The organism is Microcoleus sp. AT8-B5, assembly GCF_036705565.1.
Taxonomy (GTDB): Bacteria; Cyanobacteriota; Cyanobacteriia; order Cyanobacteriales; family Microcoleaceae; genus Microcoleus.
Window position 1 is genome coordinate 101,975 of sequence record NZ_JAUBUY010000007.1, and the last position, 57,671, is coordinate 159,645.

Below are 57,671 nucleotides of genomic sequence, written 5' to 3' on the forward strand. Positions count from 1 at the left end.
ACAATCGGGGCATTGCATTGGGTAATTTAGGCAGGCTTGAAGCTGCGATCGCCTCTTTCGACAAAGCCTTAGAATTAAAACCCGATTATCACGAAGCCTGGAACAATCGGGGCATTGCACTAGCTAATTTAGGCAGATGGGAAGAAGCGATCGCCTCCTGCGACAAAGCCTTAGAATTCAAACCCGATTATCACCCAGCATTTTATAATAAAGCTTGCTGCTATGCGTTACACAGTCAGATTGACCAAGCAATTCATAATTTGCAGCAAGCCATCAATCTGAATCCTGACAATTGGCGAGAAATGGCAAAAACGGACTCTGATTTTGACAGCATTAGATCGCACCCTCAATTTCAAACCTTGATTCAAGGATAGAGATTTGTCGTTTGGTGGGGGCGGGTTTATGAGGTTGTTAGTTATTGGCAGAAATTGTTGGCGAACCCGCCCCTACAGCATCACAAATACACACTATTTCTTAGTCCGCGTAGGCGGAGATTGTTTGTGTAGATGCGGTTTCAACCGCCTGGTTATCTGAATAAATAGTACAATTAAACTTAGATACTTCTCGGAGACAACGACTATGCAAGTCACAACCCAAGAAATCATTTATCCTTCCAGCGACGGTCAACCAATGGCAGAAAGCACAATTCAATACGAATTAATTGTCAAAATCAAAGAAGGTTGCGAATCGCTGTTTAAAGATGACCCAAACATTTTTGTTGCTGCCGATTTACTGTGGTATCCAGTTGAGGGGAAACCGGAAATTTCTCAAGCACCTGATACGATGGTGATATTTGGGAGGCCAAAGGGCGATCGCCTTTCCTACATACAATATCGAGAGGATAATATTGGCCCTCAAGTCGTTTTTGAGATTCGATCCCATAACGACAGCAATACTAAAATGAATAAAAAACTTTCATTTTACCAGCGTTATGGAGTTGAGGAGTATTACCTTTACGATCCACAAAGAAATGAGTTGGAAGGTTGGCAAAGAATTGAGGGAAATTTAGAAGTTATTGAGCCTATGGAGGGATGGATTAGTCCGAGATTAGGTGTGCGATTTGAGTTGGTAGAAGATGGGTTAGAAATTTATCGACCTAATGGAGAAAAGTTTCTTTCCTATGCGGAATTAGAAGAAGAGAGGTTATTAGATCGTCAGCGCCTACAACAAGAGTCTCAAAGAGCCGAACAAGCCAATCAAAGAGCCGAACAAGCAGATCAAAGGGCCGAACAAGCAAATCAAATTGCTCAACGTTTAGCAGCTAAATTGCGCGAATTGAACATCGATCCAGATAGCATTTAACCCCGAATAAATGCTCAGAAGCCCGGTTTGTTTGAAAAATGTCGTTTGTGGCGATCGCGGTTATTTGTGCTTTTAACGTAATCCTGTCAGCCCGATCGCCCTTTCCTATTTTCTACGCAGTCAATCGATTTTGGATTTTAGATTTTAGATTTTAGATTTTAGCATTGACCCCACGGATAAATTCGGGGCCTTGTATCCTGGATGGTTTCGGTCAGCTCAAAAAAATAGTATTAATCTATACCTACCAATCCCAGCTCTAGAATTATAATAAAAAAAATTGAAAAAGTCCCCAAATTCCTGTAAAATTGCCATAAATAACCAAATAGGATCGATCGAAAGCACTCAAAGGCGAAAAAGATCGCATATAAAAAAGAAAAGAATCAATTAGACAGAAAATAATGAGGTGAAACCCCTTGCAAAAATTAGCCAGCATAGAAAAGCCGATCGACTCAGGGGAAAAATCCATAGCAGTCAACACCCAAAAGGCTCAAACCTGGTACGAACGCGGCAACGCCCTAGAAGCAATGGGACGCTTTCAAGCTGCGATCGAATCCTGGGAAGAAGCGATCGAACTTGAACCAACATTTTATGAAGCCTGGTACAACCAAGGCGTAGCCCTCAAAAAATTGGGCCAGCTAGAAGAAGCGATCGCAGCCTACAACCAATCCCTAAAAATCAAACCAAACAATCCCCAAGCGTGGTACAATCGAGCCAACGTTTTGCGGAAGCTCAACAGACTCTCAGAAGCGATCGCATCCTACGAAAAGGCGATCGCACTCAACCCCAGCTACCCCGAAGCTTGGACGAACCGCGGCAACACCCTCGTCAGCTTAGAAAAATTATCAGAAGCGATAGCCTCCTACGAGAAAGCTATAGCCATCAAACCAGACTACTGCGAAGCTTGGTACAACAAAGCATTTGCCCTGAGAAAATCAGACCAAAATACAGCCGCGATAACTTCTTACGACAAAGCGATCGAACTCAAACCAGACTTGCATCAAGCCTGGTACAACCGCGGCTTAGCCCTAGCCGATGAAAAACTCTACCCGGAAGCCGTCGCCTCCTACGACAAAACCCTGCAACTGCGGCCGAATTCCGCCGAAGCTTGGAACAAACGCGGCAGGGCGATCGCACAAATGGGACAATTTGAATCAGCGATCGCATCCTGGGACAAAGCCATCGCACTCCACCCAAACGACAGCGAAACCTTTTACAACCGTGGCTTAGCCTTCGCCAACTTACAACGCTTTGATGAAGCAGTCGCCTCTTGGGACAAAACCGTAGAGTTGCAGCCAGACAACACCGAAGCCTGGTACAACCGCGCCATCGCCCTCAAAAAAATTCAACGATTTGCCGAAGCGATCGCCTCCTACGATAAAATCATCGCACTCACACCCGACGATCCAAACCTTTACTATCAAAAAGCTTGCATTTACGCCATGGAAAAAGAAGCAGGCGAGCTCACAAACAGCCCCGAACTTGTAGCTACCAGCATCCGGCTGGCGATCGAAAACTTATCCAAGGCGATCGAACTCAATCCGCATAAATACCGGAAATTGTGCAAAAATGACTCTAAATTGCGTACAATACGGGAAGAAGTGCGGTTTTTAGCTTGATTTCAGGGTAGCTATGATTGATGGATACGGATGCCGCACTGCAACCTTTGTAGGCAAAACAGCACCATAAACCCCCATCATGCAAACCCTAGACAAAACTCAAGCAAAATTCGCTCAACTGGCAGCCCACCTCAGAGAAGTTAACGACATCGAATCAGCCTCGTCGCTGCTGCATTGGGATCAATCAACTTATATGCCGGCCAAAGGTGCAAATGCCAGAGGCCGCCAGTTGGCTACTCTCAAACAAATATCCCACGAAAAATTTACAGATCCAAAAATAGGTGAACTCCTAGAAGACTTGCGTTTCTACGAACAAACCCTGCCCTACGACTCCACCGCAGCCAGCCTGATCCGCATCGCCCGCAGAGACTACGATCGCGCCTCCAGAGTCCCCGCAACCTTCATGTCCGCACTCTGCCGCCACCAAGCCGACTGCTACGAAGCTTGGGCCGCGGCCAGGGCAGCCAACAACTTCGCAGCCGTTGAGCCGTATCTCGAAAAAACCCTAGAATTAAGCAGGCAATACGCCGATTTTTTTCCCGGCTACGAACACATTGCCGATCCTTTGATCGATCGTAGCGACTACGGCATGAAAGTATCGCTGTTGCGCCCGCTTTTCGCCAAACTGCGTCAAGAATTAGTGCCGATAGTCGAAGCCATCACCTCGCAACCTCCCGCCGACGACTCCTGCTTGCACCAAGACTTCCCAGAATCCCAGCAACTAGAATTCACTCGTAAAGTCGTAGAACGCATGGGGTACGACTTCCAACGGGGACGGCAAGACACCACCCTGCACCCGTTCATGACCAACTTCTCCATAGACGACGTGCGAATTACCACCCGCGTCTATGAAGACCACTTGGATCAAGCTTTGTTCAGCAGCATCCACGAAGCCGGACACGCCCTCTACGAACTCGGAAATTCCCCGGAATTTGAAGGTACCCTTCTGGCAGGTGGCATTTCCTCCGGCGTCCACGAAAGTCAATCGCGACTTTGGGAAAATATGGTCGGGCGCAGCCGCGGTTTTTGGGAATGTTTCTACCCGCAACTCCAAGGCATATTTTTGCGACAGTTGGGACACGTATCCACTGACGCATTTTACCGGGCCATTAACAAAGTCTCGCGATCGCTCATCCGCACCGATGCCGACGAAGTAACCTACAACCTCCACGTCGCCATCCGCTTTGACCTAGAATTGGCAATGGTAGAGGGAAAACTAGCAGTCCGAGACCTCCCTGAAGCCTGGAACGAACGCTATAGAACCGACATCGGCGTTGTCCCCGCCACAGACAGCGAAGGCGCGATGCAAGATGTTCACTGGTATGTTGGTACGATCGGCGGAATGTTCCAAGGTTACACCCTCGGCAACTTGATGAGCGCCCAATTCTACGAAACAGCAGTAAAACTCAATCCTGAAATTCCCGTAGAAATAGAACGGGGCAATTTTAGCGTACTCCACAACTGGCTAAAACAAAACATCTACCAGCACGGCCGTAAATACACCGCTGTCGAATTGATCGATCGCGTTACCGGTTCACCTTTAACTATCGATCCCTTTATCCGCTACATTCGCCACAAATACGGGGAATTTTATGTCATTTGAGGGATAGCAATGTAAAATTGCAGGCTTTTAAATTACCTAAAAAAAACAGGCGATACTAACTTGTATCGCCCCCCCTTAGAGCGAATCTCAAAGAAGATATAAAATTAAGCGGCTACCTATATCAGAACTGTTTCAGGCTGTTATGGCCAGCGACAAAAAATCCGACTTGCCTCAGTTTGCCAGCAATTGACGCGCTTTGGGCAACAAATATTTGCTGCGAAACGATATAGTTAACACTTTTGTTGCCTACTGCACCAAATAGGAAAAGCCCGAACAGTTTTATCAATCTTCCCTAAATTCAACGTAGTGCCGCCGGGAGTCAACGAAAGTGTCTACTTTCCCTACACGCGGATAGAAGACCGGGTGCAAGGCGATCGCGATCGGCCGGGCGAACTGCTGTTTACTCTAGAAGACCCCGAACAAGTCTTTGGATAACTCGACGATCCGCACAAGCGCCCTTTATTTTCGATGGCCCGGCTCGATCGCATTAAAAACCTGACCGGCTTAGCAGAATTGTTCGGAAAAAGCCAGGAATTGCAAGAAAAATGCAACTTAATTCTAGTAGCTGGCAAACTGCGGGTCGAAGAAACCGAAGACTACGAAGAAGCAGAAGAAATTAAAAAACTCTACGCAATTATCGACCAATACAACCTTCACGGTAAAATTCGCTGGCTGGGAGTGAGGCTTTCCAAAAGCCTGTCCGGCGAAATCTACCGGGTAATCGCCGACACCCAAGGTATATTTGTTCAGCCAGCATTATTTGAAGCTTTCGGCTTGACAATTCTCGAAGCAATGATTACCGGGATTCCCACTTTCGGGACGCAGTTTGGCGGCCCGCTGGAAATCATTCAAGATGGCGTAAATGGGTTTTATATCAACCCGACCAACCACCAGGAGACTGCCCAAAAAATTCTCGACTTTTTATCGAAATGCGAACACAATCCCAACTATTGGTATAAAATTTCAACGCGAGGAATTGACCGAGTTTACAGCACCTATACCTGGAAAATTCACACTACCAAGCTGCTGACGCTGGCGCGGACTTACGGTTTCTGGAACTACTCGTCCAAGGAAAACCGCGAAGATATGCTCCGTTACATAGAATCGCTGTTTTATCTCATTTACAAGCCGAAAGCGAAGGCTTTATTGGCAGAACACGCTAACCGATAAGTCGCGAGTTTTGCTTTTTATATCAAATCCGTTGGTATCGGAATTATTCCTCTCTCTCTTCCCTTTCTCTGTATCCTCTGCGTCAAGAGGGGTTTAATAATTCCGATACAACTGAGATGTTGTACTATTCTCAAAAACAGGCTTTTCGGCCTGTTCCACAAGAGATGAATTTTATTGTGGAACAGGCCGAAAAGCCTGTTCCTAAGCAAGTAATTGAGAATGGTGCAACATCTCAGATACAACCGAAATTGATATTACGGGGAGATTAAAGGAAAAAACTTCGCCTTTCATAGATCAACTTTGTACAAAATACGCCTGTCAAGATTTGTGAATGACTGCCGACTTTGTACCATAAGACTGAGGCTAAAAGATGTGGTTTATACGAAAATATGGGCTTTGGTAACGAAACATCTCGGAATCAATCGGCTTTATTAGGAATAGTGCGAACCGGCTCCTACTTCTAACAGGTAACTTCCAACTCGCAACTTCTGAATGGTGGTTTCCCCATTGCCGAAATTCTAGAGACCGGGGCAGATATAGCAACCGCGCCAGACGCTTAGAACTTTCTTAATGGCCTAAACCAATGCGGTCTATTACCCCTTCCCTCGGACTTCTTGTTACCCGATCGCGAAGTCGAAAGTCATTCTTCCTTCTTGCTTCTGCTATATGTCTCAGAAAGCTGTCCGGGTAATACAATTAGATTTAGAAACATGAAAACAGGGAAACCTTGTCAAACCTTACCAACAGGATGAAATTTATGCGTGTGACTACTGTTACGATTTTCAGCTTGATTGCTCTGCTCGCTCCCGGCTTAACCCGAAAGGCAATTGCTGCTTTTGACTCCGAACCCTTGGTGCAGGAAGAGTACCGCAGAGACTTTACGGCTCCCGCCGAGCCGGGTTCGTCAGCATCGCCGGAGGGAAAGTCCAAAGCAGATATGTTTAACAAGCCTTTTTACGCGGGCGAGCAGGCGCCAGTCAGAAAGGAAAAAACTATCTCGGCGGGTGCTGACGGGCCAGAAGTTGCAGCCATACAGCAGCGCTTGCAGGTGCACAGTTTCAAGGTGGGGACGATCGACGGTACCTATGGCTCTCGCACTACATCGGCGGTTCGTGCTTTTCAGCAGTCTAAGGGTTTGAACGCAGATGGCATTGTGGATAAAGAAACTTGGACAGCTTTAGCAGCAGATCCGGCATCAGCTTCTGAAACTGTGCAGAGCAATGCTCCAACTCTGAGCAATGCTGCTGTTGCCGGCAATCCTCCAACTCTTCTGAATAAAGGCGCTGTCGGTTCCAAGGTGAAGACGCTACAGGTGCGTTTGGAAATGCAGGGTTACGATCCGGGCCCGATCGACGGCATTTTTGGCGCTCGCACTGCTACGGCTGTCAAGAGCTTTCAGGAGAATAAGGGTTTGACCGCTAGCGGCATGGTGGACGACACAACCTGGAAGGCGCTGGGCCAAAAGTAAGCGACGAGTGAAAAATACGGAAAATTGCTGTGGCGATAACTCATGATTGAACCCGGTGTCCCAAAATGACCGGGTTTCTCGATGTTGAGCGATCGAGCAATTTGGTCATCAGCCTGCGGATTTATCAGTGGGTCGCTTTCTTCAATCTAAAATCTAAAATCTAAAATCTAAAATCGATGTTGGGCGATCGAGCTATGGGGTCATCAGCCTGCGGATTTATCAGTAGGTCGCCGTATTCAATCTAAAATCCAAAATCTAAAATCTAAAATCGCTTGACCGATCGCTCTGTTGTGTGCTATAGTATTTAAATGTCAAAATGCGGATATGGCGGAATTGGCAGACGCGCCAGATTTAGGTTCTGGTTCCGAGAGGAGTGAAGGTTCAAGTCCTTTTATCCGCATACTATCTAATACTTTATAAATCAAGGGTTGGAGGTTCATGGAACCAAGAATCCCGTTTTTTGCTCATGTTTCGCTGACTCTTGCGAGTAAGGCGGTCGATTCAAACACTCTGTGCGATCATCGCAATGTTCGAGCATTTGCGTACCCTTGACTGTGATGTTTTAACTTCTGATGATGCCGATCGGGCGAATCAAGGGATTCCCGATCACGAGTAGAATAGTAGATGGCTAAAACAGGAAGTTTAGATATGGGACTTAATGAGTATTTTGATTTCTTAGCACCGGATGATATTCGTATTAAAGGACATCGCATCGGGATTGAGACGGTACTGTATGAGTATATTTATCGGGAACGCACCCCAGAAGAAATTCAGCAACTCTATCCCTCTCTCAGTTTAGCAGAAGTTTATACGACTATTTTGTATTATTTACAAAATCAAGAATCAGTAAGTAGATATTTGCAAGATTGGTTGGAGTGGTCGCATCAGCAGCGAAAAATGCAAGCAGCAAATCCCCATCCTGCAGCAGAAAGATTGCGAAAATTGAAAGCTGAACGGGAAAGGCAAACCGCGATCCAGGGTGCTTGAGGAATGGCACTTAAATATTTGATGGATGAGAATGTTACGCCCATTTATGCTACACAGCTTCGCCGGAAACGCCCCGATTTAGTAGTTTGGGCAGTGGGTGAAATTGGTACACCCCCAAAAAGCACCCTCGATCCGGAGATTTTGGTGTGGTGTGAGGAGCATAGCTTTATTTTGGTGACAAATAATCGCAAGTCAATGCCCGTGCATTTGGTAGATCATCTGGCTAAAGGTTGTCATATTCCAGGGATTTTCGTTTTGAATCAGGATTTAAGTATTGGGCAAAATATTGAGGAATTGATTTTGATTGTTGATGGTTCGTTTGATAACGAATACCAAGACCGAATCATTCATCTCCCCTTAACATAAATCCACACTCCGATCGCGATCTAGAGAATGCTTGGCGTTAAGCTGTTCGGCATTTAAAGGGCTTGCGTAAGGTGCGTCAGCATCTAAGGTTTTCCGTTTCAGCGTAAGGGTTCTAGCTGACGCACCCTACTAGCCTCGTTACTGGTTTAAATGCTCCACAGCTTATTACGATCGCCACCACCAAGAAATCGATCGCCTCATTGTTGCTCATCAAACCGATGATTGAAAGCGTGAGGCTGTATTAAGAGTGAAATTTTGCGATCGCAATCAGATGATGCGCGGGTGGCCAGAAACCGGGTTTTTGCCCAGAAGACGCCATGCAGCCGTAGAAACCGGAAAAACCCGGTTTCTTGGGTTTTTCTCCGTAACTCCTATTTGTGGAGAAGCAATTTCCCTCGCCGATTTTTATCTTAACTTTTTGAGTTTCTTCAAGTGCGATCGCCTCAAATTTTCCACCAACTGCCGCAACTGGTTCAAATTACCCGCTTCGCCGCCATACTTCCAGCGCACGTAAGCTTGCGAAACTTCATCAATCACCTCAGCTTCATCAGTTGCATGATTACCGCGCATAGCCTCAGCATACTCCAAAGGCGTTTGAGCTTTCTGCTTGGCAAAACCCCTACTCGCCAAATCCTTCAACATTTCCTGATAAACCCCCTCCACCGGCGGCAACTTCGCCAGCCAGCGGCGGTGGCGCCACTTGCGCCACAGTTGCCAAATTAACCAGCCAATAAAGCCAAAGGCGATCGCAGCAATCAAACCAGTAAATAACCCCACCCAACCCCTAGCAAACTGTCCCAGAAACCAGCCCACAATCAAAGTTATCCAGCCAATTAGAAAACCTATAACTGAATCCAGCCCGCTTCTGAGAGGAGTCGGTAGCCAACCCGCGATCCACTTCCAAAACGATTCCAGCGCACTAAAAGTCTGGTTGTCTTCCACCGAAGCCGGAATCAGCGGATAACCGGGAATCGGATTAAAACCAAACCAGCCGTGATTGGGAAAATATACCTCCGTCATCAAAAAAGCGTCGGTATTTTTCACAACGTAGTAACCAGTAAACGGGTTAAATTCCCCCGTATCGAAGCCGCCCGCCAGTCGCGCCGGAATCCCGATCGATCTCAGCATAATTGTCAGTACCGTCGAAAAGTGGTCTGGATATCCCCCTGTAACTTTTTTGCCGCCCTGGGTGTTTTTGTAGCCAAACAGAAAAGCCTGGACTAAATCTTCACCTTCTTCTAAGTAAGGCAAAGCTTTTTCAATTTTGTAATTCGGATTTTGCTTTAAATATTGAGCCAAATACAAAGCTTTTTCGTAAGGAGAATCTATCGGTCTTTCCGACTGAGATACTCTAGTTCTTGCCGCCAAGATTTCTTCAGTTTTTTCGCGCACCTTTTGGGCAATTTCCGGGGGTACATCCAAATAAAACTTGCGAATATTTTTCGGGTAATCAGTACCAGTTTTACCTAACAAAGAGCGATCGCGAAAAGGCACATTAGAAATCACCGTATAAGTCACACCCTCTCCCAATGCCGCAGGCGCTCGCAAACCCCCCTCCGCATCAATCGCCACCTCTGGACTCGGAAAATAAAGCTCCTTCGGCTTGTTTAAAGCTGGAATCAAATTCGGCAACTGAGCGACAATAGTATAACTTTGAATCACCTCTTGAGTCCGAGGCGCATTGGGAAAAGGATTCAGATAAAATTGATAAGACCACCTAGGCCGAGTAAGCTTTTGAGCTTGTTCGTTGCGAGAAATTTCCCAACCCTGACCGGTGTATTTGTCAAAGCCTAATACCCGCCAAAAACCCGCAGCCTGCGATCGCACCCGCATCACCACTTCTGGTTTCATTTCCCCCCGCAAATTTTGATTGATGCGCTGGTTGAAACCGTAATAAAAAGTAGAGTCTACCTCTCCTGGCCCAGAGTCTGGGTTTCTCCCCGTTCCTCCGCCAGTTCCTTTTTCATTTCCCCCTCTAACATACCCTGGATTCAGAATGCTGCGCTCGTCAAACTCCCCCTGATATTCAATAGGAGCACTCACCGGAAAAGTCCGCAACTGATAGCCAGGGAGGCGTGGCAAAAACGCAAAAATAGTCAGCCCCAACCCGACAGTTATCAGTAGCAGCCAAGCAAAATACTTTGGGGATAAAGTAGCCGCAAATAGCGACAGGCTATCATTTTTCCCTTTACCTTGTGCTTTTTCGCCAATGGCTTCTGGCTTCAAAAATCCCAAGCGCGATCGATAATCCAAAACCAAAGTCGGAAGCGCTAAAGCCAAAAACACCAACAATAGCGGCGCAAAAGTCAAGGTTTGGCTGAGAGTCGCTGCTACCCCTAACAAAATTAGCCCGATTACCATCGAATAGCCCAAATCCTTGCGGCGGGGCAAATCGAAACTGTGCAGCACTTGAAGTTGGATTAACAGTTGCGCCAAAACTAACCGCGTATCATTCAATTCTCCCACCAAGCGGCTAAAAAAAGCGAACAGCGCCACCAGCATTCCAATAGCTATGCAGAACTTAGCAGCTACATTGCGATCGCGGCGGCGGTACCAACTCCAAGTTGCTCCCACAATACTAACAGGCACAGCCCACAGGTTCAGGGCTTCTTCAGCAGCAACGTCAGTAGCTACAATCCCCACAATTACCAACAACTGAACTAGGATTCGCAGCAGCAAAGAATCCTCAATCACCGGCGGAGGCATGGCCTCAATCTGCTCCCACAGCTTACCCAACACAGGTATATTTCGCAGGTTATCAGTTGTCATGTGCACCCATCCAACTATTTTAGATTTTAGATTTTAGATTTTAGATTGAATCCACAGATAAATCTGGATTTTACCTAATATCTAAACCTTATTTCTCGGTCAAACCATTTTAGATTTTAGATTTTAGATTGAACCCACAGATTAATCTGGGTTTTAACTAATATCTAAACCTTATTTCTCGGTCAAACCATTTTAGATTTTGGATTTTAGATTGAATCCACAGATTAATCTGGGTTTTAACTAATCTCCAAATCTTATTCCTCTGTCATTAGATTTTAGATTTACTCCACAGATGAATCTGAGGGCTTGAACTAATATCTAATTTTTTTTTGCTTTCTACGACCGAACTCGAGGGATTGCATCTGTTTTGTGTGAGGTCAAACCACAGAGTAAAAAGCTAAATTCTTTACTCTAATTATACCTTTCTAGTTGCTATCTTGTCCTGTCCAAATTGGACGAATAGCAAACATCAAAGGTCTGGTATCGAAGTTTTGGAATCGAACTTCTAGAGCATAAGTCTTGTTAGGTTGCGGGTCAAACAACTCCACACTTAAATGCCCGGAATTCGGACGATGTGCAGTTGCTTCGGCATCTCCTCCCTTGAGTTCCAAACTTCCTGCCCCCGGAAATTGGCACTCAACTCTTAAACACGGCATTGGCTGTTCTCTGTTGCGGTTCGACAGATATTGAGCCTCCAGAGTCAGCGCACCCAAACCAGTCAGCCACTCCCGCGAAACCGGTGGCTGATTTACAGGACAATCGAGAGTTAGAGACTCAATGATTTCCTTGGCTGCCAACAGCGACAGCACCATTTGTTGATCGGTACTCGCTGCTTCGTAATTCGGGAAATCTTCTAAATCTAGAAGTCCCCGCAAAGAACCTCGGAGCACTAAACCAGCTAACTCGTTGAGTTCCTGAGACTGGCCCGGAAATAAGCCATCTACAGCGCGAACTAACTTCGATCCTTGCCGCAGCGACGACATTACCAATTCCTGACAAGGTTCTAGCAGTTGAGCAAAAACCCCTTGGGCGATCGGAATTGGCAGGCGGCCCCACCTGATATTTTGTAGTTGGGGAGTCCAGAGGTGTAGGGGGGGAACCCATTGCGGGGCTACATCGTCTGGGTAATCGTGGTCGTAGCTTTTGAATTCTGTTTCCCAGGGGAACAGCGGCGGGTTAGATTCAATTTCGGCTCTAAGCCTTTCTTTTAACAAGGTCTGAAAACGGTCTTGCACGGTCGGTATTTCTCCAATTGTCAGCGGTTGTGCGGGTGCATTGCTGTGCGCCCCCACTTGATAGTCCAGCGGGTCTGGTTCGTCCCATTCCCAGTATTCCACCCCGGAATTGTCTTCTGTGTCGCCCCACTCTTGTGAGCGAGGGGATGGATTGAGGTTTTCCTCATCTTCGCTAGAGGCATTCGCGATCGGCGCCTGCAATATCCAGTCTAAAAAATGGCGATCGAAAGCCTCTGCATCCCTGTTCGTTTCGTTATTCATCACTAGATGCCCCTTCTCCGGAATCTGAACGATTTCGCAATTCCCACGCAAGTTCCAGCAATTTAAACCACCGCTTCTGTACCTGGGCTACCGTGCTACCCAGGGTTTGGGCGATCGCTGACTCTGACAGACCCTGTTGTTTCAACTTTAGCAAACGCTGTCCCTCTGGGCCAATTTGCTCGCCAAACGCCTGCCACTGAGAAGGCAGCAAACCCAAATTGCGATCTAAGTCTGCTTCCAGCCACTGGTGAACGAGTTCCCAGCGGTGCGACATGGCGAACCTGAGCAAATGGTACTTGAAGCGCTGCTGTAAATAGTCTCTTTGGCGGGGAGTTATGCCCAGAAGCGACTCTATTTCATTAGTCGGCAAGTCTTGCAAGCGCAGCACGAAGTAATCGGCGCAGTCTTGTTGATTGCGCTCTTTTAAGTAACCCACTAATTCGTCAATCACGTTTTGCCGCAGAGATTCTGACTCGTCGCCTTGGGGGCGAATTGCCGCCGAACCCTGTCCGGCCATCGCTTCCCGCACTGAGTACACCGAGGTGTCGTTCCAAGTTTGGTCGGAATCTGAAGCCCCTCCCTCGGCGGCTTGTTCCATATCTACGGAGGTTTCTTTCGGCTGCTGCTGGGAAAAGGTTTGGGCCCGTAAAATAATTAGTTGCTGGCTGCGGTTCCGAGGTAAAGGAATGCGCCGCTTGCCGAAGCGCTCTACAAAGGCCATGTACTCTGCTAGTTCTAAGCGAGTGCGGGGACTGTAGGTGACGGGTAGTTGGGTTTCCCGCCGGAATGCCTTTAAAGCTTCCAGATAAAATCCTTGCAAAAAATCTTTGATCAGTTCTACTCGCGCCTGATAGCTAGACTGCACCTGCGGAGGGGTGATGTAGCGATAGACGATCGCGCTGAGGGTACTGTGCAATTCTACTCTACCGGGCCCGGAGCCTAAATTGTAATAGTGGAGGCATTGTTGCAAGCGGTGCTGAGCGAGGGTCTGGGCTGAACCTTCTATATCTCCAGAGGATTGAATCCGCTGGCTTTCAGTGCATATCCTGTTGACTTCTGCTGCGAGTCGCCCTGCTACATCTTGGCAGTTCTGCTCAGACGCGCGAGTGGACTTTTTGAGTTCGTCTAACAGCCGTTCAAATATGGTTTCCACGCTCTGGCAGATTTCCCGCATGATGGTTTACAGCTAACATTGACATCCACCCCGGCGTAAACGCACGGGGATTCCTAAGACTCACGACTTAGGTTTCTGCTTCCGTCCCTGACGGGGATTTCGCACCAGCCTTAACAGATTTACTCTGTTCTGGTCTTACGGTCGCTCCACAGACTGACACGGCAAGCCCTGCCGCCAAAATATTTTTTGCCGCATTAATATCTCGGTCATGGTGAGTGTCGCAATTAGGACAATCCCATTCCCGGATATTTAACGGCATCTTGTCAACGATGTGTCCGCAATTGCCACACCGTTTAGAACTCGGAAACCAGCGATCGATCTTAATTAAAGTACGGCTGTACCACTTACACTTGTATTCAAGTTGTCCGACTAATTCCCCCCAACTTGCATCACTTATAGCTAGGGCCAGTTTGGGATTTTTAACCATATTCTTCACAGCTAAGTCTTCTACGGCGATGGTTTGGTTTTCACACACCAACCGCGTTGTTAACTTGTGAAGACTATCTTTCCTTGCATCAGTGATTTCTTGATGCACTTTCGCTACTTTAAGCCGTGCTTTGTGACGGTTGTTTGACCCTTTTTGCTTGCGACTTAAAGATTTTTGCGCTTTTCTAAGTTGGCGATATTTTGCCTTGAATCCTTTGGGATTGGCAATCTTTTCGCCAGTGCTTAGAGTGAGCAAGCTTGTAACTCCCAGGTCGATACCAACTTGACTGCCTGACTGAGGTAATGCTTCAATTTCAACATTCACCAACAGAGAAACTGACCACCTACCTGATGGTGCAAGCTTCACGCTTAAGGTTGATGGTGTTGCACCATCAGGTAGTGTCCGGCTCCAGCGAATTGGTAACGCTTGTGTGCTTTTTGCTAGGTAGACTTGTCCATCTCTGAACTTAAATGCTGACTTGGTAAATTCTGCACTACCACCATTGCGTTTCTTTTTGAAGTTAGGATATTTGGCCCGCCCATCAAAAAAGTTGGTATAAGCCGTTTGTAAATGTCTCAAACATTGCTGCAATGGCACACAGCTAACTTCATTGAGAAAATTCAACTCTTCTGTTTTCTTCCATTCGGTTAACATTGAAGAAGTCTCAGCATAGCCTACCCGTTTCTGTTCTTCGTACCAAGCTTCAGTTCTTGTGGCTAAAGCACGGTTGTAGACCAAACGAACACAACCCAAAGTACGTCGCAACAAACTTTCTTGTTCCGGCGTTGGGTAGAATCGATAGCTGAAGGCTTTTAGTGTCATACTTATTTTAAGTACACCATTTCACATACTAGCACGTCTTGGGTGAAATGGTAGGTATTAACAAAAATTCATGTAAAGCCGTCCTAGAAGGACGGGGTTTCAAACCCAAATTTCTGATGAAAGTAGCACAGTTAGTAAAAGTATGGATCAATCTTTCCTACGGCTACTTTAGCCCGTATTCCCCACATAGGAAAAACTGTAATGCCCTCGATCTCCTCCTCGCTGCAAACGCTGAGGACTGCTTTTTTTTAATCTGTCCTGACACGCCATCCGCCAAAAACCAGGTTTCAACAATTGTCACTGCAACGATGGTTCATCAGAGGGTCTGGTTTGACAAAGCCTTCATGCACCTGCGGGCCCAAAACGCGGCACTGCGGTTGATACCTTCGGCTTAGTGGTGTGGTGGTCACAGCAGCAAGTGTTCCTGAAGGTGAAGCTAGCACACAACTTCTCCCGGCGTCTACTAGATGGGACAAAGGGTTTCACGGCTGTATTTGATCTGGGTCTTCCGCCACTTTTGCCATAAAGTTTCGACGGCGATCGCCCGTCTGTTTCTTGGCAGCATCCTTGAACGTGGATTGAAGGGTTTGAGTCAATATCATTTGTAGCATCCCAATCACACAGATCAGAACCGCTCATGTCCGAAAATCTGTTTCCTAGCCTTCTAGGATATAATGGGGTGATATTTAATTGCAAGTCCGTTATGCCGTCATTTAAACCCGCCCGCACAATTAAGTGTGTGTGATGTTCGTTACCTTCGGCATAAATTCCTTAATTTTTATTAACAATCAGAGTGCAGCCTTTTTATATAGCGGGATTGAGCGGGGACTCACCTGCCGCCCAATCGGTGTGATCGCCAAACAAAGGCGCTTCGGAACAATAAGTTTGAGTGCATCTATCTAAAGGTATCAATATTGCAATTACTTTAACCTGAAAAGCAGATATTTTACTAAAGTGCGATCGTCTTCGATCGTCCTCTGGGTTGATGTAAGTGACGGGCGAAATTTGTTCTAATAGTAAAGTTAGATTTGAAGGAACAATTTTCAATGCGTAAGTTAAACATAGGTCTATCTGACGAGCAACGTGCAGGCGTTATCGAACTATTGAATCACGACTTGGCAGATGCTTATCTGCTGTTAATCAAAACCAAAAAGTATCACTGGGATGTAGTGGGCCCGCAGTTTCGATCGCTCCACCAGTTGTGGGAAGAACACTATCAGGCGTTAACACTAAATATCGATGCTATGGCTGAACGGGTGAGAACTTTAGGTGGCTATCCAATTGGTACTGCTGAGGGTTTTCTGAAGTATGGCTCGATTAAAGAACATATCGGCGATTTGCCTTTGGCTACGGAAATGGTAGCGCGTTTAGTTGATGACCACGAACTGATTATTCGCAATCTCCGCAAACACGTAGAACAGTGCGGTGAAGAGTTTAAGGATGACGGAACCGCAGACTTTTTGACGGGTTTGATGGAACAGCACGAGCAAATGGCTTGGATGTTGCGCTCGTTTATTGAAGGGGAATCCCTTGCGCCAGATGGTAAGCAGCCGCAAGCTCAAACTGCTACAGCTTCTCACGCTTAGAGAGATTAAGTAGAAGGAAGAAGGAAGAAGTAAGAAGGAAGAATGGAAAATTTAGATTTTTTTATTTAACCCTCTTTCCTCATTCTTGATCGACCAACCAGGCAGAATTAAACGCCCTCTAGCTTCCTCAAAAACCCGGTTTCTTCAAAAAACCGGGTTTTTCAATTTTGGGTTTATGTAGATTTTCGATTTCCTAAACTATTGAATCGCATTCTTTCGTATACCTGCGATGGCAACATTCTGTGAGCTTTCGTTCGCGCCTCAGTCCTAGCAACTGTCCTCCCTTCACTCGATTCTGATGCTTTTTTTAACTCTAACCCAGCTTCAGTTGGCGCTGTAACTATTATTTTTAATATACTTTCTATTGACAGCAGATACAAATTATGGCGCAAAAGTGCCATTGATAAATCTTCTTTGAACGATCGATACAGCCAAGATAATGTACTCCGGTGATTGCCACTGCGGTTGCTTTTGACAGCTAAGGAATGAGAATTAAATAACTTCCACTCTTGAAAGTGGGACGGGCGGGACGCCCATCCCACAATAATAATTAAAATTGTAAGTTATTTAATTCGCGATCCTAAGTAAATGTAAAAGTTGCTGCTATAGCAGCGATAAATGCTGCTGGGAATTTCGGGATGTTGCTGCCGGATATCTGCCATAATTAAAGAGTGAGATTTTGCCATTGCTGCATAGGAGCGCAAATTAAATAATTTACACAATGAAAGTGGGTTGGGCGTCCCGCCCCCCTTTCTGGACGGGCTTTCAGGCCCATCCCACAAGAACCATCACGCATTCTAAGTTATTTAATTCTCATTCCTAAGCTGGTATGATGACTGAAACTAAGGGCTGATTTAAAGTGTTTTGGAAGGTTTTCATGTAATATAAAAACTTGTTTATGTAAAAGTTTTGGTTCAAAGGGAACTAGCTAAGAGTATATTAGCAAATTACCAAAGCTCGATCGTACAGTGTCGGAAATTTTAAGACGTATATTTAAATTATATTGCCAAAAGTCATAAAGTGTGCATTGAGTCCGCAGTCGCGATCGAGACTTGGGGCAGCAGTCACTCGCGGATGAGGTCTGTAAAAGAAATTGTACCGCGCAAGTCCTGACAGTTCGTGGGTATCCGTATAAACGATGTTGGATTTTATACGGTGTGCCTACTTATAAAATCAAAGTCTTGTGTATGGCAACACAGCCACACCAAAATGCTGCAGGGGCTTTTTCCGAAGTTTACACAAACAATGATATATTTAAAGATTTTGTAAAGGTGTTGTCTACATCAGGTCACTCTCAGCAAGAGATGGCGTAAAATAGAAGTAAGAATGGGGAAAATTAAATCGAGAATACCAGCAAAAAATATAGTTGAAGATCAACAAAAATCGAGTTATAAATAAAAAAGTAGAGCTGATTTTACCCTTTGTAAAGTAGCACCCATAAAATTCCAGCAAATTTTAGCCCCTGCAATTTAAACAATTTAGGTAATGATTTCTACCGCCGACCCCACTGTATCCGTTATTATCCCAGTCCACAACGGGGGCTCTTACTTCCGCACCTGTTTGTCAAAACTGGCTCAAACTGTGCCCAGGCCGATCGAGATTATTGTAGTAGCAGATGGTGAAAGCGACGGTTCTTGGCGTCTAGCCCAGGAATTCGGCGCCAAAGTGATCAGGATTCCCGAATGCGGAGGGCCAGCGCGGGCCAGGAATTTGGGTGCCCAGGCTGCAAAGGGAGATATTCTGTTTTTTGTGGATGCTGATGTCGCTGTTTGTCCAGAAGCTGTGGGCTATGCGATATCGGTGTTCAAAAATAATCCCTACTTAGCTGCTTTCATCGGCTCTTACGACGATGCTCCCGGAGATCCTGATTTTCTATCGCAGTACAGGAACTTGCTGCACCACTACGTGCACCAAACAGGTAACGAAGAAGCTTCGACTTTTTGGGGCGCTTGCGGAGTGATTCGTCGGGAAATTTTTTTGCAAATGGGTGGCTTTAATGAGAGTTACCGCCAAGCTTCGATCGAAGATATTGAGTTCGGCTACCGTTTGAAACAAGCAGGTTATAACATTCGGCTGTGCAAAACATTGCAGGTGAAGCATTTAAAGCGGTGGAAGCCTATGGGTATGGTGAAAGCTGACTTTTTCTACCGAGCGCTGCCTTGGACAGAACTGATTTGGCGCGATCGCAAATTGAATAACGACCTCAACTTGCAAGTTTCAAACCGCATCAGCGTGATTTTAACTTATGCAGTCCTGCTGGCAACTTTGGGAACCTGCTGGTCGGTGAGCTTTCTGCTACTGGCTGGTTTGCTGGCAATACCGCTGGTAGCAATTAATGCACCGCTTTACCGATTTTTTCACCGTAAACACGGTATCCTATTTGCCCTGAAAACTATTCCGTGGCACTGGCTTTTCTACTTTTACAGCGGACTGGCATTCGCGATCGGCACGGGTCGCTACTTATACCAAAAAAAGCCTGTGACTGGCAAAGTTAGCTTGCCAGTATCCGCTCAATAAATCAAGGCAAATTGTCCTTCAAAATCAGGTAGCTCAATAGGTTCTCAGGGTATTCACGGGTGCATCTGTAACTTGGACAAGTTATAAATAATTGTATGGTTCGATAAAAAAGCTGGAGGTAGGCTGAGTGAAACATTATCCGGTTGCGATCGTCGGTGCAGGCCCTGCGGGCTTGACTGCTGCCTACGAGCTAGTCAAGGAAGGCATCATCCCTGTTGTACTAGAAAAAGGTGATAAAGTTGGGGGAATAGCTCGCACAGAAACCTACAAAGGCTATCGTTTCGACATTGGCGGCCACCGCTTTTATACTAAAGTTGAAGCCGTGCAGCAGTTGTGGCAAGAGGTACTGGGAAATGAGTTTATTAAAGTGCCACGATTGTCGCGAATTTTTTATCGAGGTAAATTTTTCAACTATCCGATTAGTGCCTTCAATACTCTCTTTAATTTGGGCATAATTGAGAGTACGCTGATTATTTTGAGTTATCTGAAAGTGAGAATTTGGCCACTTACGGAAGAAAAAACTTTTGAACAATGGGTTATCAATCGTTTTGGGGAACGCTTGTATAAAACATTTTTTAAGACTTACACTGAAAAAGTTTGGGGCATTCCTTGTTCGGAAATTCAAGCAGATTGGGCGGCGCAGCGGATTAAAGGATTGTCGCTGACGACAGCAATTATTAATGCTTTGTTTGGCAGCAACGACACTAAAACATTAATCAAAGAGTTTGATTATCCGGCTTTGGGGCCGGGGATGATGTGGGAAAAGTTCGCGGAAGCTGTGGAGAATAAAGAGGGCAAAGTTTATCTCGATACTAAAGTGATTAGCTTTGAGCGTGAAGGTAATAAGATTAAAAGTATTACTGCGGAGCAAAACGGAGAATTAGTTCAATATTCGGCGGATAATTTCATTACAAGTATGCCGATATCGGCGCTGGTAGCAAGAATGAAACCGCAGCCCCCCGAAGAGGTGTTGCACGCCGCGCGATCGCTCAAATATCGAGATTTTTTGATTGTAGCGCTGATTGTCGATCGCAAGGATTTGTTTCCTGACAACTGGATTTACATTCACTCTCCCGAAGTCAAAGTTGGACGAATTCAAAACTTTAAGAATTGGAGCGCTGCTTTAGTTCCTGATGTCAGCAAAAGTTGTTTAGGAATGGAATATTTCTGTAGCGTAGGCGACGAGATTTGGGAAATGTCGGACGCGGAACTTGTCGAATTAGCAACTCGCGAGTTGGTTGGTTTGGGGTTAGCAACAACTGCTGAGGTGCAAGATGGAGTTGTCATACGGCAACTTAAAGCTTATCCAGTTTATGATGGGGAATATCGAGGACACTTGCAGGTACTTGAAAGTTTTTTGAAGGGATTTGAGAATTTGCAGACGATCGGGCGAAACGGTATGCACCGATACAACAACCAAGACCATTCCATGCTGACGGGGATGCTGGCTGTGAGAAATATTCTCGGCGAAAAGCACGATTTGTGGGATGTGAATACTGAGCGATCGTACTATGAAGATTTTAGTGTCGATCGCTCAAAAGAAAAAAAGGATTCGGATTTGATTTCGCAATCAAGCTGATTTGACGCTGGAGGGTTGAGAAAGGGAAAGGAAATCTGTATTTTCCTTTCCCTTTTAGTTTTTAACTGGTTGAACAGGTTTTAACTGGTTCCCCGGAAGCTCCTGGAAACCCATTGACCGAGGCTCTGCCTCATTTCCTGGGCTGGTACGCCTTCCCAGGAAGTTCACGGGAACGAGAGAAAAAGCTTGTTGCAGCGGTGTATCTTTAAGAGTTCACTTGACACTCCCCTGCCTGAAGGCGAGGGGATTCTTGGTTCTGCGACATACCTTAAAACTATCTATCCTTGCGGCAGTGTTTAAACCTGGTATCCGTTCAAAAGAACCAAATATCGAGCTTAATTTAGATAGCCTCGCGAGGGTTTGTCTCCCCAAGCTTTCGAGAATTGCTTCTCTTGTTTCTGTGTGCCCCACAGTACATTTTAGAAATAAAAAGTTTAGTCTCTGATTTTGGCTTGCATTAGTTAGCCCAGCTATGTTTTTCGTGGTTTTCGCCACCCACTAACCATTATTGTTTTCCGACCTATCGTTTGAGCGTGGTGTCTCATGTGTATCGGCGGTTATTCTACCTGTAGTATAGTTATTCTACTCTACAATGAACACAATGCAAGAAAGTTCAAGAAAACAATTAACAAAAGTTGATAATTAATTAAAGCCGTCCTAGAAGGACGGGGCTTTAGACCCAATTTATTGGTAAAACTTGAAAATCTGTGCTAACTCTTGACTTACAGACTTAGAGAGTGGAAATATGCTAAGACGCAACCAACAAACGAACCAACCTATGAACTTTTCCCAGAAGTCAGGCGGCAAAAGTGCCACACCCCCAAAAATCAACTCAACACACAATCTCGGCGTCGTAGGATTGCGGAAATTACTTTTTGCCGCCGGAATAGCCTCTCTGTGCGCTAGCTGTCAAAATCCTGAAGCACCCACCGCCACAACTCCCGGAGGCAGCCCCGGAACCAGTCCCGCAGCCACTCCCGTCGCAGTCAGCAGCCCCGGAGACCCAAATACTGTCAAAATTGTCTCCATGCTGCCCATGACAGGCAGCGCCTTGGGTCAAGCTCAAACAATGGTCAACGGCATCCAACAAGCCCTCGCCGAAACCAACTCCAAAGCTTGCGACGGCAAAATCCAAATCCAATACGAAGTTTTCGATGACGCCACCGCCGCCGCCGGCAAATGGGACCCGGCCCAAGTAACCTCGAACTCCAACAAAGCCGTCGCTGACGCTTCGGTAGTTGCCGTCATCGGTCACTATAACTCCGGTGCCGCCAAACTTTCCATTCCCGTGCTCAACCAAGCTAACATCGTCATGATCAGTCCGGCCAACACTTATCCGGGACTGACTAAACCAGGAAAAGGCGAAGCCAAAGAACCTAACGTTTATTATCCCACAGGCACTCGTAATTTCACCCGCGTTGTCCCCGCTGACGACCTTCAAGGGGCTGTAGCTGGCAACTGGGCGAAATCTTTGGGCGTACAAAAAGTCTACATTCTCGACGACCAAGAACTCTACGGCAAAGGCATCGCTGATGTTTTTGAAGCCACTGCTAAAAAGTTGGGAATTCAAGTCCTCGGAAGAGAGGGAATTGATATTAAAGCTAGCGACTATAAGGCGTTAATGAATAAGATCAAAGCTTTAAATCCAGACCTGATTTACTTCGGTGGCACTACTCAAAGCAACGCCGGACAAATAATTAAAGACATGAGAAATGTTGGGATGGCGGCTGATGCAGTTAAATTCATGGGGCCCGACGGCATTAAAGAGCAAGCTTTAATTGACGCGGCGGGCAAAGATGCCGAAGGAGTTTACGCTACTTTTGGCGGCTTGCCTCCTCAAGAATTGACTGGTGCGGGCGCGAAGTGGTACGAAAGTTACAAGGCAAAATATAATGCTGAACCGGAAGCTTATGCAGCTTACGCCTATGAAGCTGCTAAAGTTGCGATCGGCGCAATTAATAAAGTTTGCAAAAATGACCGCGCTGCTATCCGCGAAGCTGTCTTGGCAACTAAAGATTTTAACGGGGTACTCGGCACTTGGAGTTTTGACACCAACGGCGACACGAGCTTGACTACAATGTCAGGAAATGTTGTTAAAGGTGGCAAGTGGGAGTTCGTGAATGCGCTCAAGACGGAATAATTAATCAGAAGGAAGAGGGAAGTTCGGCAACGGATTTTATAACGGATGTAACGGATATCGGAAAGAAGGAAGAAGGAAGAAGGGATCATAAAAAATTATGCCTTTTTCCTTCTCCCTCCAATGTCCCATGCCCAATTCCCAATTCCTAATTCCTAATTCCCAATTCTCGATTCCCAATTCCCAATTCCCAATTCCCAATTACTCAAAAACATGAAAAACTGGAAAAGTATTCTCTTATATCTAGGTGTAGTTTATATAGTTTTGCTATTAGGTCCTATCGCAGGATTTGATTTGCCAAAAATCGTTGGAGAAATAGTCAGCAATCCTGAAGTTTTTATCCAACAATTATTAGTTGGTCTGGTCAACGGCGCGCTGATTGCAATTATTGCTTTGGGTTACACTATGGTTTATGGCATTATTGAGTTAATCAATTTTGCTCATGGCGATTTGTATATGTTGGGCGCTTTTGCTTCCCTAACCGTGTTCGGGGCTTTTGGGATTCAAGATGGCGCACCTTTAGGTATTGCTATACCGGTGATGTTAGTTGCTTTAATTGTATGTTCGGTTTTTTGTGCTGGACTCAATATTGTTGTGGAAAAGTATGCTTATCGACCTTTGCGAAATGCTCCCCGTTTGGCTCCTTTAATTTCGGCAATTGGAGTTTCTTTTATTTTCCAAAATATGGGGCTGTTTTGGGGAGGATTGAAAGCTTTTATTCCAGTGATGGGTTCTAATTCTGCTGCGCCGAAAAGCTTTCCCGATTTGTTGCCGCGAGTTGATATTTTTAAAGCTTTGGGAATTCAAACGAGTATTGTATTTACTACCAAGGATTTAATTGTGTTGGTAGTGGCGGTGGTATTGATGGTTTTGCTTCATGTGTTTGTGCAATACACTCGTCTGGGAAAGGCGATGCGGGCAACTGCTCAAAGTCGCGATGCTGCTAAAATTATGGGGATTAATGTCGATCAGATTATTGCTCTGACTTTTTTGATTGGGGGAGCTTTGGCGGGTTCGGCTGGGATTCTGGTTGGTTTGTACAACAATACTATTGTGTTTACGATGGGGTTTACGGCTGGTTTGAGGGCTTTTACGGCGGCGGTTTTGGGGGGAATTGGCAATATTGTCGGGGCGATGTTGGGAGGCGTTTTGATTGGGTTGCTTTCGTCTTTGAGCGACCAGTATTTATCGAGCCGCTGGACTAATGCTTGGGTGTTTGGGGTTTTGGTGGTGATTTTGGCTTTTCGGCCTGGGGGTTTGTTGGGCGAAAATGTTCAGGAGAAGGTTTGAAATTTTGGGTTTAAATAATCGCAAGAGATATTTAAGTAGACATGAAAAAACAGCACAGGCATCTCCCAGATTTTTCATATAAGTTGGGGAACTAAAAGCGAGATCGTTTTACGTTTTAGTTTTACCTTTTAAATATTCCCTGGTTTGAGCCAGCTAAAAACTTCGCCTAAAGTCAACTGCATTTCCGGCATGAATTTGGGAACCGGAAGTATATCTGTTGGTTCTTGCAAGGAAATAGGCTGCTGCCTTGCGGGATAAGCTAAAATGTTTTTTTCATCGGGATCGAGCAACCAACCCATCTGACAACCGGCATTCAAACAGTGCAAAATATTGTTTGTGACTTTGGTTTGGCTTTGGGCTGGGGACAAAATTTCTATTGTCCAGTCTGGGTGAGCATTAAATGTATTGGCAATTTCGCCGTCAGCGTCTAGGGGAATGCGATTCCAAACAAAAATGGCGACATCGGGCACAATAGAACGTCCGCCAAAGGTGCAGCGAAGTTCTGGTAGGGCTAGGGCAATTTGCGGTTTCTCTGCGATGTCGTTGGTGACTGTTACGAGTCTTCCTTGTAGTTTGCTGTGTTTTCCTTGTGGCATAGGTTTTTGGACGATCGCACCTTTGATGTATTCGCTAGCGGGTTTGGTTTCTGGGAGTTGCAAAAACTCGTCGAGGGTGATAGTTTTTTGAGGTGCTTGTACCATATAGCGATCGCCCGTTTGAAGTGTGTTGCGGTAACAGTTCCAGTATATAGCAGTTGACAGTTGACAGTGAACAGTAAACAGTGACTAATAACTAATGACTAATAACTAATGACTAATAAAATAATCCAAGCAATTAAATCGACTGGTATTTTAGGGGCGATCGGCTCTTTGACTGTTTTGTTATTCGGCGGTTGGAGCGGCACGGTGATCGGGTGGCTGATGGGTACGGCTGCGGGCTTTATGAGCTGTCGGGAGCAGAAGGTTTACAGCCCGAAAATGGGTGCTGCGATCGGCAGTTTAGCCGGATTGGGATTGGGAGTTTGGCTGTTAGTTGCGAGTGTGGTAGAAGGGGTTTTGATTAGGCCTTTGTCTGGTCAACCTGCTGTTGCTTTGCCGACTACGCTGCTGTACGGGATTTGCAGTTTGACGATCGCAATTTTGACAGCTACGTTAATGGGTGCTTTGCAGGGTTTGCAGGGAGAAAGGCAGCGACTGGCAACTCTGGTGACATTAGCTTTTATTCTAATTCTGTTTCCGTTTATCGACATTCAAGCTCAGACTGGCTGGATTGCTACTGTAGTACAGATTCAAATCTTTATTATGTTGGCGCTGGGTTTGAATATTACTGTGGGTTTTGCGGGATTGTTGGATTTGGGATATGCGGCGTTTTTTGCGATCGGCGCTTACACGACGGCTTTGCTATCTTCTGGGCAATTAAATATTGCTTGGAACTTTTGGGTGGTACTGCCGATCGCGGCCGGTGTAGCTGCGATCGCGGGCGTAATCCTCGGTATTCCGACACTGCGGCTCAAGGGCGATTATTTGGCGATTGTTACCCTCGGTTTTGGCGAAATTATCCCGGTTGTCTTTAGGAATTTAACCGCGATTCGGATCGACGAACCAGTCTCGAAGATTGTTGCGGCTGTTTTGGGTAAACCTGAGTTGGTGCTGTGTCTGGTTGGGTGCGATCGACCTTTTAACCTCACCGGCGGCGAAGCGGGAATAAACCCGATCGGGCGTCCATCTCTCCCCATTATCGGCACTTTCAGCACCGGCAACTACTTTCCCTGGTACTACCTAATTTTGCTGCTAGTTGTCTTTGCTTACTTCATGATTTCGCGGCTGCGAGATTCCCGCTTGGGCAGGGCGTGGAATGCCATGCGCGAAGATGAATTAGCTGCGAGTGCGATGGGAATTAACCTAGTCAAAACCAAACTTTCGGCTTTTGCGATGGGAGCGACGTTTTCGGGCTTTGCAGGCGCGTTTTACGCCGCCTATATCAGCGCGATTTTTCCCAGCGTTTTCGATTTCTCGGTGTCGGTAATCATCCTCTGTATGGTGATTTTAGGCGGTTTGGGCAACATGACCGGGGTGATTTTGGGGGCTATCATTATCATGTCTGCCGATCGGCTTTATCTGCCACAATTAGCGCAAGTCCTCAAGGGTTTTCTGAATACTTTTGTACTCCCCAGGATTGCAATTCCCCAGTTGCGAGACTTTCTGGCCACCAGTTTAGACCCGATTCAAATGCGCTTATTTCTATTCGGCCTAACTCTTGTTGTCATGATGCTCGTGCGGCCGGAGGGGCTGATTCCTGATAAGATACACCAAGCTGAACTGCATTCGGATGCTGAAGCGAGCAATGAGTCTTTAGCAGATGCGAGAAGTCAATAAGTAGGTAAGGGCAAAAACCATAGTATTTGGTAGGCGGATTTAGCTAATAATCTAGGATGCAACTCACATTTTGCACCATTCTCAAGAACAGGCAAGATGCCTGTTCCACAATAAAATTCACTCTTTGTGGAACAGGCATCTTGCCTGTTATAAAAACCTTATTTAGAATGGTGCAACATCTCAGATACAAGGGAGTTTAGGGGTGTAAAAACCCCGTGCCCATCTAAGGTTTATTTGTAACCAACTACTTAGTAAGGGTGAAAGATTAGCCATGAACAATGTAACTGGTACTGCTTTTATCGTTGCGGAATTTAGAGCAGAAGAGAATGAAGAGGCCATTCCTCTGTATACTGATCATGTAGTAAAAATATGGCTCAATGAGGAAACAAAAAAAGTAGCTAGGCAAATAGCTCAAAACTCTCCCGCCGCTAAAGAAATGGTTAAGTTGCGGACTAAATATTTTGATGATTTTTTGTCAAATCAAATTTTAGGAGGTTGCAAGCAAGTAGTTATTTTAGGTTCGGGTTTGGATACTCGCGCTGCTATAATTAATGGAGAAAAAGTCACTTATTTTGAAATAGACGACCCCGCGACTCTTCAATTAAAAGCAGAAACTCTCAAAGCTAACAAAGTTACTGCCAATGTTCGCTACCTTCCCGGCGATTACGTAAAAGACGGTTTAATCTCCTTGCTGAAACCGAGTGAATTTGATTTCGCTCGACCGACATATTTTTTGTGGGAAGGCAACACTACTTTGGTTGACAAAAAAGATGTAATATTTGTATTAGAACAAATTCGCGACAATGTTGATAATTTTCGATTGTCCTTTGATTATATGTCGGAAAAGGTAATTTTGAGAACCACGGGCTACCAAGATATCAATGATTACATAGATAAATACGAAAGTATGTATGCACCGTGGATTACGGGGTTTGAAAAGATTGCTACTTTGGCTGACGAACTCAATCTCAAAGTTATTGAAAACTTTTCGACTGCCGATTTACACGCACAATATCGCCCTCGCCGTTCGCTAGAATCTAATCTTTTTAAGTTCTATTTTGTCTGTACGTTAGAGAATATGCCCTAAAATCTCCCAATCCCGAATTGATTCGTGTGCGTGAAAGCTTGTGACGAGGACGATCGCACTACTATAAAATCTTAGAAAACAGAACCAAAATGTCATTATTAGAAGCACAGCAACTTACAATGCGATTCGGCGGTTTGACTGCGGTCAACCAGGTTAGTTTAACATTGGAAAAAGGCTCGATCGCCAGTTTGATCGGCCCCAATGGTGCGGGCAAGACTACTTTTTTTAATATGCTGACGGGTATCTACAAACCGAGTGGCGGTCAGTTGCTTTTGGAACAAAAAAATATCACGGGTTTACCTCCCGATCGCCTGACAACTTTCGGCATTGCTAGAACTTTTCAAAATATCCGCTTGTTTAACAACATGACTGTGCTGGATAATGTTTTAGTAGGTAGACACTGCCGATTAAAAACAGGTTTGTTGGGTGCAATCCTCCGCCCTCCCGCTGCGAATTTGGAGGAGCGGGAAGCTAAAATAAAAGCGCTCACTATGCTTGATTTTGTCGGTTTAGGTGCTTCTAAAGCGCTGGAGTTGGCAAAAAACCTTTCCTACGGAGACCAGCGCAGATTGGAAATTGCCAGGGCTTTGGCTTCCGATCCGAAAGTGCTGCTTTTGGACGAACCTACGGCGGGGATGAATCCGAACGAAACGGCTGATTTAACTCGCTTTATTTACCGAATTCGCGATGAGTTGAATTTGAGTATTTTGCTGATTGAACATGATATGAAAGTGGTGATGGGAATTAGCGATCGCGTGAGTGTTATGGAGTACGGTACTAAAATTGCTGAGGGAACTCCAGATCAAGTTCGCGCCGATCCTCGCGTAATTGAGGCATATTTGGGAAAAGAAGAAGATGGACATGGATAGTATAGAATAACTATAGCAATCCTAAATGATTTGTGTAATTTTTGTAGGGGCAAACCCCCCGTGGTTGCCCCGATGCAGGCTGGGGTAGGCACGGGGAGTAGGGGTAGCACTACCCCTACATATTTTTACAAATGATGCGAGGATTGCTATAGATAGGCGACTTCTTATTAAAGAAGTCGCCTATCTAACAGCGATAGTTGACATACTTAGGGATGAGAATTACATAAAATCCACTTTTCATGACTGTTGTGGGATGGGCGTCCCGCCCGTCCTTTCTGGGCGGGCGGGACGCCCATCCCACAAGAAAAAAGGGAAATTATTTAATTGACGATCCTTAGATGTTTTGCATCATTCCTAAACTTTTGATTTAACTTCAGAGAATTGATTCTTAAATTTTCTCCCCTTCGCCAGGAAACCGAAAAATAGGGCAGTGCCTAATATAGTAGTAGGTTCGGGAACTGGTTCTGCTTCGGGGACTGGTTGCGCTTGTGCCACTGCCATATTGTTCTTAACTTCTACTAATCTTAAATTAGTGGTGCTGTCAAAAGTCCGCGAATACACTCCCGAAGTATACAAACTCAGGCTTTTTGTATTACCTTCAGCCAGAAAAGCAAAATTAATTTGTGTTGGATTAAAGTTTCCAGCGAGGTTGTATGACACACTCAATTCCGGGGCTTTAAAAGAGTGCAAACCGATCCCAAATTGAAATGATTCTAAAAGAATGTTAGAAACAGTGTCAATTAATGCAAAAGATATACTGCCTTGGGCGCTAGCCCGTTCTGATTGGGGATTACTAACAGATGTAAAAAGATGTAAAATAGTCTGAACAGTGAAGGAAAAAGTTTCTTTAGCCTTTATAGAAAAGTCGCCGATAACTGCTGCTTGACTTTGGGCTAAACCAGAATAGTTATTCCCGCTGCCTATGACTTCACTTTGCGAGAGATTTGTTGCCAGCAATTCGTGACAGTTAGATATAAAAAATGCCTCAGCGTTCGCTTGGCTAATGGCTGCACCGCTGTTAGCTATTGTCTGAGTTTTAGTGTTAGTAAATGTACCTGTCTCAGTCGGGGTGTGACGGAAGTTGTTAATCGTTACTGCTGCGGCAGAACCGGCTATTGTGGCAGCACGGCTGGGCGCAATACCTACACTCAAGCTGGTTACTAAAGGAGTTGCTAATAAAAATGCGATCGTTCCGCTACAGTGATTGAATTTCATGGTAAATTTCCTTAAATTTGAAACATTTTAAGTGCTGTTATTGGTAACTTGTAGCGGTTGGTTGCGCTTACGTATCAATACTAGCTATATACTTAGAGATTTTTGTAAAGCTACTGTCAAGAAATCTTGTGTTTAAGTAAAAATTATGTAAAGTTGGTCGCCACAGCTACTAAAAATAGATTCTATGGGAGCTAGGGCGGGTCTTGATCTAAGTAAAATTACTGTTTACTCTAAAAAAGCTTGATTTTAAATAAATGCAATAAAATTTTATAATTAGTCGGGATAATATAAAAAGGCACAAAGCAGAAAGAGTAATCATGCTAGAAATTAAAAACATTCACACCTACTACGGAAATATCCACGCTCTCAAAGGGGTATCGCTAACAGTCTCGCAGGGAGAAGTTGTGACATTAATCGGCAGCAACGGGGCGGGGAAAACGACCACTCTCCGCACGATTCAAGGACTGCTGCGCCCGCGAATCGGCACTGTATTATTTGAGGGAAAGCCTTTAGAAGCACTATCTACAGAGGCGATCGTCCGTTTGGGGATTTCTCAAAGTCCCGAAGGGCGGTTGATTTTTCCGCGAATGACGGTGCAAGAAAACCTGGAAATGGGTGCTTATCTCCGCAACGATACTCTAGGTATCAAGTCAGATATGGAAAAAGCATTAAATTTATTTCCTCGTTTGCGAGAAAGAATTAGTCAAAAAGGGGGAACTCTCAGCGGCGGGGAACAGCAAATGTTGGCGATCGCCCGGGCTTTGATGTCGCGCCCCCGCTTGTTATTATTGGACGAGCCGAGTATGGGATTGGCACCGATGTTAGTCAGTCAAATTTTTGCGATCGTCCGCGATATTAATGCTGAAGGAACAACTATTTTGCTGGTGGAACAAAACGCCCGTATGGCTTTAAGTGTAGCCCACCGCGGCTATGTCATCCAAACCGGTCAGGTTGTAGTCGCCGGTACTGCTAGCGATTTGCAGTCAAATGAAACTGTTCGCAAAGCCTATTTAGGTGAAAGTTAAATAACTATTCTGGTAATCGGTAATGGGTAATCGGTAACAGCAATTACCAATTACCAATTAGCAATTACCCTATTTGCGATCGCAACTTCCCCGTTTCCAATTCCGTCTCAAAAGCCGCCCGCACCTTTTCCCACTCCGCTTGGGCTTCCAACAGGCGATCGCGCGCCGTACTCACATCAAAAACCTGTTCCCCTCCCGACTCAACCGCCAAGCGACCCATATATTCCAACTCCTTGCAAACAGCAGAAAAAGACACCGCTCCTAAATTGGCGCTGCTCGACTTCAGCGTGTGAGAAGCCAGCTTCAAACTATCAGCATCGCCGAGAAAAATAGCCTCCTTAATAGTTTCTAAATGTTGCGGTGCGTCTACCAAATATATCTTGATCAGCTCCCCCAAAAAATCCGGATCTTCATCATCGTCTAGCTCGCGGAGATTTTGCAAAATATGAAAATCAATCGGCGAATCGGCTCCCGGTTGAACGCTCGAAGATGCCGCAGCATCACTGTCAATGTCATCAGAAATATCTTGATTGTTTTCCTCTGTTACCGCATCCAATTCATCCCGAATCAGAGGTGAGCACTTGCTCAAGGCGATCGCCAACTCTTCCCGGCGTACCGGCTTAGTAATATAATCGTCCATACCTGCTTCCAGACACTTTTCGCGATCGCCCTGCATCGCATTAGCAGTCATCGCAATAATTCTCGGCTTCTTGTTAGCAGGCCATTCCTGACAAATGCGGCGCGTCGCTTCCAACCCATCCATATTCGGCATCTGCACATCCATCAGCACAACATCGTAAGATTGCCGCTTCAGCGCCTCCAAAACCTCCAACCCATTAGCCGCAATATCAGCCCGATATCCTATCCTGTCGAGTAAATGCGTAGCCACTTTTTGATTCACCACATTGTCCTCCGCCAGCAAGATCCGAATCTGACTAGAATTAGCTCCATCCTGTCCGGCAGAATTCGTCGCAACCTGCCTCAAAACAGCAGGCGTCCGCTGCGCGCGGTGTTGTTCTTGAGAATTTTCAAAATACTTCAATCCCGAAGTCAAAGTCACCACATTTGAAACTTCTCCCCTGCCGCTTCTGCCAGTAACATATCCAAAAACTTGCAGCAACACATTATAAAACTGGGACTGTTTTAAAGGCTTAGTTAAAAAAGCCGAAAAATGTACTTCTGTAGTTTCAAGTTTTTTCCAAACTTCCGCCTTACTTAAATAAGTAAACAGCACCAAAGGTAGTGCTATTTTGCGAGGGTTTTTAACGATGACATTCGGATTTAAGCCGTCGTCGCCAGACAAATTGCTCTGCTCAAATTTCCGAATCTCCACAGCCAAAGCCACACCGTCCATATCTGGTAGATTCATCGCCAAAATAGCTAAATCGAGCGGCGAGTTTCCTTTGATGATTTCCAAAGCCTCAGCACCCGAAGTTACAGCCACGGGTATCATTCCCCAAGACTCTGCCTGCCGGATCAAAACTTGCCGGTTAATGGCATGATGCTCAACAATTAACAAGCGCTTACCAGCGGCAAATTCCGGTCTTTTTTCCTCAGCCCGGATGTCATTCGCTTCAGCAGTCACCGTGAAATAAAAAATCGAACCCGAACCCGATATCAAGGGCGGAGTAAATTCTTCTGGCGACCTTCCAGCGATACTTTGTCCGGCAGAAACTCCCGGTTGAGACTTAGAACTTCGGGGATCAACCTGGCTGACAACCCACATTGTACCGCCCATCATATCGCTCAAACGCTGGCTGATAGCCAGTCCCAAACCCGTCCCGCCGTAATGTCGTGTTGTCGAAGCATCCACCTGCGAAAAAGCTTTAAACAGGCGATCCATCCGGTCTGGCGGAATACCAATTCCCGTATCTTGGACAGCAAATTGAATCTCGTATTGTTTGCTACGTGCCAACTCTCCCTGGTTAATTGCTAGCGGTTGTGGATCTAGAATATTAATTTTTTCCGGCGAACTCTTAGCAGCTACCGGTTCAATTTGCCTAGCCGTACAGCACACCACAATTTCTCCAGATTCTGTAAACTTAACTGCATTGCCCAGCAAATTTACCAAAATTTGGCGCAGTCTCGTGACATCTCCTAAAATGTTTTTTGGCACAGAATCATCAATAAAATAAGCCAACTCTAAACCTTTTTCTGAGGCTCTAGGAGCCAGTAATTCTAGAGATTCTTCTATACAGTTTTGCAGCTCGAAGGGGCTGCGTTCCAAATCCAATTTTCCAGATTCAATCTTAGAGAAGTCGAGAATATCGTTAATAATAGTCAGCAAAGCATCGCCGCTGGTACGAATTGTCTCCACAAAATCCCGCTGTTCTGGAGTTAGTTCCATATCCAGCAGCAAGCCCGTCATCCCGATGACCGCATTCATCGGAGTGCGGATTTCGTGACTCATCGTTGCTAAAAATTCGCTCTTAGCTCTATTAGCAACTTCCGCCGCTTGTCGTGCTTGATCCAAAGCTTCATTTTGCTCTGCTAACTGTCGCTGTCGCTGAACTTCGGTTTCTAAAAGTTGTGCTTGAGCTAAGGTAATGCCAACTTGAGCGGCAACATCTTCTAACAGTTCAATTTCGTCTGGATTCCACTGGCGAGTTGCATCGCACTGGTGCAAAGTAATAATTCCATTCGGTTCTCCTTGATAGGAAGTGCGAACAGCCAACATAGATTTTAATCCGATGCGGCGGCACATCGGCCCCGAAGATTCCAGCAAAGGATCGGCAAAAACATCGGGGGACGCCAGGGCTATATCTTCAGCGAGGAGTTTTTCTGTGTAGGGGTTATAAGTGACAGAAAGTTCTAAATCTAAAGCTGATTCGTGACCGGGTTCTAAGTATTCCGCGACGCAAGGAAGGTGGGGATAAGGTTCCGAAAGATAGGTGTGAATTGTACAGCGATTGACACCAAATACGCGGCCGATTTGGGTGGCGGTAGTTTGAAAAATTTCTTGAGTGTCTAAAGTCGATCGCACTTTTTGAGTAATTTGTTTGAGTAGTAAAACGCGCTGGTACTGACGTTGCAAAGTTCGCTCTCGCTCTTCGCGGGCAATTTCTGCGCCGATGTAATTGCCCATCAACTTTAAAATTTCAAAATTCAGCGGTTTAAAAGGAGATTTAGTGGTGCGAGAAGTAAAGCTCAAAGTGCCATAAATTCGCCCTTGCACTATTACCCTCGTCCCCACAAAAGCCTCCAACTTGCGGACGCTGTAAGCGGGGTGGTTGCGCCACTGAGTAGTGCCGGCTGATTCGACAGAAATAGGTTCGCTCGATCGCAAAACCTCTCGCTCAAAGGTTCTGCTCAAAGCAAAACCGTCTCCTTTAGCAAATCCAAAGGGAAAATCTTCCGGTACATAAGCCGAAATCACTTCGTAGCGATCGCCCAAAACCCTGCCCAACAGCCCGATATCCATCCCAAACTGACTACAGCCCATCGCCAGCAACCGGATCGTTCGATCGTCAAAAGAGCCTTCCGAGCTCACCATTACCTCGTAGAGCGATCGAATTGCCCGCTCACTTTCCCGCAGTTCCTCAACTCCTTCGAGGCGGTTGCAGACATCGTGCAAAGTCCCGAAAATTCCCGCTATTTCGCCTTGCGAATTCCGGCGGACTTGGGCAAATAATTCTACGGAAACAAAGCCGGAATTACTGTGAATTCCCAAGGAGTTTTTTTCCGAAACCGACTTGGACTTAAATCGCAGTTCTCGCCGTTCAAATTCCGACTTCCCGGACAGCAAAGACTCCAATAAATTTGCACATTGCTCGCGCTCATCTGGATGCACCCACTCTAAAAAATTAGTTTGCAAACTTTCGGAAACCGCATAATTAGTAATTTCCGTCCAAGCGCGGTTGAGGAATTTCCAAACCCCCGCCGCATCTATGTGGAAAATTACTGTTGCTTTCAAAGAGTCAAATAGATGGAATTGTTCTCGATCGTGCTCGCGGTTTTTGACTTCAAACTGCTTGTTTAGAGTAATATCTGTATGAGTTCCTACTACCCGCAGCGGTTTGCCAGTAGCGCTGCGTAAAACTTGACCCCGGTTCAGCACCCAGACAGTGCTGCCGTCTTTACAGTACATCCGATATTCGGCTGCAAAATCCGGTGTCTTTTGGGCGAAGTGTTCTTCTAAAGCTGCCTTTACCGAGTCAATATCATCTCGGTGGATGCGACTCCACCATTCCGATCGGCGATTCGAGATTTCCCCTTCTTGGTAGCCCAGCATTTCTTGCCACCGCGCCGAATAAAAAAACTCATCTGTTTCGAGATTCCAGTCCCAAATCCCCTGATTGTTGACTGCAGGGGGGAGATTTGGCCGCTCTACGAAACTGTGGTAAGAAATTTCAGCCATCTCGTGGCTATTTGCTGCTGTCCGCTGTATTTCTGCTGAGAGTTTTTTGTATTGAGCGTTGCTAGATTCTAGCTGGCGCTGCAAAGCAATTAAGCCAGAATGCAGAGATTTGGAATCCAGCGCTTGTAAAAGGATAGTTTTAGGATTAATAATCCCGATCGGGTGATTTGTTTCGTTGATGACTAATAAAGGCAACTGGCAGTAGTGTTTTTGCAGCAGCGCCACGGCTGCTTCGAGGCTAGAGTGCGATCGCACCAGTGGCGGCGAACTGCTGCAAATTGCTCCCGCTTTAATTTTGTTAGAGTCTCTTCCCAGCGCCTGCAACTGCACGATATCCCGCGAACTTACCACCCCAACCAGTTTGTGAATGTTGGGATTTGTAAATTTGGAATTGTGAGCAGCACCAGTCGAGTGTTGATCGGGGGTTTCAGTGATTAATACATAACTAACATTGTGTCTAAACATCAGTTGCGCCAAGTAGCGAACCGAAGAATTAGAAGGAGCGTGAATTATTCGTGAGGCTGCTATTTGAGGGATTTGATAAAGTTTAATTAAACTTGCGGGCAGCTCTAATTTTTGATGCACAATTGGCAGCGGCGGAGGGAACGCGAAAGCCGCAGGTAGCGAAGCGCTGCTAATTGCTTTTGGTGTCGATTCCCCAATTTCCTGCAACACTTGCACCAAGCTTTGAGAGCTAATTAAACCGACAAGTTCTTCAGCCTCGCTGACGACGGGCAAATGGCTGATCTGATTTTTATCCAGCAGATTGGCTAAGGCAAAAAAGTCGGGAATTTCCGATTCTCGGGCTACAGTTACGGTTCTGATCATGATTTGCTCGATCGCAAATCCCCTCAAAGCAGCGCCGATCGAATTTAGCTGTACGATATCTCGCGCTGTAAAAATCCCCAGCACTGTCTGGCTGCTAGGATAGGGAGCTTTTGAGCCGTTGAGAGGCCGCCCGTTGCCTCCTGCGTGTAGCGCACGCGGTACACCGTTGTAGAAACCCGACTGTTCCCGCGATTGTGGGGAAGTCCCGTTCGTGGGATTTCCGAGTTGATAATTCCCGCGCGGTTCTACCACGAGGACGTAACTGGCTCCTGTGCTACTCATCAGCTCGATCGCCTTTTCTACGGGCGTCTCAGGGGTGACGGTGAGGGGATTGCGGTTGATGACCTGACTGAGGGAGGGAATAAACATCAGGGGGCATAAAAGTGATATTTGTTGGAAAAAGCCGATCGCGAGCAGCAGGTTGATTGAGAGGCTTTACCCGCGAGATTTCCAAGCGCGCTCAAAGTTTCTGTACGATTCAACTCACCCATACTTCCAGCATCTTGGCATTTAAAATTAATTCCGTGCCATATCCTGATAATTGACGGCTTCTGACTTCCAGAACCAATGCTATCTGCCAGAGGGCGGACATGAAGGCGGGCGGGTAATTCCTCGCCTAGCCTAACTGCTGCGGGTTTACGAGCAAGAATTTCTGCGATTGTCTAGACTGCACCCTACTTTCTGCCCCTCAACGGAACTCTCGCTCACATTCTGTTTGAGGCCAGATACCTGCACCCTACCAATTTACCAGCGACAGGAGGGGAATCACAACATGACATTTAGGTATTGCAACTGTGCAATTGGGGGTTCGAGGGTTCGAGGGTTCCAGGGTTCCAAGGCCAAGCAGGCAGAAAATAAATAATTTTGAGCATAACTAATTCTATCTTATCCCAATTATGGCCCAGAGGATTTGAGCTTCAATTCTGGCGATCGAACTTGATGAGAATAGCGCTGTTCCCTGCCAGTGTAAAACTCGCATTGCCGCCCTTGAGCCTTAAACTACCAACAACCTCATCCATTGTTTTAGAACTGAACTCCCGCACCGTGCCATTACCAGTTTTTATCAGCTCCGAAATATCAGCATTAACAGTGTAAGATGTTGCTCGGTCATTGACAACCAGCAAGTAAACATTCTTGCTAGCATCAAGAGTTGCAACTGCCATTAAATCCGAACTATTAGTGATAGGAAAAAAGGTAGCTTTCCCGCCCTGCAAAGCCCTAATTCCCATCCGCAAAGCATAGTAGCCTGCGCGCCGTTTTCCCCCGTCCCCTAGCAAACCTTCCGCCCCTGCGGGCTTGCCCCAGTCGTACAAACAGAATATGTGACTGCCGTCAATATAATTATCCCCCGGTTGAGAACCTCGAATCAAATTCTTAATCAAATTTAAAGCTAAAGATAAATCACCGTAGCTCATGTTGTAAGTTCCCCATTCTCCTACCCAAAGCTGCGAGTTAGCGCGGACAGTACCGTTCATCCAGCCGCGCACTTTGCGGGTGTAGCTAGAAATATCTGCATCGTAGTTGTGGACATTGACTGTATCGAAATAATTCGGTATTTCCTGCAAAGCACTAGCCGGCCAATTGCTGCCGCCTATGGTTTTCGGGCCATGGATGCGGTAAGTGCGCGAAGGCAAATAAGTTTTATAAACAAAGTCGATCGCATCTTTTGCCACCTTAACCAATTCAAAATAGTCAGCCCTAGTCCCGCCCCAACCCTGATCGCGATTGTCCGGTTCGTTGTGAATTTCCCAATCATCAACGCGGTAATCATTGCGAACATTCAGCCAATAAACCGTAGCAAAAACGTGTTCCCACCACTCGTTCCAATCTTCTCCTGTGCGCGGCGGATTCAGTTGCAGTGCCCAACTGGGATTCCAGTTATTATCAACATTCCGAATACTCACAACCGGGCGAATATTTGCTTGTTTGAGACTATTAAAAATAGTCCTGGCATTGCCTTGCCAAACCCTACCTGGTCGTCCCGACCACCAATAATCGCTACCCTGGGGCGGATTAGTCATCATCTGATCCCAATGTGCCCAATTAATTATATTGGGATTTGTCTTAATTTCGTCAATAGATGGCCAACCGTATTTACCATCGTCGTCTTCAGCTTCCCATCGAGACATACCCCCGTAAATGCGGTAGGTATTAATTCCCAAATCTTGCAAATCTTTGATGTCGAAATTGATATTGCCTTCGACTGCACCGATGTAGCGAGTGCTGACACCCGCAGCAGTGCCGGAAATTTTAATTGTTTCGATGTTTTGAGCAAAAGTTGTCATTCCGATGAACAACCCTAGGCTGATGGCAATTAAAACACCTAGAAAAAAAATCAGAATTCTAGTTTTTGATAACACGTGATTATTAACTACTAATTTAGGTTATTTTATGTTCGAGGTAAATATACCCATCGCTAATCTAACTTAACGGGCGATCGAGTTTGTTAGCTATTGTAATAAAAAAGCATTAACTATACCAATTTCCCGAATTAACACATAAAGTAAAATAGCACAGGTAGCAGTCAAAAGTGAAGGTTCACCTCGAACAACCACAGTAAAATATTTGGGTATAACAATTAACCCTATAAATTGCGTTAAATATCTGGCGGGGTGACAACGCCGCCGGAAAGCCAGCCAGGCCTCATATTTGATCGACTTGTGTTAAAAAAGATAGGTCAGAGCATTCCAAGGGACGATCGCCTTTTGTTCGCGGGTAACAACAAAACATGGACGCCCAAGCTACAGATAAAGCGAGTTTGGGCTTGATCTGGGCTGAAAATTTGTTTAAGTCCCGTTAGGAAAAAACGCTTTTATTAATTAATTAGACGATCGCCATTTAATAAAAACATTAAACCCTCAGCAATTGCCGAGGGTTTATTTCCCAAATCCTACAATTTTCCCCACAAAAAATATATCGGTCTAAAGGTAGATGATATTGGTGACCAACCTAGGTTATGCTCGGAGAACTTCTATACTTGTTTATAGCCACAAAACAGGCGCATCAAAAATGCAATAATTAGACCCAAAGCCCCACTCGTGAAGCAACCTAAAACATCGATGGATTTCTCTAGAGTAAGTCTTAAAGGAGCATAAAAATGTTAGATATTGATGAAATGAGTTCAAAAGAAATACAAGAACTTTTGCAGCAAGTAGGACACGGACACCTCGGCTGTGTATTTGAAGGGCTTCCCTACGTTGTGCCAATGCACTATTATCTCCAAGATTCGGACATATACATTTTCACAACAGTCGGGATGAAAACGAAGTATATGGACGGCAATCCAGAAGTCTGCTTGCAAGTGGAAGAAGTCCGCGATATGGAACACTGGCGCAGCGTTGTCGTGAACGGGCGAGCAGAACGCCTTACGCAGCAGGAAGACATCGATCGCGCGATGGAATTGGTCAAAGAACACAACCCCAAACTTTCGCCCGCCATCAATCGCACCTGGATTGACTCGCAAGGGCGTGCGGAGACCATCGCAATTTACCGCATTCAGCCCTGGGAAATGAGCGGGCGCACGACGGAGGGAATCAGCAGTCGGTGAACGTCGAGACTCACTTGTTACCGGGTTTTTTACGAAAATACTTAATTAAGATTTTCAATCTCGGTAAAAAACCCGGTTTACGATCGTCAGAGCGCCTCCAACACTAGAAATTACAAAAAAGTGCGGCCGGATAAAATAGTGCCAAATATCAGCTCAAACAGCTTTGCTTGCCAAAAAATCTCTCATGTACCGATTCACTAACTGCGGCTGTTCCTGCTGCACCCAGTGGCTGCAATTAGGAATGTAATGAATCTGAAAATCCCGCACGTAATCTGCGGTTCCATAGGTTAACTCTTTGCCGAGGGCCGCATCTTTTTCTCCCCAAATCATCAGCGTCGGAACTTCCAGCACGCTCCAATTCTGGCGATCGAGAAATCCGCGAGCAATATTGCGGTAATAATTGATAGTAGCAGTCAGAGCGCCCCGTTTGGCAGCGGCATCTTTGTAAGCTTCGATATCTGAGGGACTAAAGGTGCTTTTGTCAACTGCCATACCTTCCAAAGCAGCCGAAATTGCTTGATAGTCGTCCCACTGAATTAACAACTCCGGCAAAACTGGCAACTGAAATAAAAAGATGTACCAACTTTTCAGCAATTGTTGGGGAGTGCGTAACCCTTCAGCAAACTTGGCCGGATGCGGTAGATTCATCACAATTAATTTATCCACCATTTCGGGATAAGCATAAGCAAAATTCCAGGCGATCGCACCTCCCCAGTCGTGACCAACTAAGGATCGCGAATTAAATAACTTACAATTTTAATTGTTATTGTGGAAGTTATTTAATTCTCATTCCTAAGACGCAACTTTCGTATCCCAAACCCTGAATAATGCCCTTGACATCTTGCACAAACTCTGCCATCACGTAAGCAGATCGATCGCGAGGTTTGTCGCTGTCGTTGTAACCCCTGAGATCCACAGCGACAACTTTATAATCTGATGCAAATTCTGGGATTTGATGCCGCCAAGAATACCAAAATTCAGGAAATCCGTGCAGCATCAGCATCAGCGGCCCAGAACCTTGAGTGACATAGTGCAGTTTAATGCCGTTCGTAGCGATAAATTCGTGTTTCCAAGCAGCTTCCTTCTAGCACAGACATATTTGATGCTTCCTCTAGCTATCGAGATAGCCTAGCAGTTCCTCTCTTTAAGAGGAACCAACTTTAGGCCGATCTAGCAATTCTCCCAGCACTTGTAAACTCTTCCTTTTCTCTTCATTTGTGGAACAGGCGTCCCATCGGTGGTTCTTCGCGAAAAAAAGCCGTAGCTTGCGGGGCCCGACGCCATTGCCCGTTTCCCAAAAAGATTGCTATCTCTGTCAAAATAATAGTATAATGTTGCTGGCATCCAGACAACTGTTAAGCCAAAAATTACTCATTTTAGAGCGCGCGAAAATCTCGAAGCGCAAGAAATTGAGTTTTGTTGATAGCGCCAGTTCAATAATTAAGATCGGGCGAGTGTACTAGGAACTAAAGGAGTTAATACTATGTCGGGCGATCGCCTGCAAAACATTGTTAACCGCTTGACAGATCGTCTAAAGCGCGATGTATTAGTTGAAAAATCCCTCTACGACATTCGAGAAGTTTTGCAGAGCGATCGCGCGGTGCTTTATCATTTTTACAAACAGTGGCAAGGTCGAGTGACTTACGAGATGTTAAGTGCGATCGAACTCTCAATCTTGGGTTCAACGGGGCCAGACGAATGTTTTAGCGGCGAATACGCTGCTTTGTACGAAGCGGGCAGAGTTAAAGCAATTGCAGATATTGAAGTAGAACCAATTAACCCATGTCACCGAGATTTTCTGCTTAGCCTGAAAGTTCGCGCCAATTTAGTCGTGCCAATTTTAACAAACAAAGGACTGTGGGGGCTGTTAATTGCTCATCAGTGCAGCGGGCCCCGCACTTGGTCGCGATCGGACATTGAATTCATGCAGCAACAAGCACAAAATATGGCAATGTCTCCCACAATTCAAGATAGTTAATATTTAATCCCAGATTCTGCTTGGTGACAGTTGGGGTATCGAGCATAAAATATATATGCGAAAACCGAGACAGAAATATTTACACATATATAATGTTGCAAAGCTTACGGGAAGAGAATTTCAGATTCTATTTTGTGTAATTAATTCTGTCTAACTACTTATCCATCTAACTGTTCCAAACCTTGGTCTCTAGGAATAGTTGGTGGCAAGGAGTTTTCGGATGCTGGGGGAGCGAAACCCAAGAATGATATCTTGAGGAGACACGCCGCGTTGAATCAGTTCTCGATCGATGTAGATTTCGGTACTGTTGTGTTGAATCCAGATTTGATTTTCGATGATATCAAGCTGCATGGCACACCCATAGATGCGATATTCGTCGCGCCATTCGTTGTGCATAACGAGGTATCGATCGCGGGCGAAATCGAATATTAGCTGAGCATTTGCGTCATTTTTAGAAAAGTCTTCGAGAAAGTCACAAACAATTTGGCGGTATTCGTTTAGTCTATCCATTGGTCGATCGCCTCACGAGTTGGATTATAAATAATTAGTCGGATTTCATAACGTTCGATGACAGTTTTTGCGGGTTCAAATCTGAGAAAACTTTGGTAGGTATCGGTGGGCACTGCCAGATACAGTATACGTTCGGGTTCGCTAGAGACTTCGAGGGCAACGCGATAGTTGAGGAATTGACCGAGGGCAGTGTGGAATTCAGAAATGGTGGAGCTACCTACGAAACTTTTGACTTCTACAGCTATTTTACGTCCTTCTTTTTCAGCGGCGATCGCTTCTTCGGCTGCAAGATCGATGTAGACATCAGCAACACCATAGCGTAACTGGTAGGGATCGTGGGTAATCTTCCAGCCATCTTTTTGTAGGGCGATTTTGACCCTGTTGTGGAAGAGATCCTTTGCCATTTTTAGTTTGGGTTCTAATTGGACGTATTCCCCTTAGATAGCATTACGATCGCGTGAGACTTGCTGTTTCCCGATCGTACCGGAATTGATCGAGGGTTCCTTCCTTGATTTTTTCGATCGCCTCCTCAATGACTTCTAGTGGAACGAGGAACCACTCCCTTGGCTGCACTGGTATACCGAAGCGATCCTGTAATTCCAAATCCAATCGAGCGCTGGCGAAGAACTTCTGAAGGAGTGCCTCAAGTCGCTTCCGGTTCATATTTGCCAGTTTGAATTTTGCGACGATTTCCACATCTGCTAGTAGATAGGTGGGGTCTTTCTTGGCGTTGGCAATTCGGCTTTTTACGTCTCCTCCGGTGACGCCGATCTTGTGAATAATAGACCGATTCTCCGCAATGAAGGGGTGATCCGATTGGCTCCTGAGCACGTAAATGTACCCAGTTGGTAAGTCGTCTGCTGCTTCAATGTGAGAAAATAGGGGGCCGAAATCTGGGGTGGTGATGCGGCGGCTGGCCTTGTCTTTATTTAAAGCACGCTGGAGCGATCGCAACAGCAAATCGCTCTCGGTGGCATTGTCATAAACCACCCTCAACCGGCAGTCCGATCGACCATAGTCGCTGACAAACGGCTCACCCATATCGACCACCATCACCTTCTGCCCATCAAGGATGAACAAATCACCTTCCTTGACGGCTGCATAGTCTTGATATTTGATGGTTTGCCGTTCCCCCGACTGCAATTGCCGTTGCACTTTGTCAAAGATGGGTTTGAATTCATCAAAGTCCTGACAGGGAGTACGTTGGGCGATTTCCTCGGCTGCTTTGATTTCGCTGCGCGATCGCACATGAGTAAGCTGGGTAACGTCGTTCTCTGAGGCTGCATCGACTCCCAGGGAGGCCAGCAGTGCTTCATCTGTCAGATTGCTTTCTGTGATCGGGCTGGCATCAGTCTCAGCATCTAACAGTCGGCGTGAGTCTAGCGGTTCCAAGACGGCGCGACATTCCTCCGATTCTCGCAGGCGATCGAGCCGTACCGCATAAAGCCGCTCGAAGATATCGCGATCTTCCCCATGCTGGGGCAGTCTGCCATATTCTTCCACAAACCGCTCGATCTCCTCAAAGCCTGCGACGATCCGCTCTTCTCTGGCAGAACGCTGGCCGGAGGGTTCGGGGGTCATGTCCATGCCCAATTCACCGAGCAATTCCAAATCATCATCGGTGGTGTACTTAGGCATTAGTTTCCTCCTTCACTTTGCGTTGCAGGAAGGCAACTCCTTCTGCCATCCGTTTTTCCCAGGGATCGACTGCTGTGAGAGAGGGCAACCTGCCTTTTTCTTGCTTGAACCGCAGCGCCCGTTTGGCTAATTCCCGCGCTTCTTCCACGCTAAGGGTTACTCGCTTAGCCGCAATGACTTCTGCCACCTGCTTCAGCCGTTCTTCGCTCATGGACTTAGCCAGAATGGCATAGGCTTCGCCAAAGGGATTGATGCGATCGATCAGATCCATATCGAGGTCTGTTACCGATAGGGCGAACTTCCTCACCCCATCGAGGAGTGAGGTGTTTTTCGCTGCTTCCCCACCACCAGGATTTGTGGCGTACTGCCCACCACTTTCGTTCATGGTTTTTTTAGCTTGTTGGACGAGGGTTAGGGCGGCGATCGCGTGTTGGCGGACGGCTTCTCGATCTTCCGCTTCTAGATTTGGGAACTTCTCTTTGACGATTTTGCCCATGCGAACTTGGGTGAGTTCTTCCGGCACCAGTTCTTCATCAAATAGGCCGCGCTCGATCGTTGGCTTATCTTGGACAAAAGCCGTCACCAGTTCGGTCAAGTCTTCGCGGCAGATGCGTTCGGCTTCCGGGCTCTTGGGTTCGGCTAATCCCTTAATTTCCATTTGAATCAGGCCTCTCTCTGGATTGATGCCTACGTTGCACTTGCCAGGATTGTAACCATCTTCCCCGTAGTCGAAACCCGGTGTTGGTTGATTGTCGGGGCGCTTGGGTTTGAACTCGAAGCGCGGCGCGAGCACTTGCTCCATCAGTAGGCTGGCCGCAATGGCTTTGAGCGTGTCGTTCACTGCCTCGGTGACGGCAGATTCGGCGGCATCCGGCTCAGCAATCAGGTTGGTGAACCGAGCGCGGGTTTTCCCTGGTGCATCGCGGGTGGCGCGACCGATAATCTGAATAATCTCTGTCAAACTGGAGCGGTAGCCGATCGTCAGGGCGTGCTCGCACCAGATCCAATCAAAACCTTCCTTTGCCATGCCGAGGGCGATGATGATGTCCACACGATCGCGATTGTTCTTCTGGGTGGGGTCTTTTAGGGCGGTGGCGACTTTATCCCGTTTGGTGGGGTCGTCGTCTACGAGATCGGCGATTTTGAGGATCGTGCCGTCGGCGGTTTTGACGAGTTGAAATCCCGTGTTGGGATCGGTGCCTTGCCATTCGCCCAGTTCCTCGATGATGTGCTCCACCTCGCGGATCTTGTCCTTCGTACTTTCGCGGGAGTTGACGTTGGGAATGTGCAGGATGGTTTTCTCTTTGGGGTTTAGCACCTGCACGATTTCGTCGGTGTAGCTACCCGCGTAGAAGTAGTAGCCAATGTCGAGTTGCTTCAAGTATTGGTAGCCGTTGAGCTGTTCGTAGTAGGTGTAGGTGACGGTATCGAATCGGGATTCGTCTTCGGGGTGCAACACAGCTTCGGCATCGCCGCGAAAGTAGGAGCCGGTCATGGCTATGATGTGGGTTTTGTCGCGGGCCATGAGTTGGCGCACACGATCGCCCAGCTTGTTGTCTGGGTTGGACGAAACATGGTGAAATTCGTCTATGGCGATTAGGCGATCGTCTAAGATTTCGATACCGAATTTGTCCACAGCAAAGCGGAATGTGGCGTGAGTGCAGACCAGAATCTTGGCATTGCTGGCTAGAAACTTCTGCACCGCGCCCACTTTGCCGCCGTCGTTTCCCGGTGCGTCGCAGAGATTCCACTTCGGCTCAACTTGCCAATCGGCCCAAAAGCCAAACTGACTCAGCGGCTCATCGTGGAAGCTGGAGCCGATCGCCTTTTCTGGTACTACGATGATGGCTTGTTTGAGGTTCTGGTTCTCTAGTTTGTCCAAGGCGATGAACATCAATGCCCGACTTTTGCCGGAGGCGGGAGGCGATTTGATCAGGAGGTATTGTTCGCCGCGCTTTTGGTAGGCGCGTTCTTGCATGGGGCGCATACCGAGGGCGTTGGGGCGGGTGGAGGTGCCATCCTGGGCGTAGGTGACGGAAACTGAGGGAATCGCGATCGGTTTGCTCATGGGTGGTAAACTTTGGTTTTGCGATTGACAGGCTGTTCGGTAGCACTTATCGGACATTCATTTTGGTAAGTCAAAGTCTACTGATTAAATCGCCACGCCGAAAGGTTGCAGATAGCTGCTGTAAGGAAATCTCTTGTTCGCCATAAAGATCTTGCAGCGCACGTTGAATATCCTGTACTGAGGCATCGAAATAGGCTTCGCTATTTTGTTCAATCAGATGCTGTGCCGATTGAAAATTCTGATGGCTAATGTCTTTCATCTGAATATTCAAATCAGCAAGAAGCTTGCGTCCCATCTGCATGGCAATAAAGCATGAAGCATAGCGAACAACATCTGGATCGGCAGGATTTGGTCTTTTGCGACGATTTTCTGCAATTCTGTAAAGCTGAACGGCAATTACAACTTGCGATCCGCTCAATTGGTCGGTGAAGATTGCGTCATAAAGTTTTCCGAAATGCTCGCGCGAGAAGAATTTTGCTTGATGAGGCTTTTCTCGCCAAACAGATAGTATGGCTTCAGCAGCTACTCCTGAAGTAATATCTATCGGACGGGTACTAGAATCAGAACGCTTCCGGCGGTAATTGAATCCTAATTGCTGAATATCTATTTCCAGTCTTTGCTGGAGTTCGTCATTAGCGCGTAAATCTTTAAGATCTACTGGATTTTGACTATTAGTAGCATAAGTGATTCTTTGAACTAAACTTTCGTTTTCATGAGGTAATTGATAAAGTCGAAGCAGAACATAAGCTTGGGCATTTTCATGAAGCAAATTGTTGTCACGCAAAGTTTTGAATATGGTCAGACAGGTTTGGCCTCCATTGATAATTTGTAAATTTTCGACACGCACCTGATAATTACCATCTTGCAAAGCGTTGTACGAAAAGTTTTCACAAGTTAGGGTTATCCCATTATTGTAAAAGTAGAAATTGTTCTTCTCATCGCTGGTTAAAGTGTTTCTAATAGCCTCATTGACGCGATTACCTTGCAAGCCTAAGTAACGACGAATATTCCGCTCTAATAATCGTTCACCATGTCGTTCAATTAGTGCTGCGATTTCGGTGACGGAAATTCTGCCAACTAATACTCGGCTAAATTCCATATCTTCAACGATCGCCTTGCCACTTAGTTGCAAAGAATCTTTTACGGGTTTGGAAGCTTGCAGAATTTTGACCAAGCGTTCGTGATTAATATGCTCCCACGTAACTTGACTGCCGAAGCCAGTGCGTTCAATAGCTTCCTGTGCAGACGCATTCCAATTTAGGCCATTGTTACAGGCTAATGCCCGAACCTGTGGGATGTAACCATCCCGAATCAAACTACGAGCTTCTTCGACTTTTGCGAGCAGTCGTTGATTAATATGTTCTAGTCTAGCTGCTGGATTAAATAAGTATTGAATTGCGTTGATTAAACTTTCAATGCCTTCTTGGGGAAAGTTAGAATCTCCTGCTAGCTTGTTTTTGTATTTTGCTTGAAACAAGCTAACTGTAAATTCACCATCATACTCTTCGGAAATGTGCATGGCATCTACGCCAAAGTCACCAGATCCTTCGGTCAGGCACTCGAAAGCGTCGTCATCTTCTAAATCCAAGATGGTTCTAACACATAGGTATACAAATGCGAGGGACTTGATTTTACCTTCATCTTGGATGTGCAATTCTTCGGCGGACTTTTGACGAATATCGTTAACGACTGATGCTAAACGTTGGTCAATGATAGATGCATTAATGTCCATGTACTTATTTACTTAGTATGTTCTCAAGAATTCGCTTCATTCAGTCTAGGCGGGAATATGGTCGGCTTGATTATGAGATAGTTGAGAATTTTTAATTCTTTTGCTGAAGCCAGTTAGTTAAATCGACGATATTCGTAAAACCCTTCAAGTCTAGATTGCACAGCCTCTGCATATTCTTGCAGGGCTACTGGGTGAAATTCATATTTCATTGCTGTGCAAGTTGCCGTATTTGGGCTAAGGCAATATCTCCGGGAATAGTTTGAACTGCGCCGCTATCAATTTCGGCAATGCGTTCTTGAGCTTTCTGCACGCCTTCTAATAAAATATCTCGATCGATTTGTCTTTCCATGCTCTCCACAATTTTGTCAATGAGGATAGCCTTGGCTGCATCTGGTAATGCAGTTGCTTCTGAAATGAGTTGGTCTAGGGTTAGCATTGGCTCGTTTGGCTATAAGAGGCTAGTCTGATTTTAACATTTTGTATTTAACGGGTCATTTTGGTAGCTCGTAGGCGCAAGCCGGGGCGCAGCCATCGCACTTCTCCTCATTTACCTCCTTTAGGTTTGGCAGATTTTTTCGATGATGCCTGCTGACTGGTCATTTTTGTGTACAATTCAAACAGTTTTTCGAGGCGTTCGGTGTCGTTTTTGAAGCGGCGATCGATGTAGATGCGATCGAGCAGCGACTTCTGTGGAGTAGCGTGGTCTGCGCGGAGGTTGGGGGGCATGGTTTCAGGGTGACTCCCATTTGCTTTTAAGCACTTAAATCCTTGATTCATCAGGGTTTTAAGCTTTGGATCTTCGTTATGTGGATTTGCGTTTAAGCACTTTCAGGCCCAAAAAGGGAGGTAACGAGCATAGCGAGTCGAGGTAGAAGCAGAGTCATCTGCTTTGATTAACCCCGCTTCCTTGGTAGCACCAATCACTTGAGAGACCAAGACATTCTTTGACTCGTCAAACCCAAAGCGCTCTCGTAGGGTCTGGTTCGACATCTGTCGGTTGCTGACGTATAGCAGGCAGCAATGCTGATAGCAGGCTCGAATTCGATCGGATTTACTCATGTCAGAAAAATCTTGGTAAGCGAATAGGATGGATATTGTGCGTGTCTCCCCGACCCGAAAATCTGGCGCAGGTAGTTGAAAGACCTCTGCCGCACTCACTACTTTGTCAATACCACTACCCTTTTCTTCGCAAATGCCAAAACGACGCATAAGGTCGGCAAGTTGCTCATTGCGCGAACGATATTCGTCAATAAAGCGTTCTACTTGAATGGGTGGGGTGCCGGGATTAGAAATTTCAATCCGATCGTTATACATCTCGATCATCACTGAAGCGCCTGTGGCTAGAAACTCCTGATGCACTAGAGCATTAGCAATCAACTCTCTGAGTGCCTGTTTTGGGAACATCTTAATTTCTTCCCGCATGACTTCTTCAATGAATCGATTTTGCGGTGCTGCTGAATGGACGAAATCGACTAAGCCTTCAAAGCCAACTGCATAGCCACGATTGTCTGTCTTATCGTCGCGGGTTTGGAGCTTGTTTATCCCCTCATAAATAACGACACGGGGGGCTTTACGAGCTAAGGCAGAGGAGAAGGCATCCAGCTTTTTCGCCAGAAGAATAGCAGCGAGATTTGTGATTGTCCAACCTTGAGAGGTTTGTTTGATTAAATCTTGACTCTGCAATCGTTCCAAGACCGCATCGCGACTGGTTGGGTAGGGTATGTCTAGCAGCTCAAAGTATGTTTGGGTATCGAGGAGCGCAATGATATCATCAGGGCTGGCATCCGATCGAGCGCATTGGGAAAACCAGTCCTGTTGATCTTCCGCAAAAATGCGTTTGAGCATATCCGGTGTCATTGGCACCAAATCTTCACCCGCCCGCATTAAATATGCACCCTCAAACGTGAATGCTTGCCCTACGGGACGGGTGGGTATTTCAAAAACTAATACCCGACCATTGGAATGGTTTAACTCTGTAACTTCTACCCGAAATCTCAGCTTCTCAACTATTAAAGCTTTAATATCATTAAGAGAAGTTGCAGATGGAAACGCTTGCGTCCCGACTACATTTCGAGGCGGTTTATTGGTGACACCGAAGACGAGATGACCACCACCCTCATTGGCTAAAGCTATGCAGTAACGCAAAAGTTTGGTTGTGTCATATTGCTGTTTAGCTTCCTTAAATTCAAGCCTCTCTGTTTCAGCGGGAGCGAGCAACCATTGCTCTAGATTTTCAAGAGTAACCATATTGTTCTTTGTCGGTTTTGATGGCTAGATTTTACGTTTGGCAGACTTTTTTTGGGGCGTTTGCTGGGTGGTCATTTTGGTGTACAATTCAAACAGTTTTTCCAGGCGTTCGGTGTCGTTTTTGAAGCGGCGACCAATGTAGATTCGTTCGAGGATTTCGTCATTACGATCGTGCGCTTCCCTAACCAGAGGGAATTCGGTATCCATACGATCGCGATCGTACATATCGGCGATCGTGGCTGGGAAATAGTGCTCTCGCGCTAGCAGGATGTCTTCGGCGCAGCGGGTGAGGTCGGCTTTGTTTTGCTCGGTGAGGGTGGGGACGGGGAAGGTGTTCCAGCCGAGGGTGTTGGAGTAGCGATATCGGGTTTCTAGCTTGCCGCAGACGGTGGCGATCCAGACCAGGTGCAGGCGGGAGGCGATTAGCGCCATATTCCAGAGTGGGGGATCAAATAATGCGAAAGCACTATCACCAACAATTGCGCCCTGTGAAAGCAATGTAAACGGGAGATATTCACGGTTTTCCGAGCTATGGCGAGGCACCACAACAGCTAGCTCATTACCTCTCTGTCTGATTTCCTGAAATCTATGTGAAAAACTTGCAGATTTGATAGTGGCAAGCTTAGAGCTTCTAGACCGAAAGTTTTGAACGGCAGTAATTCTGCTAGAAATTGATGGGATTAATAACGCATCATCCAAGAATGTATCTTCGATCCATAGGCAATATCGTTGATGGCCTTTGATGGCTTCAGCCGACCCGCTAAAATAACGAATAAATGGAGCCGAGCTAGGATAACATTCAATAAGTTCATCTACCTCACGCTTGCTCAAAAACAAATTTCCATCATCGGTGGCACCGTTTCCTCTATCCATCGGATGCAAGCTACTAACTGGTAATGATCGTTGCTCAACAATGATGTTGCTTGCAGCCACTAGGTAAGCATTAACATTGTCGGCCTGCTTTATGGAAGTACCACCTTTTTCCATTGCCGAAAAAAGGAAGCGTGCCTTACTAAGATGCTTGGAAATTCCGACGATCACCACAGTCACTCCAGCATTATGACTAGCTAAGTTGGACCATTTAAAACTGGTATGTGCGAAAGCAATTTCGTGTCCCGTCTCAAAAATTAGAGGCCACAAAGTTGGCACCGGCTGGCCCTGACAGATCGAGTTAGTAGATACAAAAGCGGCGGAAGATTGTGTCTGCGTTCCATAATCTGCTGCTTTCATAAACCAGCCTGCCACATAATCGAGGGATTTCCAGGTTTTGGTGCGTCCATCGAAAATGAGTTTTAGATCGTCCTTCTGCTCATTGGATTGACCGCTCGATCCGAGATAGGGCGGATTTCCACAGATATACGTCTCCCCTCCCTCGTTCTCAAAATCGATCTCCGTCTGTTCCAGCGGCGTACTAAACAAATCATTCGCCACTAACTTCACCCCCGTTCCCGTCGGCGGACAAAGACTCAACCAATCCAACCGCAACGCATTCCCGCAGGTAATCCAGTTATCATTTTTGAGCGGCAAAAACTCCGCCAGCGCCAGCTTTGGCCCTCGATACATCACATCACATTGATACTCGGCAATAATCAACGCCAACCGCGCAATCTCACAGGAAAAGTGACGCAATTCAATTCCCCGAAAATTCGTCAGCGGAATCTCAGATTTGCGATCGCCCTCACCCCGAAGACGATTAATCTCCCACTCAATCTCGCGCATTTTCTTATACGCAATCACCAGAAAATTCCCCGATCCACAAGCCGGATCGAAAACCCGAATCCGCGCCATCCGTTGCCGCAAATTCAGCAACTTACGGGCGTTATCCCCCGCCGCCTCCAATTGCTCCCGCAAATCATCCAAAAACAGCGGATTCAATACCTTGAGGATATTCGGCACACTCGTATAGTGCATCCCCAACGCACCCCGCTCCTCATCATCCGCCACCGCCTGAATCATCGACCCGAAAATATCGGGATTAATCTTTGTCCAGTCCAGATTGCCAACATGAAGTAAGTACGATCGGGCAATCTTGCTAAAACGCGGCACCGCCACCCCACCCGAAAACAGCCCTCCATTCACATAGCGGAATTTATCTGCCCAATTGCGAATCTTCGCCGCCTCCCGATCCTTAAGCGGCGTACACATCGCCCGAAACATCTCCGACAGCACCTCGTGCGTATTCGACGAATCACTGGCACTCATTTGTTCGATGGTGGCAGTGAAGAGGGCATTGCTGTGAAAGATATTCGTATCCTCCGCGAAGAGACAGAAGATTAGTCGCGCCATGAAGTGATTTAACGCTTCCCGGCGATCGGCATTGTCCCACTCCGGGTTCTCCTTCAGCAACTCGACATACAAGCGGTTGAGGCGCCCCGTAGCCTTGATATCAAAGGCATTCTCCCGGATCTGCTTGACTGTCGTAATGCCCGCCAAGGGCAGGAAAAAACCGAAATGGTTGTGAAAGTCGGGGTAATCGCAAGCGACTATCTCCCCATCAGCGAGGTTTTCCGCCTCAAAACTTTTGCCATCGGTGGCCAGGATAAACTTAACCTTATACCGAGCCGTCGCCGCACTATCCCGCAAAGCCGTGAGGGTGTTTGTCACCTCGCCTTCGGGGCAAACCTTCACATGGATATTGTTACGCTGGAGCAAGCCACCGAGATCCGATTGGTTGGAGCCACCGCTTTTGCTTTTGAGCCGCTTGAGAGTCGTCGGCTTGTTACCAAAGGCTTCGAGGAAGGCAAAGGGGAACTCTTCCGAGTCAAAGGGCGCTTCAGCGAGCCTGGAAACTGCTTCTTCGATTTCGACTGCATTCATAGTTCCACCATAGGTAGCTCAGGGGCGGTAGCTCAGAGGTTCCATTATCGCCTCTTAACGCAATTTTGGATTTTACCTTGATTTTCGATTATGGGGGTTGCGATCGCAGCGTTTTGGGGTGGAGGGCGATCGCCTACATCTTTCTTACTCCCCATCAGCATTTCCCTTCATCGAAGGTTAGGTGCTTTAGTGAGAATTAACTAACGGCTACAGCCTCCCCCAAAGGATGCTGCTGCAAAACCGCTTGCAAATACTTCCCAGTATAAGAACGAGGATTTGCCGCCACATCCTCCGGCGTTCCCGCCACAATAATTTCGCCGCCCTTATCTCCCCCTTCAGGCCCCAAATCGATCGCCCAATCGCAGCACCGAATCACATCTAAATTGTGTTCGATTACCAAAATTGAATTACCCTTATCCACCAACCTTTGCAGCACATTTAACAAATGGTGAACATCATAAAACGACAAACCAGTCGTCGGTTCATCAATCAAATAAAGCGTCTTCCCAGTAGCGCGGCGCGACAGTTCCGTTGCCAATTTTACCCGCTGCGCTTCCCCTCCAGAAAGCGTCGGCGCCGGCTGTCCCAACTGAATGTAACCCAAACCAACATCAACCAAAGTTTGCAGTCTGACGCCCGCCCTGGGAATATTTTTAAACATTTCCAAAGATTCCTCGACAGTCATGTTCAAAACATCAGAAATCGACTTGCCTTTGTACTTAACTTGCAGTGTTTCTCGGTTGTACCGTGCACCCTTGCAAACCTCACACTGCACGTAAACATCCGGCAGAAAATTCATCGAAATCACGTTCACGCCCTGGCCGCCACAAGCTTCGCACCTTCCCCCTTTCACGTTAAAAGAAAACTGGCCCGCTTTGTAACCTCTTGCCTTCGCTTCAATGCTTTCGGCAAACAAATCCCGAATCACATCAAAGACTCCCGTGTAAGTAGCGGGATTAGAGCGCGGAGTACGACCGATGGGAGATTGATCGATGACAATTACCTTATCAACCACATCATCGAGAGAGCGTTCCCCTTTAGTTTTTAGGGCGTCCATATCGGGTGGTAAAGGCACTTTTTTGGTGATATAGTGTTGCAGCGACGGGTACAACAATTCATTGATTAAAGTTGATTTTCCCGAACCGGAAACCCCCGTCACGCAGACGAGTTTTCCGAGGGGAATTTCCACATCAATATTTTTTAAATTGTTGCGCGTCGCATTTATGATTGAGAGAGCTTTGCCGTTGCCTTTTCTTCTTTCATTAGGGGTTTCAATTACTCGCTTTCCCGACAAATAAGCACCAGTCAAAGATTCCTCGGCGGCTAGCAAATTTTCTAAACTTCCTTGCGAGATAATTTTGCCGCCGTGCACGCCAGCGCCGGGCCCGATATCGACAATATGGTCGGCCGCTCGCATGGTCTCTTCATCGTGTTCTACGACAATCAAAGTATTGCCTAAATCGCGCAATTTTGTTAAGGTTTGCAGCAGGCGAAAGTTGTCTCTTTGGTGCAGTCCGATACTCGGTTCGTCCAAAACGTAGAGCACGCCCGTCAAACCAGAACCGATTTGAGTCGCCAGCCGAATTCGCTGCGCTTCTCCGCCAGAAAGCGTCATTGCGGCGCGGTCTAAAGTCAGGTAATCTAACCCGACATCGAGCAAAAATTGCAGCCTTGCTTTGATTTCTCTCAGGGCTAAATCGGATATTTGGAATTGCCGATCGCTCAATCCCAAATTATTTACTCGTTCGCGACATTCGCGAATCGAAATACTGGTTAAATCTACAATTCCGTACTGTCCCAACCGCACCGAAAGCGCCTCGGGTTTCAAGCGTTTGCCCTGACAAACCTCGCAAGAGCGATCGACCCGATACTGTTCCAGCTTCTGCTTAATCAAATCAGAACCAGTATCGTCGTACTGGCGCTGCAACATGGAAATTACGCCATTAAAATCTCTCCTAAAATCAGTGTTGCCGTCGCGCTTTTTACTTTCTCCGCTGCGCTTTTGTTCATTGCCGTACAAAATTACCCGCTGGTGTTCGGGCTTTAATCGATACCAAGGAGTGTCGATATCAAACCCGCAAGTATCAGCAATACTGCAAAGCAAAGAGAGATAATAGGAATTGTCTTTGTCTGACCAAGGCGCGATCGCACAATAAAGAGGTGCTTTCTCATCGGGAACTACCAACTCCGGCGCAAAAGTCCGCAAACTCCCCAAACCGTGGCAGTTCGGACACGCGCCGTAGGGCGAATTAAAAGAAAATAACCTGGGTGAAAGTTCTTCCATTACTGCGCCGTGTTCGGGACAAGCAAAGTTTTCGGAAAATACGATCGGCCCCTGTGGTTCGGAATTTTCATCACTCGGTAACTCTTCAACTATCGCAATTCCCTCAGAATGGCGCAAACAAGTTGCCAGAGAATCAACTAAACGTTCTTCTAAACCGGGTTTTTTAATTAACCGATCGACAACTATCTCGATATTGTGCGTATGATTTTTATCTAATTCGATATTTTCCGAAAGTTCTAAAATTTCTCCGTTAACTTTGACGCGAATAAATCCTTCCGCAGCTAAACTCGACAATAATTTGCGGTGAGTGCCTTTTTTTCCGCGCACAACTGGTGCCAGAAGGTGAAAGCGAGTGCCGTCGGGAAGTGCCATGACTCGATCGCACATTTCATCAATTGTCTGCGGCGCAATGCAGCGATCGCAAATCGGACAGTGCGGTTCGCCGGCTCTGCCGTAGAGTAATCTGAGATAATCGTAAATTTCTGTAACAGTGCCAACAGTCGATCGCGGGTTGTGAGAAGTTGACTTTTGGTCGATCGAAATAGCCGGACTCAAGCCTTCGATCGCGTCCACATCCGGTTTGTCCAACTGTCCCAAAAACTGGCGCGCGTAGGCGCTGAGAGACTCCACGTAGCGGCGCTGTCCCTCGGCAAAAATTGTATCGAAAGCCAGGGAAGACTTACCAGAACCGGAGACGCCAGTAAAAACGATCAGGCGATCGCGCGGGAGTTCCAGATCGATATTTTTCAGGTTGTGCTGTCTCGCACCGCGAACCCGAATCGTATTTTGGTTGTGAGAGTGAGAATTCGTCACATTATGCCCGTTGCGGGATGCACTTGGCTGGCTGTTTGAGGTTTCGGCGCGTTGGGACATGAGAGTAGTGCAAAACAGTGCTTAACCATCTTAGCGCTGCCGATCGAATAGCTGGCATCCAAACTCAAGAATATCAAAGAATAGTCAAATAAGTTTCCGTCGGCCCGTCGGGCAAAACCTTCAATCTTTGATTTTTCAAATCGACTTCAATTCCCAGCGCTTCCATCGGAATCACCCCTAAAAGTGGAGTTTTCCCCTCTGGCAATTCCAAACACTCAAAAGTCCCTTCGCGCCCGCACAGAGAAATCTTGGCATCTTGAAAAATCCTCGCCTCACTAATACCCGTGGCTGTTTCCACAACTACTTGCTTGAGAATTTTCAAACCCAATCTGGCGATGACACCTTTAGGCAAACACAAAGTTGTCGCGCCCGTATCCACCAAAACATTTTCTAGAGTAACATACCTGACTTGCTCGATGGGAATCAGACCATCTTCTGCTTTCCCTTCATCCAGCCGATTCGTAATTACTAGGGTTGCGATCACTTTTCCCATTAGGGTTTCCGTAGTTGTTTCCATTACGTTCAGATTATCATAAATTGCTGCTTTAATTTTAGCACATATTTCCACATATTGTAGGGCGATGCACTCCCCCTTCTGCACCGCCCACCTGACGAATAATTCTGGCTAAAATATCAAATTATTGCACACCAATAAATTTGTGAGTTTGCAAAGATAGCCTGTAACTAGGATTTTGTTTCAGCAATTCCAAAATAATTGGAATCGCTGAACTTTTTGAGTTCCATTCTGGCTGCAAGAAAACCGGAATATTCACATTATTTTCCAAATGCTTGTGATAAAATGCAACTTCTTCGCCAGTGCTAACCACCAACTTAATTTCATTTGCTCTAGTCCAGAAAAGCTCTTGCACCGGATATTTAGGATTGACGTGTTCCTTCGGAGAAAGAGTAATCCAAGCCTGCGGGGAAACATCCTGCCAGTAAGCACCCGAAGTTTCAATACTCACCTGCTTGTCAGCTTCTAACAAAGCTTCAACTAACTCAGGCAAATCCCGGTGTATAAAAGGTTCGCCACCAGTAATGACCACCCTCGGAGACTGCAATTGAGCGAGCAATTGTGCGATCGACTGCGGCACAGACGGCAAACCTTTGCCCCCATTTTCGTACCCTGTGTCACACCAAGGACACCGCACAGGGCAACCGGCCAATCTGATAAAATCAACTAAAGTCCCCGTCCAGTAACCTTCGCCTTGAACAGTACACTGAAAAGTTTCGTGAATTGGTAATTTTAGTTGTAAATTAGACACCCGAAGTTACGCCTCAAATCAATTAATTACGTTGTTTAGATATAATATTCTTAAATTGTTATTTCTTCGCGGTTTGCAGCAAATAAAAACAGTTCTGAACGCATAAACGGGGTTTATGAAAAAAAATATCCGTTTTATCTCAGAAGCTTCACTCAGAAATCGGGTTTCTTCATAGCTTTTGTATAAATCCTTAGAAATCCACCACAAACCGCAAATAACTCTTTAATTATTCTGTTCAGGTTCCATCAGAGTAGCCCAACGGCGCTTCAGGGCCAAAGTCAGCCCGTCAGCAATGGGGACAACACTGAGAGTAACTCTGGGATCGTTACGCAATTTGTCGTTGAAACTACGAATGGCGAGGGTGCTTTCGTCTTGTACTTGAGGATCGGCAACTCGTCCAGACCACAGAACATTGTCAATTACAATTAAACCGCCATTTCGTACAAGTTGCAGCGATCGCTCAAAATAAGCCTCATAATTTTCTTTATCGGCGTCGATGAAGGCAAAATCAAAGGTTCCAGCTTGTCCCTCGGCTATTAGTTTGTCGAGAGTATTTATTGCTGGGCCCAACTGCAAAGAAATCTTATTAGCCACGCCTGCTGCTTCCCAATAGCGTCGTGCGATCGTAGTATATTCCTCGCTGACAT

47 protein-coding genes and 1 tRNA gene (1 of these 48 cut by a window edge) are annotated in these 57,671 nt (G+C 46.3%); 21 read left to right on the forward strand and 27 right to left on the reverse strand.

Annotated elements, in window-relative coordinates; genetic code table 11:
- The 10 genes from QUB39_RS07330 to QUB39_RS07370 form a co-directional block, all read left to right on the forward strand.
- Positions 1 to 374 (forward strand): TPR end-of-group domain-containing protein (locus QUB39_RS07330; RefSeq protein WP_333240449.1); only part of this gene is annotated, 374 nt, incomplete at its 5' end.
- Between the two features lie 205 nt (positions 375 to 579).
- Entirely contained in the window at positions 580 to 1,302 is a 723-nt protein-coding gene (locus QUB39_RS07335; protein WP_333208324.1) for a Uma2 family endonuclease, read from the forward strand.
- A gap of 413 nt (positions 1,303 to 1,715) precedes the next feature.
- On the forward strand, positions 1,716 to 2,918 hold the full coding sequence (locus QUB39_RS07340) for a tetratricopeptide repeat protein (RefSeq protein ID WP_333232200.1): 1,203 nt from the start codon (positions 1,716 to 1,718) through the stop codon (positions 2,916 to 2,918).
- Between the two features lie 79 nt (positions 2,919 to 2,997).
- Positions 2,998 to 4,521, forward strand: a complete 1,524-nt coding sequence (locus QUB39_RS07345) for a carboxypeptidase M32 (protein ID WP_333053243.1) — start codon at positions 2,998 to 3,000, stop codon at positions 4,519 to 4,521.
- 285 nt (positions 4,522 to 4,806) lie between these two features.
- Entirely contained in the window at positions 4,807 to 4,956 is a 150-nt protein-coding gene (locus tag QUB39_RS30540; RefSeq protein ID WP_445299463.1) for a hypothetical protein, read from the forward strand.
- 33 nt (positions 4,957 to 4,989) lie between these two features.
- On the forward strand, positions 4,990 to 5,691 hold the full coding sequence (locus QUB39_RS07350; protein ID WP_445299462.1) for a glycosyltransferase: 702 nt from the start codon (positions 4,990 to 4,992) through the stop codon (positions 5,689 to 5,691).
- A 757-nt stretch (positions 5,692 to 6,448) separates the two neighbouring features.
- Positions 6,449 to 7,159 carry a peptidoglycan-binding protein gene (locus QUB39_RS07355; RefSeq protein ID WP_333232202.1) on the forward strand — a complete coding sequence of 237 codons (711 nt, stop codon included), beginning with the start codon at positions 6,449 to 6,451 and terminating at the stop codon, positions 7,157 to 7,159.
- A gap of 318 nt (positions 7,160 to 7,477) precedes the next feature.
- Positions 7,478 to 7,559, forward strand: a tRNA-Leu gene (locus QUB39_RS07360).
- Positions 7,560 to 7,783: 224 nt separating this feature from the next.
- Positions 7,784 to 8,146 (forward strand): DUF433 domain-containing protein, encoded by a 363-nt coding sequence (locus QUB39_RS07365; RefSeq protein ID WP_445243027.1) that lies wholly within the window; start codon positions 7,784 to 7,786, stop codon positions 8,144 to 8,146.
- 3 nt (positions 8,147 to 8,149) lie between these two features.
- Entirely contained in the window at positions 8,150 to 8,512 is a 363-nt protein-coding gene (locus QUB39_RS07370; protein ID WP_333053246.1) for a DUF5615 family PIN-like protein, read from the forward strand.
- 405 nt (positions 8,513 to 8,917) lie between these two features.
- Here the strand turns inward: QUB39_RS07370 and QUB39_RS07375 are convergent, their stop codons facing one another.
- The 6 genes from QUB39_RS07375 to QUB39_RS07400 form a co-directional block, all read right to left on the reverse strand.
- Entirely contained in the window at positions 8,918 to 11,281 is a 2,364-nt protein-coding gene (locus QUB39_RS07375) for a DUF3488 and DUF4129 domain-containing transglutaminase family protein (RefSeq protein WP_333232204.1), read from the reverse strand.
- Between the two features lie 425 nt (positions 11,282 to 11,706).
- A complete protein-coding gene (locus tag QUB39_RS07380; RefSeq protein WP_333053248.1) occupies positions 11,707 to 12,777 on the reverse strand; it encodes a hypothetical protein in 1,071 nt (356 codons plus the stop codon).
- A complete protein-coding gene (gene hetZ / locus QUB39_RS07385; protein ID WP_333053249.1) occupies positions 12,770 to 13,951 on the reverse strand; it encodes a heterocyst differentiation protein HetZ in 1,182 nt (393 codons plus the stop codon). The genes QUB39_RS07380 and hetZ overlap by 8 nt, the downstream gene beginning before the upstream one ends.
- Positions 13,952 to 14,018: 67 nt before the next feature.
- Positions 14,019 to 15,200 (reverse strand): RNA-guided endonuclease TnpB family protein, encoded by a 1,182-nt coding sequence (locus tag QUB39_RS07390; RefSeq protein ID WP_333053250.1) that lies wholly within the window; start codon positions 15,198 to 15,200, stop codon positions 14,019 to 14,021.
- A 342-nt stretch (positions 15,201 to 15,542) separates the two neighbouring features.
- Positions 15,543 to 15,839: a hypothetical protein gene (locus tag QUB39_RS07395; protein ID WP_333053251.1), complete on the reverse strand. Its 297-nt coding sequence runs from the start codon at positions 15,837 to 15,839 to the stop codon at positions 15,543 to 15,545.
- Between the two features lie 165 nt (positions 15,840 to 16,004).
- A complete protein-coding gene (locus QUB39_RS07400; RefSeq protein ID WP_333053252.1) occupies positions 16,005 to 16,247 on the reverse strand; it encodes a hypothetical protein in 243 nt (80 codons plus the stop codon).
- On the opposite strand from QUB39_RS07400, the gene QUB39_RS07405 reads away from it, so the two are divergent.
- A complete protein-coding gene (locus QUB39_RS07405; protein WP_333053253.1) occupies positions 16,247 to 16,786 on the forward strand; it encodes a Dps family protein in 540 nt (179 codons plus the stop codon). The genes QUB39_RS07400 and QUB39_RS07405 overlap by 1 nt on opposite strands.
- A gap of 173 nt (positions 16,787 to 16,959) precedes the next feature.
- Here QUB39_RS07405 and QUB39_RS07410 read toward each other — a convergent pair whose 3' ends face one another.
- Both QUB39_RS07410 and QUB39_RS07415 read right to left on the reverse strand, forming a co-directional pair.
- A complete protein-coding gene (locus QUB39_RS07410) occupies positions 16,960 to 17,328 on the reverse strand; it encodes a hypothetical protein (protein WP_333053254.1) in 369 nt (122 codons plus the stop codon).
- A 21-nt stretch (positions 17,329 to 17,349) separates the two neighbouring features.
- A complete protein-coding gene (locus QUB39_RS07415) occupies positions 17,350 to 17,472 on the reverse strand; it encodes a hypothetical protein (RefSeq protein ID WP_333053255.1) in 123 nt (40 codons plus the stop codon).
- 799 nt (positions 17,473 to 18,271) lie between these two features.
- On the opposite strand from QUB39_RS07415, the gene QUB39_RS07420 reads away from it, so the two are divergent.
- The 4 genes from QUB39_RS07420 (at position 18,272) to QUB39_RS07435 (ending at position 24,309) form a co-directional block, all read left to right on the forward strand.
- Positions 18,272 to 19,303 carry a glycosyltransferase family 2 protein gene (locus QUB39_RS07420; RefSeq protein ID WP_333053256.1) on the forward strand — a complete coding sequence of 344 codons (1,032 nt, stop codon included), beginning with the start codon at positions 18,272 to 18,274 and terminating at the stop codon, positions 19,301 to 19,303.
- A 127-nt stretch (positions 19,304 to 19,430) separates the two neighbouring features.
- On the forward strand, positions 19,431 to 20,882 hold the full coding sequence (locus QUB39_RS07425; RefSeq protein WP_333053257.1) for an NAD(P)/FAD-dependent oxidoreductase: 1,452 nt from the start codon (positions 19,431 to 19,433) through the stop codon (positions 20,880 to 20,882).
- Between the two features lie 745 nt (positions 20,883 to 21,627).
- The gene (locus QUB39_RS07430; protein ID WP_333053258.1) at positions 21,628 to 23,022 is read left to right on the forward strand and encodes a branched-chain amino acid ABC transporter substrate-binding protein; all 1,395 of its coding nucleotides are present in this window, start codon (positions 21,628 to 21,630) and stop codon (positions 23,020 to 23,022) included.
- A 291-nt stretch (positions 23,023 to 23,313) separates the two neighbouring features.
- Positions 23,314 to 24,309, forward strand: a complete 996-nt coding sequence (locus tag QUB39_RS07435; RefSeq protein WP_333053259.1) for a branched-chain amino acid ABC transporter permease — start codon at positions 23,314 to 23,316, stop codon at positions 24,307 to 24,309.
- 128 nt (positions 24,310 to 24,437) lie between these two features.
- Here QUB39_RS07435 and QUB39_RS07440 read toward each other — a convergent pair whose 3' ends face one another.
- Complete coding sequence (locus QUB39_RS07440; RefSeq protein ID WP_333053260.1) at positions 24,438 to 25,010, reverse strand: Uma2 family endonuclease; 573 nt, start codon at positions 25,008 to 25,010, stop codon at positions 24,438 to 24,440.
- A 108-nt stretch (positions 25,011 to 25,118) separates the two neighbouring features.
- Here QUB39_RS07440 and QUB39_RS07445 point away from each other — a divergent pair, with 108 nt between their 5' ends.
- The 3 genes from QUB39_RS07445 (at position 25,119) to QUB39_RS07455 (ending at position 28,640) form a co-directional block, all read left to right on the forward strand.
- The gene (locus tag QUB39_RS07445) at positions 25,119 to 26,684 is read left to right on the forward strand and encodes an ABC transporter permease subunit (RefSeq protein WP_333053261.1); all 1,566 of its coding nucleotides are present in this window, start codon (positions 25,119 to 25,121) and stop codon (positions 26,682 to 26,684) included.
- A gap of 271 nt (positions 26,685 to 26,955) precedes the next feature.
- A complete protein-coding gene (locus QUB39_RS07450) occupies positions 26,956 to 27,771 on the forward strand; it encodes an SAM-dependent methyltransferase (protein ID WP_333053262.1) in 816 nt (271 codons plus the stop codon).
- 89 nt (positions 27,772 to 27,860) lie between these two features.
- The gene (locus tag QUB39_RS07455; RefSeq protein ID WP_333208328.1) at positions 27,861 to 28,640 is read left to right on the forward strand and encodes an ABC transporter ATP-binding protein; all 780 of its coding nucleotides are present in this window, start codon (positions 27,861 to 27,863) and stop codon (positions 28,638 to 28,640) included.
- 354 nt (positions 28,641 to 28,994) lie between these two features.
- Here QUB39_RS07455 and QUB39_RS07460 read toward each other — a convergent pair whose 3' ends face one another.
- Positions 28,995 to 29,855, reverse strand: a complete 861-nt coding sequence (locus tag QUB39_RS07460) for a PEP-CTERM sorting domain-containing protein (RefSeq protein ID WP_333208329.1) — start codon at positions 29,853 to 29,855, stop codon at positions 28,995 to 28,997.
- A gap of 317 nt (positions 29,856 to 30,172) precedes the next feature.
- On the opposite strand from QUB39_RS07460, the gene QUB39_RS07465 reads away from it, so the two are divergent.
- Positions 30,173 to 30,880, forward strand: a complete 708-nt coding sequence (locus QUB39_RS07465) for an ABC transporter ATP-binding protein (RefSeq protein WP_333053265.1) — start codon at positions 30,173 to 30,175, stop codon at positions 30,878 to 30,880.
- Positions 30,881 to 30,944: 64 nt separating this feature from the next.
- On the opposite strand, the gene QUB39_RS07470 is transcribed toward QUB39_RS07465, so the two are convergent.
- Together QUB39_RS07470 and QUB39_RS07475 are read right to left on the reverse strand one after the other, a co-directional pair.
- On the reverse strand, positions 30,945 to 36,434 hold the full coding sequence (locus QUB39_RS07470) for a response regulator (RefSeq protein WP_333053266.1): 5,490 nt from the start codon (positions 36,432 to 36,434) through the stop codon (positions 30,945 to 30,947).
- Positions 36,435 to 36,982: 548 nt separating this feature from the next.
- Positions 36,983 to 38,350 (reverse strand): hypothetical protein, encoded by a 1,368-nt coding sequence (locus tag QUB39_RS07475; RefSeq protein ID WP_333208330.1) that lies wholly within the window; start codon positions 38,348 to 38,350, stop codon positions 36,983 to 36,985.
- An 812-nt stretch (positions 38,351 to 39,162) separates the two neighbouring features.
- Between QUB39_RS07475 and QUB39_RS07480 the strand changes: the two genes are divergently transcribed.
- Entirely contained in the window at positions 39,163 to 39,612 is a 450-nt protein-coding gene (locus QUB39_RS07480; protein ID WP_333208331.1) for a pyridoxamine 5'-phosphate oxidase family protein, read from the forward strand.
- 153 nt (positions 39,613 to 39,765) lie between these two features.
- On the opposite strand, the gene QUB39_RS07485 is transcribed toward QUB39_RS07480, so the two are convergent.
- A complete protein-coding gene (locus QUB39_RS07485) occupies positions 39,766 to 40,281 on the reverse strand; it encodes a hypothetical protein (protein ID WP_333208332.1) in 516 nt (171 codons plus the stop codon).
- A gap of 106 nt (positions 40,282 to 40,387) precedes the next feature.
- Positions 40,388 to 40,615 (reverse strand): alpha/beta fold hydrolase, encoded by a 228-nt coding sequence (locus tag QUB39_RS07490; protein ID WP_333278481.1) that lies wholly within the window; start codon positions 40,613 to 40,615, stop codon positions 40,388 to 40,390.
- 480 nt (positions 40,616 to 41,095) lie between these two features.
- On the opposite strand from QUB39_RS07490, the gene QUB39_RS07495 reads away from it, so the two are divergent.
- A complete protein-coding gene (locus tag QUB39_RS07495; protein WP_333053270.1) occupies positions 41,096 to 41,590 on the forward strand; it encodes a GAF domain-containing protein in 495 nt (164 codons plus the stop codon).
- Between the two features lie 189 nt (positions 41,591 to 41,779).
- Here the strand turns inward: QUB39_RS07495 and QUB39_RS07500 are convergent, their stop codons facing one another.
- From QUB39_RS07500 to QUB39_RS07560, 13 genes are all read right to left on the reverse strand, one after another.
- The gene (locus QUB39_RS07500; RefSeq protein WP_333208334.1) at positions 41,780 to 42,100 is read right to left on the reverse strand and encodes a XisI protein; all 321 of its coding nucleotides are present in this window, start codon (positions 42,098 to 42,100) and stop codon (positions 41,780 to 41,782) included.
- Positions 42,088 to 42,504 carry a XisH family protein gene (locus QUB39_RS07505; protein ID WP_333208335.1) on the reverse strand — a complete coding sequence of 139 codons (417 nt, stop codon included), beginning with the start codon at positions 42,502 to 42,504 and terminating at the stop codon, positions 42,088 to 42,090. The genes QUB39_RS07500 and QUB39_RS07505 overlap by 13 nt, the downstream gene beginning before the upstream one ends.
- A 43-nt stretch (positions 42,505 to 42,547) precedes the next feature.
- A complete protein-coding gene (locus QUB39_RS07510; protein WP_333208336.1) occupies positions 42,548 to 43,738 on the reverse strand; it encodes a GIY-YIG nuclease family protein in 1,191 nt (396 codons plus the stop codon).
- Positions 43,731 to 45,806 (reverse strand): DEAD/DEAH box helicase, encoded by a 2,076-nt coding sequence (locus QUB39_RS07515; RefSeq protein WP_333208337.1) that lies wholly within the window; start codon positions 45,804 to 45,806, stop codon positions 43,731 to 43,733. The genes QUB39_RS07510 and QUB39_RS07515 overlap by 8 nt, the downstream gene beginning before the upstream one ends.
- A 70-nt stretch (positions 45,807 to 45,876) precedes the next feature.
- Positions 45,877 to 47,538: an AIPR family protein gene (locus QUB39_RS07520; protein ID WP_333107679.1), complete on the reverse strand. Its 1,662-nt coding sequence runs from the start codon at positions 47,536 to 47,538 to the stop codon at positions 45,877 to 45,879.
- Positions 47,539 to 47,743: 205 nt separating this feature from the next.
- Positions 47,744 to 47,974, reverse strand: coding sequence for an addiction module protein (locus QUB39_RS07525; protein WP_333053276.1), 231 nt, complete (start codon positions 47,972 to 47,974; stop codon positions 47,744 to 47,746).
- Between the two features lie 107 nt (positions 47,975 to 48,081).
- Positions 48,082 to 48,264 carry a type IIL restriction-modification enzyme MmeI gene (locus QUB39_RS07530; RefSeq protein ID WP_333053277.1) on the reverse strand — a complete coding sequence of 61 codons (183 nt, stop codon included), beginning with the start codon at positions 48,262 to 48,264 and terminating at the stop codon, positions 48,082 to 48,084.
- Positions 48,265 to 48,366: 102 nt separating this feature from the next.
- Positions 48,367 to 49,785 carry an ATP-binding protein gene (locus tag QUB39_RS07535; protein ID WP_333208339.1) on the reverse strand — a complete coding sequence of 473 codons (1,419 nt, stop codon included), beginning with the start codon at positions 49,783 to 49,785 and terminating at the stop codon, positions 48,367 to 48,369.
- A 24-nt stretch (positions 49,786 to 49,809) separates the two neighbouring features.
- Positions 49,810 to 52,602 carry a DNA methyltransferase gene (locus QUB39_RS07540; protein WP_333208340.1) on the reverse strand — a complete coding sequence of 931 codons (2,793 nt, stop codon included), beginning with the start codon at positions 52,600 to 52,602 and terminating at the stop codon, positions 49,810 to 49,812.
- Between the two features lie 196 nt (positions 52,603 to 52,798).
- Positions 52,799 to 55,759, reverse strand: coding sequence for an excinuclease ABC subunit UvrA (gene uvrA, locus QUB39_RS07545; RefSeq protein WP_333208341.1), 2,961 nt, complete (start codon positions 55,757 to 55,759; stop codon positions 52,799 to 52,801).
- A gap of 73 nt (positions 55,760 to 55,832) precedes the next feature.
- Positions 55,833 to 56,276 carry a retroviral-like aspartic protease family protein gene (locus QUB39_RS07550; protein ID WP_333208376.1) on the reverse strand — a complete coding sequence of 148 codons (444 nt, stop codon included), beginning with the start codon at positions 56,274 to 56,276 and terminating at the stop codon, positions 55,833 to 55,835.
- Between the two features lie 121 nt (positions 56,277 to 56,397).
- The gene (locus QUB39_RS07555) at positions 56,398 to 57,024 is read right to left on the reverse strand and encodes a 7-carboxy-7-deazaguanine synthase QueE (protein WP_333208342.1); all 627 of its coding nucleotides are present in this window, start codon (positions 57,022 to 57,024) and stop codon (positions 56,398 to 56,400) included.
- Between the two features lie 222 nt (positions 57,025 to 57,246).
- Positions 57,247 to 57,671: the 3' portion of a class I SAM-dependent methyltransferase gene (locus QUB39_RS07560; protein WP_333053282.1), read on the reverse strand. The gene runs 274 nt beyond the window's last position; only the last 425 of its 699 coding nucleotides appear in the window; its start codon lies off the right edge, out of view; it ends in the stop codon at positions 57,247 to 57,249.

Coding starts and splice junctions, on each gene's coding strand:
- QUB39_RS07335 (WP_333208324.1), top strand. CDS start 580: ATGCAAGTCACAACCCAAGAAATCATTTATCCTTCCAGCGACGGTCAA.
- QUB39_RS07345 (WP_333053243.1), top strand. CDS start 2,998: ATGCAAACCCTAGACAAAACTCAAGCAAAATTCGCTCAACTGGCAGCC.
- QUB39_RS07350 (WP_445299462.1), top strand. CDS start 4,990: ATGGCCCGGCTCGATCGCATTAAAAACCTGACCGGCTTAGCAGAATTG.
- QUB39_RS07355 (WP_333232202.1), top strand. CDS start 6,449: ATGCGTGTGACTACTGTTACGATTTTCAGCTTGATTGCTCTGCTCGCT.
- QUB39_RS07365 (WP_445243027.1), top strand. CDS start 7,784: ATGGCTAAAACAGGAAGTTTAGATATGGGACTTAATGAGTATTTTGAT.
- QUB39_RS07370 (WP_333053246.1), top strand. CDS start 8,150: ATGGCACTTAAATATTTGATGGATGAGAATGTTACGCCCATTTATGCT.
- QUB39_RS07375 (WP_333232204.1), bottom strand. CDS start 11,281: ATGACAACTGATAACCTGCGAAATATACCTGTGTTGGGTAAGCTGTGG.
- QUB39_RS07380 (WP_333053248.1), bottom strand. CDS start 12,777: ATGAATAACGAAACGAACAGGGATGCAGAGGCTTTCGATCGCCATTTT.
- hetZ (WP_333053249.1), bottom strand. CDS start 13,951: ATGCGGGAAATCTGCCAGAGCGTGGAAACCATATTTGAACGGCTGTTA.
- QUB39_RS07390 (WP_333053250.1), bottom strand. CDS start 15,200: ATGACACTAAAAGCCTTCAGCTATCGATTCTACCCAACGCCGGAACAA.
- QUB39_RS07395 (WP_333053251.1), bottom strand. CDS start 15,839: ATGAGCGGTTCTGATCTGTGTGATTGGGATGCTACAAATGATATTGAC.
- QUB39_RS07405 (WP_333053253.1), top strand. CDS start 16,247: ATGCGTAAGTTAAACATAGGTCTATCTGACGAGCAACGTGCAGGCGTT.
- QUB39_RS07415 (WP_333053255.1), bottom strand. CDS start 17,472: ATGGCAAAATCTCACTCTTTAATTATGGCAGATATCCGGCAGCAACAT.
- QUB39_RS07420 (WP_333053256.1), top strand. CDS start 18,272: ATGATTTCTACCGCCGACCCCACTGTATCCGTTATTATCCCAGTCCAC.
- QUB39_RS07430 (WP_333053258.1), top strand. CDS start 21,628: ATGCTAAGACGCAACCAACAAACGAACCAACCTATGAACTTTTCCCAG.
- QUB39_RS07440 (WP_333053260.1), bottom strand. CDS start 25,010: ATGGTACAAGCACCTCAAAAAACTATCACCCTCGACGAGTTTTTGCAA.
- QUB39_RS07445 (WP_333053261.1), top strand. CDS start 25,119: ATGACTAATAAAATAATCCAAGCAATTAAATCGACTGGTATTTTAGGG.
- QUB39_RS07450 (WP_333053262.1), top strand. CDS start 26,956: ATGAACAATGTAACTGGTACTGCTTTTATCGTTGCGGAATTTAGAGCA.
- QUB39_RS07455 (WP_333208328.1), top strand. CDS start 27,861: ATGTCATTATTAGAAGCACAGCAACTTACAATGCGATTCGGCGGTTTG.
- QUB39_RS07460 (WP_333208329.1), bottom strand. CDS start 29,855: ATGAAATTCAATCACTGTAGCGGAACGATCGCATTTTTATTAGCAACT.
- QUB39_RS07465 (WP_333053265.1), top strand. CDS start 30,173: ATGCTAGAAATTAAAAACATTCACACCTACTACGGAAATATCCACGCT.
- QUB39_RS07470 (WP_333053266.1), bottom strand. CDS start 36,434: ATGTTTATTCCCTCCCTCAGTCAGGTCATCAACCGCAATCCCCTCACC.
- QUB39_RS07475 (WP_333208330.1), bottom strand. CDS start 38,350: ATGACAACTTTTGCTCAAAACATCGAAACAATTAAAATTTCCGGCACT.
- QUB39_RS07480 (WP_333208331.1), top strand. CDS start 39,163: ATGTTAGATATTGATGAAATGAGTTCAAAAGAAATACAAGAACTTTTG.
- QUB39_RS07485 (WP_333208332.1), bottom strand. CDS start 40,281: ATGGTGGATAAATTAATTGTGATGAATCTACCGCATCCGGCCAAGTTT.
- QUB39_RS07490 (WP_333278481.1), bottom strand. CDS start 40,615: ATGCTGATGCTGCACGGATTTCCTGAATTTTGGTATTCTTGGCGGCAT.
- QUB39_RS07495 (WP_333053270.1), top strand. CDS start 41,096: ATGTCGGGCGATCGCCTGCAAAACATTGTTAACCGCTTGACAGATCGT.
- QUB39_RS07500 (WP_333208334.1), bottom strand. CDS start 42,100: ATGGATAGACTAAACGAATACCGCCAAATTGTTTGTGACTTTCTCGAA.
- QUB39_RS07505 (WP_333208335.1), bottom strand. CDS start 42,504: ATGGCAAAGGATCTCTTCCACAACAGGGTCAAAATCGCCCTACAAAAA.
- QUB39_RS07510 (WP_333208336.1), bottom strand. CDS start 43,738: ATGCCTAAGTACACCACCGATGATGATTTGGAATTGCTCGGTGAATTG.
- QUB39_RS07515 (WP_333208337.1), bottom strand. CDS start 45,806: ATGAGCAAACCGATCGCGATTCCCTCAGTTTCCGTCACCTACGCCCAG.
- QUB39_RS07520 (WP_333107679.1), bottom strand. CDS start 47,538: ATGGACATTAATGCATCTATCATTGACCAACGTTTAGCATCAGTCGTT.
- QUB39_RS07525 (WP_333053276.1), bottom strand. CDS start 47,974: ATGCTAACCCTAGACCAACTCATTTCAGAAGCAACTGCATTACCAGAT.
- QUB39_RS07530 (WP_333053277.1), bottom strand. CDS start 48,264: ATGCCCCCCAACCTCCGCGCAGACCACGCTACTCCACAGAAGTCGCTG.
- QUB39_RS07535 (WP_333208339.1), bottom strand. CDS start 49,785: ATGGTTACTCTTGAAAATCTAGAGCAATGGTTGCTCGCTCCCGCTGAA.
- QUB39_RS07540 (WP_333208340.1), bottom strand. CDS start 52,602: ATGAATGCAGTCGAAATCGAAGAAGCAGTTTCCAGGCTCGCTGAAGCG.
- uvrA (WP_333208341.1), bottom strand. CDS start 55,759: ATGTCCCAACGCGCCGAAACCTCAAACAGCCAGCCAAGTGCATCCCGC.
- QUB39_RS07550 (WP_333208376.1), bottom strand. CDS start 56,276: ATGGAAACAACTACGGAAACCCTAATGGGAAAAGTGATCGCAACCCTA.